Source organism: Streptomyces sp. DvalAA-43, assembly GCF_900091725.1.
GTDB lineage: Bacteria > Actinomycetota > Actinomycetes > Streptomycetales > Streptomycetaceae > Streptomyces > Streptomyces pulveraceus.
This window is the reverse complement of record NZ_FMBW01000087.1, coordinates 283,577-340,354: the sequence shown is the minus strand read 5'-3', so window position 1 is coordinate 340,354 and position 56,778 is coordinate 283,577. Positions and strand designations below refer to the sequence as shown.

Below are 56,778 nucleotides of genomic sequence, written 5' to 3'. Positions count from 1 at the left end.
AACATCGACGTTAAGGTGATCAACACGCCGGGAGATGTCGTCGGCTGAACGCGGGCGCCGGGCGCAATTCCGAAGGCTGAGGGAGAGTTCAGTGCTTGATGTCGTCGTCAACGGTACTTGGGGCGTCCGGGAAGAGGATGTCCAGGAGATCGGCAGACGATGGGCAAGGACTCTCACCGCGCTCAAGGAAGTGGACGGTGCCACATTCGGCGACTGGCACGACGCCGGGCGCGGAGACGCCTCCGACCCCGTGGTGCTGCCGTCCGGGGACGCGGTGTCGGAAGAGGTACTGGCCGACTACATCGAGCGCAAGAACGAAGGGCCCGATCTCGATGTGGTCGGCTACACGACCTCCCTCTGGGCACATAATCCCGGGAAATTGCGCGTCACCACGGCAATTCACGCGGGTGGGTCGTCGCCGTACGTCACGAATTCGATCTCGCTCGCTTTCCGCTCGCGCGAGTTGGACGAATCGACCGAGGTGATCCGGCGGGCTCCCGAGATTCTGCGGATCATCGCCGAAGCCTGGGACCTCGACGCCGGTCAGGTGTACAACGATTCCCAGTACGACGCGGTGGCCGAGCAATTCGAGCTGCAGAATTCCCACCCCCGGTGCGGTCGGGCGGTCTACCTCTCCGCAGGGCGGGCGGCGCCGGCCCCCGAGAGCCTCGACGGCACGTACATCCGCACCGCCGCCGGCGGCCTGGTCATCGACCTCACCCGAGGCGGCACGACCGTGCCGGACAACGAGACGATCATCGAGGCCAACAGGGAACTGCGGGCGGCCGGCTCCCTGACGCCGCTCCCGGTGCCGATCGACCGCGACAAGTTCTGACTTCTGCGGGCCGGAGTACTCCACGCGGAGGCGCATCCCTCAGACCCAGCCCCGCATCGCCGCGAACCCCAGCAGCAGCCCCACCGCGAACGCCCCGAGCATGAGCGTGAACACCACGGGCATCACCACCGGACCCCACGCCCCCGGCCCGGCCACCGTGGCGCTCCGCGCCGGGTCCGCCGGGTCGTAGCTGACCCGGACCGGCGCCCCGACCCCGAAGCCGAACGGGCCCGGGGCATGGTCGGTGAACTCGATGTCGCGGCCGTCACGGGTGCGGAACGCGAAGACGTACTCGGTGGCGTGACCCCGCTCCATGCCCGGCCCCCGGTCGGCCGTCCGGCGGTCCGCGCACCGCCCCTCGGCGCGTTCGCCGTGCCGCACCAGCCGCAGCACCCGGTTCAGCCGCAGCGCGGAACGGATCGCGAACGCGCCGAGGAACAGGCCGAACAGCAGCAGGAACGTGGCCGTGCCGCCGGGCAGGATCTGCATGGACGAGTGCTCCCGATCCGCTACTTGACCGTGATCGAGTCGACGAACGCGTCGAGGTCCTTCGGGCTCAGCGAGCCCTTCACCGCATTGATCCGGACCGCGAACGGCACGTCCTTGGAATCGACGCCCGCCACCACGACCCCCGTCATCCGGGTGCCCTGCGCCGGTGTCCGGTCCTCGCCGCTCGACGTGAACTCGTAGTCGATCCGGCGCGCGTCACGGGCGCTCTCCGCACCCGCGAGCCGCACCTCCTCGGTCCCCTTGCGGGTCGCCCCCAGACCGATGCCGGCGCCCGCCGCGGACGCCGCCTCGGCGGCGCTGTCCACGCCCGTGGCGAAGTCGAGCTGCACGGAGACCATGCCGGTGCGCAGTCCGCCCTCCTCCTTGACCGCGACGGCCGCGTTGGCCTTGGCCCGCTCGGCCACGGGCTGCTCCTTGTAGCCCTTGTCGCCGGGGTAGCCGACGGAGAGGCTCTTGGTGTCGAGCTTCTCCCAGCCCCCCGGGAGCGCGGCGGTGTCCCCGCCGCAGCCGGCGAGCAGGGCGAAGCCGATGGCGGCGGCAGTGATCGCGCCGATCGTCCGGTACGTCTTCTTCGTCGTCATCGCCTATCGCCTCTTCGTCGTGCGTGGTTGCCGCGCCCCGGAGCCGTACCTGCCGTACGGCTGCTTCCTGCTTCGCGCGGCAGCCGTACGGCAGGTACGAATTCCTACTTCGCGCAGTAGCTGTACGGCAGGTACGAGCGCTTGTCGCCCTGCGGAGCCCCGAGGAACTCCGCGTCCGTCAGTGTCTCCTTCTTGTGCTCGTCGGAGAGGGAGAATCCCAGACTCATGCCGAGCGAGACCTCGAAGCCGAACTCCTGGGCGTCCGTCTGACCGGTGTACTTCATCCTGCTCGACAGCCCGTCCTCGTACATCAGCTGGTCGAAGGGGTCGGTTCCGGTGGGCTTCTGGTCCAGGGCGTGGTCGCCGAACATGTACTCGAACGGGGCGGTGTTGTTGCCGGAACCGTCCAGCCACTGCTCGGCGATGGCGCGCTTGTCCTCGGTGGCCTTGTCGGTGTCCTTGCCGAAGACGATCGAGTTGGTCAGGACCTCGATGCCGGTCTCGCCGGAGGAGTCGGAGCCGCTGACCTTGCCGCCGCGCTTGTCCTTGCCCTTCTCGCCGTTGTCGCCGCTGATGTCGCCCTTGTGGGACGTCGCGCCGTTCTCGACGGTCTGGGTCATGTCGATCCGGACGATCTTTCCGGTCTTCTGGTCGCGGGTGACGGTGACCGCCCCGGTCCGGTTGTCCTTCGCGGAGGCCGCACCGCCCAGCGGGCCGGCCGAACCGCTGACCTTGCCCTCCAGCTCCAGCTTGGCGGTGTACGTGTACGACTCGTTGCCGTTGACGTCGTCCTTGGTGATGGTGACCTCGGGGGAGAACTTCGCCTTGCCGCCGAGCTTCGCGCCGAGCTTGGCCTCGTCGCCCGCGCTGATGGACAGGCCGCCGTCCGCGTACGCGTTGAGACCGATGGTCGAGTACGAGATCTTCTTGTCGCCGATCTTGCTCTCGACGTCCTTCTTCTTGTCGGCCCACTTCATCCCGGAGTACCAGCCGCCGCCGTAACCGCCGCTGTACTTGGTGGAGGTCTCCCACATCTTCATTTCCTCGATGTCGTCCCGCATCTTCTTGGCGTCCTCCTCGCTCTTGAAGACCCAGGTGTCACCGTTGGTGATCTTGATGCCGCCGCCGACGTCCACATCCGCCTTGCCCAGCTTGCCGAGCTTGACGCCGGGGGTACTGGCGGTGGCACCGGCCGAGGCGGCGTCGGTGAACGTCATGTAGACCAGCTTGTCGCTCTCGTCGACCTTGCCGTCACCGTTCACATCCGTCTTGGCCTGGCTGACCTTCTGCTGGAAGCCGTACTCGTTGCCCCACTCGAACCAGCCGATCTTCACCTTGTCGCCGACGGTGTCGGAGACGCTGGAGACCTGGCACATCTTGGGCTCGTAGTCGGCGTCCGTCTTCGGCTTCGCGGCGGTGTCGCCGCCGCTTCCCGTGGAGCAGCCGCCACCGCCGCCGCCCATCGAGCTGATCGCGCAGCGGATGCGCTCGCCGATCTGCCCGCCGACACCCGCCATGGCCATCGCGCCGATCAGCGTGACCACGAGGACGATCACCCCGAGGTACTCCATGGCGGTGGCGCCGCCGTCCCGCCAGGAGTACGGGCGGTACGGGGCGGGCTCCGGCTCGTCCGCGCGGTCGTCCAGCAGCCGGTCGACGGCCAGCCCCGCCGCCGCGCCGGTCGCCAGCGAGACCATCGGCATCAACGTGCCCTCGACGTCCACCAGATGCCAGGACACGGCGAGCCCGTAGACGAGCGCGGCCAGCGGGACGGTGAGGGCGGCGAGGAGCGTCAGCGGGCGGGACTCGCGGTGCTCGTCGGGCAGGACACGGGCGGCGGCCAGGACCGTGAGGACGGTCGTGATGACGCTGGGGACGTGCAGCAGGGCCAGCCGCCAGCCGAAGCTCGCGAGGCGTTCGTCGGTGGCCAGCAGTTCGACGAGCCCGCGCGAGACCAGATAACCGGCGGCGATGTAGACCAGGGCGCCGGCGGCCCAGCTGCGGGTCAGCGCGAAGAACACGCCACCGCTCGCGCCGGAGCCACCACCCCCGTTCCCCGGCGGTATGCGGCCCGCGCCTCCGCTTCCCCAGCCCCCGCCACCCGTCACGGTTCTTCCTCTCCGAAGCCCAAGTGCCCTGCCTGTGCCCGCGATTCCACATGCGGGTGTGGACGTGAGCGTACGGACGTACGAGCCGGGTGACCTGGGCCCTTGGCCCCAAAGTCGGGCCCAACGGCCGGAGCCCCGGCCCCGCCGCGGGGTGCGGACGGGCCGGGGCTCCGGGGGAGGGGAGAGAGTAGGGACAGAGGAGGAGAGGCGCGGCCGGGTCAGTCCAGGTCGTCCGCGAACGTTCCCGCGCGCTGGGCGATTTCCGGCCTGCGGACCCGCAGCACGGCGAAGCCGATGACACCGACGACCAGCGCGCCGACGAACACGTACGGCAGCACGTTCAGCGGCCACTCGGGGACCGGCCACAGGTTGCGGTAGAAGACGTAGACCATCGCGGCGGCCCCGATCAGGCCGAGGCCCCAGGTGAGCAGCAGGCCGCGGGCCCCGATCCGGCGTACGAACAGCGGCGCGGCCAGACACACCAGGGTGTAGCTGAGCATGTAGCCGAAGACGCCGATGGTGTCGATGTACGACGTCGCGTTCAGCGGCGCGGTACCGGCGCCGACCACGAGCACCGCGGGGACGACGACGAACGGGGTGATGGTCCAGATCGCGGCGGACGGGGTGCGGTGGCGCGGGTGGGCGACACCGAGCCGGGCCGGCATCACACCCTCCTTCGCCATGCCGAACAGCAGCCGGGCGGCGACGGTGATGCAGGCCATCACCACGGCCACGAACGACGCGGCGAAGCCCGCGTGCAGGAAGAACTTCAGGAAGCCCAGCCCGGACATCTCCGCCAGTTCGTCCATCGGGTCGGAGCTCCTCCCGAGCGCGTCCGCCCCGCCGAACCCGGCGACCTGCGCGTACGTCGCGAACATGTAGAGCACACCGGCCAGGATCGCGCTGCCCATCACCGAGCGGGGGATCGCCTTGTACGGGTCGGTGGCCTCGGCGCCGAGCGAGGCGGCGCCCTCGAAGCCGACGAAGCCGAGCACACCCAGCACCACGGCGAAGACGATGCCGTCGAGCGTGGAACCGCTCAGGCTCAGCTGGTCGGTGTCGATGATGTTCCCGCTCTTGAAGAAGGCGGGGAGCAGCACGACCACGATCAGGACGATCGACACGACCTCCAGCACCGAGGCGACCCGGGCCGCCGTCCGCACACTGGCGATCGTCAGCCGCATCGCGACGGCGGCCAGCAGCACATCGAGCAGGATCTGGCCGGTGATCCCGGTGAAGATCCCGATGCCGATCTGGTCGAGGGCGCGCGCCGTGTAGTAACCGGCACCGGCCAGCGAACCCGAGCCGATGCACACCGCGCCGATGAGCAGCGCCCAGCCGGTCACGAACGAGCCGGGCGCCCCGAGCGAGAGCCGGGAGAAGGCGTACAGCGAACCGACCCCGGCCCGCCTGCGGGCGAAGACGCAGATGCAGTACGCGATGGCGAGCACGGCGGCCATGGCCAGGAAGAAGGAGAACCAGGCGCCGTTGCCCGCGGAGGCCGCCATGCTGGCGGGGGCGAACGCGATGACGGCGCTGGGCGCGACGTTCGCGACGCTCTGCGCGCCGACCTCGAACGTGGAGACGGAGCGGTGGGCCAGGCCGTCGGAGGGTGCTCCGGCGGCGGTCTGCTTTCCGGCGGTGCTCATGTCCGGTCCTCCATCATCAGCAGCTGACGCAGGGCGTGGCCGGCGGCGAGGTCGGCCAGTGCGTCGCCCGCCTCGTCCAGCGGACGCCGTGCCGAGATCATCGATTCCACGTCGAGCTCGCCCGACACCACGAGGTCCACCAGGGCCGGGATGTCCCGGGCGGCGTCGACCGAGCCGTAGTTGGATCCGAGGATGCGCTGGTCGGCCTCGGCGAGCGCGAGCGGGTCGAAGCGCGCGGTGCGGCCGGTCGGCGGGAGGCCGACGATGACGGCGGCGCCGCCCTGGCCGAGCGCCGCGATGGACTGCTCGGTGGTCTCGATCTTGCCGATGGCGTCGAAGACGTAGTCCAGGCCCTCCGGGACCAGGGCGCGCAGGGCCTCGACGACATCGCCGTCGCGGGCGTCGACCGCGTCCGTCGCGCCGAGCCGGCGGGCCAGCTCCAGCTTCTCCGGGACGACGTCGACGGCGACGATGCGGCCGGCACCGGCCAGCCGGGCGCCCTGCACGCAGGACAGGCCCACGCCGCCGCAGCCGATGACGGCGACGGTGGCCCCGGCCTCGACGCCCGCCGTGTTGCGGACCGCGCCGACACCGGTGGCGATGGCGCAGCCGACCAGGGCGATGACATCGAGGGGCGCGTCCTTGCGCACCTTGATCGCGCCGGAGGCGGGGACCACGACGCGCTCGGCGAAGGAGGAGACGCCCAGGTAGTGATGGGCAGGCTCGCCGTCGACGGAGAGCCTGCTGGTGCCGTCGTACAGCACCCCGCCGGGCGCCACGACCTCGGCGACCAGGCTGCACGCGGCCGGGCGTCCGGAGAGGCAGAAGCGGCAGGTGCCGCAGGACGGGACCCAGGACAGGACGACATGGTCGCCGACCGCCAGGCCGGTGACGCCCGCGCCGAGCGCGGTGACCACGCCGGAGCCCTCGTGGCCCATCACGACGGGGGTGGGGTGGTCCCACTCGCCGCGCAGGACATGGAGGTCGGAGTGGCAGACACCGGCCGCCGCCACGGCGACCTCGACCTCACCGGGGCCGGGCGGGGCCAGGGTGACGTCGGTGACGGTCACCTCCTGGCCCGGGGAGCGGAAGACGACGCCGCGCACGGTGCGCGCGGTGCTCTCTTGGAAGGACGGGGAGCTCATCGGCTTACTCCTCGGGTGGTGCGGAACGAGCGGGGGAGGGGAGGGCGGCGCGGACGGCGATGGTCGGCACGGGAGGCCGACCGGGGCGTCTTGTTTAGCGCCATTAAACTTTCGTCAAGTTTTACAGCACTAAACTCGATGGGTAAAGACCCTTCCGACCACCCTTTTGACCTGCGTCTTCACCCGGCCACCGCCCGTGACATCCCCGACAGGTAGCGTGTCCGCCATGTCCGAAGCCCCTGACAGCCATATGTCCACGATCGGTCCGCGGCTGCGTGAGCTCCGCCTGGCACAGCGGCTGACGCTCGCTCAGGTCGCCGAGGTGGCGGGCGTGACGAAGGGGTTCCTCAGCCTCGCCGAGCGCGGCAAGACCTCGGTCTCCGTCCCGACCCTGATCCGCATCTGCGAGGCCCTGGGCACCGGCATCGCCACGCTCTTCGACTATCCGGACCAGGACGTCGTCAAGGGCGGCCTGGGGGCCAAGCTGGAGATGGGCGGACACGGCATCGAGGAGTTCCTCCTCACACCCGCCGAGGAGCGCCACGTCCAGGTCATGCGGACGATCCTGCGTCCCGGCGGCGGCTCCGGCGGCGCGTACAGCCTGGAGGCCGAGACGGTCTTCGCGTACATGGTCCGCGGCACGCTGCGGCTGAGCGTGGACGGCGAGCCCAGGTACCTGGAGGCCGGCGACTCGACGACGTTCTCGGCGCGGGCCGCGCACGCCTGGGACAACCCCGGCGAGGACGAGGCCGAGGTCCTCTGGTCGATCGCGCCCGCCCTGCCGCTCTCCCGCACCAAGCTCCGGCCGTAGGGCCGGTCCGCGACGGCGGGGAGCGTGCGGCCCCGAAGCGTCCGCACACTCACGCCCGCACGTTCATTCCCGCGCACTCACTCCCGCACGTTCACTTCCGCGCACTCATTCCCGCGCACGCACTTCCGTACGTCCACTTCCGTACGTCCACTTCCGTACGTCCACTCCCGTACGTTCACTTCCGGTCGATCTCGTCCTCGCCCTGGACGACCGTCACCCGGGCCCCCGGCCGGATCCCCCACTTCTCCATCGCCCCGGCCTCCGCCTCGATCACATGCCGGGCCCGCAGCCGGGGCAGGCCCAGCCTGCCGGGCTTCATCGTGTGGACCGCCACGACCCTGAACTTCCGGTCCAGGTACGCCACATCGATGGTGAACCGCATCCGGAAGCTGTGCACACTCCCGCACGGGGTGATCATCAGCGCGCCGTCGATCCCGTCCTGTCCGAGCAGCCCGCGACTCCGGGCCCGGTACGAGGCCGCGATCCGCAGCGGTATCGCCTCCTCCTGCCCTCCCTGTGCGTCGGTGACCGTCAACGTGCCCTTGCCATTGCGCCATTGAGCCATGGCCATGAAGGTAGCGCCACGTGACGGCCGCTGGGTCCGGAACGGTGCGCAGTGGGCCCCAGGACCCATGACCCGTGCCCGCCGCCCGCTTAGGGTCGCTCCGTGGAAGCCATGCTGACAGTGCTCGCCGCACTCTGGGGCGCAGCGGCCGGACCGCTGGTCCCGCGCGCGGCCTACCGGTTCTCCGTCGAACCGGAGGACCCCTGGCGCGACGCCTGCCCCGAGGGCCACGCCCTGACCGGCCCCGCCCGCGGCTGGCTCGGCTCCACCCGGTGCGCGCGGTGCGCGGCGGTGCCGGTGCCCGCCGCCCCGGGCGAAGGACCGGCACCGGACGCCCCCGGCGAGGAGCCGGGCGACCGGGCCGCCGGGCCGGACGGCCCCCGGCGCACGGCGCGCTACGCCCCCGGCGTCCTCGTCCCCGTCGTCACCGCGCTCTCCTGCGCCGTCCTCGCGGCGGCCACCGGGCTCCGCCCCGAACTGGCCGTCTGGCTGCTGCTGGCACCCGTCGCCGTACTCCTGGCGACCATCGACCGCCGCGTCCACCGGTTGCCCGACCGGCTGACCCTGCCCGCCGCCGGGGCCGCCGCCGTGCTCCTCGGCGCCGCCGCGCTGCTCCCCGAGCACGCCGGTTCCTGGCTGTCCGCCCTGCTCGGCGGAGCCGCCCTCGGCGGTTTCTACTTCCTGCTCTTCCTGATCAACCCGAACGGAATGGGCTTCGGGGACGTCAAGCTCGCCCTGTCGCTGGGCATGGCCCTCGGCTGGTACGGCTGGGCCGTGGTGTTCGCCGGAGGCTTCGCCGGGTTCCTGCTCGGAGCGGTGTACGGGTTCGGGCTGATGGTCCTGAAGCGGGCCGGGCGCAAGACCGGCATCCCGTTCGGCCCGTTCATGATCACGGGCGCGCTGCTGGGCCTGCTGCTCGGCGCCCTGGCCGCCTGACCTCGCCGTACGCCCCGGGCCCGGCCCCGCCGTACGCACCGCCCCCCGTAATGGAGTCGCGCCGCACGAGGCCCGGCTGAGACCATCCCCGTATGTCCGGAACATCCGAGGAAGCGGCGGCCGCGGCCGAACGCGCACGATTCGAGGCCCTCGTCCAGGAGGCCGCCACCGTCTCCGTCGACGGCTGGGACTTCTCCTGGCTCGACGGCAGGGCCACCGAGCAGCGCCCCTCCTGGGGCTACGCCCGCGCCATGGCGGACCGCATGGGACGGGCCAGGGCCGCGCTCGACATCCAGACCGGCGGCGGCGAGGTCCTCGCGGCCGCGCCGAAACTGCCGCCGCTCACCGTCGCCACCGAGTCCTGGCCGCCGAACATCGCCCGCGCCACCGCGCTCCTGCACCCGCTCGGCGCGGCCGTGGTCGCCGACGCGGACGAACCGCCGCTGCCGTTCGGCGACAACGCCTTCGACCTGGTGGTCAGCCGGCATCCGGTGACGACCTGGTGGGCGGAGATCGCGCGGGTGCTCACCCCCGGCGGTACGTACTTCTCGCAACAGGTCGGCCCGGCCAGTGTCTTCGAGCTCGTCGAGTACTTCCTCGGCCCGCAGCCCCCCGAGGTGCGCGGCTCCCGCGACCCCGAGCAGGCGCGGGCGGCGGCCGAGGCCGCCGGGCTGGACGTCGTCGACCTGCGGGCGGAGACCCTGCGCACCGAGTTCTTCGACATCGGCGCCGTCGTCTACTTCCTGCGCAAGGTGATCTGGATGGTGCCGGGCTTCACCGTCGAGGAGTACCGGCCGCGACTGGCCGAACTGCACCATCTGATCGAGAGCGAGGGGCCGTTCGTCGCCCACACCACCCGATTCCTGATCGAGGCCCGCAAACCGGCGTAGGCACGCCCGCCGCGCGGGCCCGAAGGGTGCGACCCTGGACGGCGAGCGCCTGGGGAAGGATGTGGCCATGAGGGTGGGGAACGACGAGGAGACACCGCGGGTCCCGCGGCAGGGGAGGGCCGACTGGCTCAGGGGCGCCCGGGTCATCGGGGTGCTCGGCGTCTTCTACCGGCCGGAGGGGCGGCTGGGGGAGCCGGAAGCCGTCGAATTCCTGCTGGCCGACGGGCAGTCGGTGATCCTGACCTGTGCCTCGGACGGGACCCTGCACGTCGGGCCCGGTGCCTGGCCGACGCTGCCCGGCTGGTGCGTACCGTCGGGGCAGTGGGAATTCGCCACCGTGTCGAACCTGCCCCGGCCGCCCGACGGGGGCTGGACGGTCACCCGCACCGAGGAACGCGGGGACGGGAACGGCCAGGTGCGCGAGGCGGTCATCCGCTGCGAGGGCGGCAGCTTCGTGGTCGTCGGCGGCGACACCGTGGCGATCCGCTTCACCCGCGGCCACCGCGGCGCCCCGGCCACCACCTGAGCACGCCGTACCCGCCACCCCCTGAGAGCCGCCCCCCCCGAGCGCCGCACGCCCCCGCATCCGCCCTACGCGTGCGCTCCCACCGTCACCGTGCCCACCGTCAGCTCCGCGTTCCCCTCCAGCACCCCGCCGACCCGCGCCACCTCCGCCTCCAGCTCCCGCAGCTGCCCGGCCGTCAGGGGCGTCAGCGGCTCCACGGTCACCGCGATCCGGCGGCCCGAACGCCGCTGGTGCCACACCCCGGCGGCCGTGCCGTCGACCAGCAGCACCGGGAAGTTCCCCGCCTGGCCGCCCGCCAGCGCCCGTGTGTACGCCGCCCCGGGGAAGAGCCGTTCGCGCGGCTGGGAGGCGACGAGGAACGCGTCGAAGTAGGGGAGCAGCCGCACCCCGCGGACCGGCTCCGCCGGGAAGTCGGTGTCGCCCGCCACCACCCAGGCCGGCCCGCACTCGTACGTCACCCGCTCGATCTCCCCGCGCGCGGCCGCCCCCGCGAACAGCTCCGCCGACCAGACGGGGGACAGGGCCAGCCACTTCGCGAAGTGCGCGGGCGTGGCGGGTCCGTACGCGTGCAGATAGCGGCGTACGAGACCGTCCAGCGCCTCGGGGCCGTCCAGCGGTACCACGCCGGGGCGGGCGTACGTGACCTTGCGGCCGCGATCCGGCGCGAAGCACAGCACACCGCGGTGGCCCGCCAGATGCATCACCTGCCGCCAGCGCGGCCACATGCCCTGGAAGGCGGGCATCACCAGGTCCCCCGCCCACGCCCCGGCCCGCTCCACCACCGCCTCGGAGAGCTCGTCGACGGTCAGCTCGGTACCGGTCAGCGCGTCCTCGATCGCGGCGAGCACCGCCTCGACCTGCTCCGGAGTCATCCGGGCGTCCTTGGCGAACGGGCTGCGCCCGGCCGGAAGGGCGGACAGCGCACCCGTCCACAGCGGAAGGTCGGCCATCGGCAGCAGATGGACGGTGCCGCGCGGCCCGAACGTCTTGACCAGGGTGTGGTCCTTCCACAGCGCGTCGCGCACCCCGGTGCGCGTCACGCCCGTCGTCCGCAGCCCGACGGAGAGCTCGGCGGCCGAGAGCACCTGGGCATGCGCGGCCGGCAGGGTCCCGACCACGTGGGCGGGGTCGGGACGGCCGGGGGCGATCAGCCCCTGGCGCGCCATCCGGCGGGTGTTCGCGGCGGTCCAGGACACGGTCGGGAATCGGGTCGTCATGACGGGGAAGCTAGCCACCCATCAGGTCGGTTCCTGTCCTGAATCCCGGCGCGAAGCCGCCCGGCGGCCACCGGACGTCAACCGGGCGATGCGCGCACAATGAAGTCCGGTGAATTCGGAGAGTGATTGTGGAGTGGCGTGGCACGCAGCATCACTTACGAAGGGTTATGGTGGAAACCCCCCCTCGGGCCGGTCCGTATCCCCCCCCCACGGACCGGCCCGTTTTTTATCGGCCCGCGGCGCCGACCGCGTACGGCCTCCGCGAAACCGTCCGGCTCGTCAGCCCCGTCAGCCCCGACCGGCCCAGATGTTGGTGCCCTCGGTGTCCACGGCGAAGGTGTCGATCTCCGTCAACTCCTCCTCGGTCAACGGCTGTCCTCCGAGCGCCGCGACATTTTCCTCCAGCTGCTTCACGCTCGACGCACCGATCAGGGCGGACGTCATACGGCTGTCGCGCAGCACCCAGCTGAGCGCCAGCTGGGCGAGCGACTGGCCGCGCCTGCGGGCGATGTCGTTCAGCCCGTTCAGCCGGCGCACCACCTCGTCCGAGAGCAGACCGGGATCCAGCGACTTGCCCTGGGTGGCGCGGGAACCCTCCGGGATGCCCGTCAGGTACTTGCCGGTGAGCAGGCCCTGGGCGAGCGGCACGAAGGAGATGCAGCCCATGCCGGCCGTCTCCAGGGTGTCGAGGAGGTCGTCGTCCTCGATCCAGCGGTTGATCATCGAGTAGGAGGGCTGGTGGATCAGCGCCGGTACGCCCATCTCCCGGAGCAGCCCGGCCGCCTCGGCGGTCTGTTCCGCGTTGTAGGAGGACACCCCCACGTACAGTGCCTTGCCCTGCTGGACGGCGGAGGCCAGGGCCCCCATCGTCTCCTCCAGCGGGGTCTCCGGGTCGAAGCGGTGGGAGTAGAAGATGTCGACGTAATCCAGCCCCATCCGGTTCAGCGAGGCGTCGAGCGACGACAGCAGGTACTTGCGGGAACCCCATTCCCCGTACGGGCCGGGGTGCATCTCGTAACCGGCCTTGGTGGAGATGATCAGCTCGTCCCGGTACGGGGCGAAGTCCTGGCGGAAGAGCTTGCCGAAATTGAGCTCGGCGGAGCCGGGCGGCGGACCGTAGTTGTTGGCCAGATCGAAGTGGGTCACCCCGAGGTCGAAGGCGCGGCGCAGGATCGCCCGCTGGGAGTCCAGCGTGCGGTCGTCGCCGAAGTTGTGCCAGAGGCCCAGGGAGACGGCGGGAAGCCTGAGACCGCTGCGGCCGCTGCGGCGGTACTCCATCGAGTCGTAGCGCGAACCGGCGGCTTGGTAGTGGAGAGGAGAATCAGTCACGTTTCCCTCCTTATCACGGACTTGTGACAGGCCGGGTTGGGCCGGTGCCCCGTCTGCGCAGTAATGTGGCGGCTTCGGGGACTGCCACGGCACGGCGGGGCGATGGACTCTGTGAACCGGTGCGGCGATCCCCAGGGGGACGACCCCGGACCCCGGTCAAGGGGGCGGGTGGGCCCGCACGGAACCGAGAGGTGAACTCAGTGAACTTGCGCGACCTGGTGTACGGGCTCTACGCGCGCCGGGTGGAGGCCCGCCTCGACCACACCCAGGTGCCCAAGCACATCGGCGTCATCCTCGACGGCAACCGGCGCTGGGCGAAGGCGTCCGGAGGCACGGCCGCGCAGGGGCACCAGGCCGGCGCGAACAAGATCAAGGACCTGCTCGGCTGGTGCAGCGAGACGGATGTGGAAGTCGTCACGCTCTGGCTGCTCTCCACGGACAACTTCGACCGCCCCGAGGCCGAGCTGACACCGCTCCTCGGGATCATCGAGAACACCGTGCGCGATCTCGCGGCGGACGGCCGCTGGCGGGTCCACCACGTAGGCACCCTCGACCTGCTGCCCTCCCACACCCAGACGGTGCTCAAGGAGGCCGAGCAGGCCACGATGGATGTCGACGGAATACTGGTCAACGTCGCCGTCGGCTACGGCGGGCGCCAGGAGATCGCCGACGCGGTCCGCTCGCTGCTGCTGGACCACTCCGCCAAGGGGACCTCGTTCGAGGACCTGGCCGAAATCGTCTCCACGGACCTGATCTCGGAACACCTCTACACCCGGGGCCAGCCCGACCCGGACCTGGTCATCCGCACCAGCGGCGAGCAGCGGCTCTCCGGCTTCATGCTCTGGCAGACCGCGCACGCCGAGTACTACTTCTGCGAGGTCTTCTGGCCGGCCTTCCGCAAGGTCGACTTCCTCCGCGCCCTGCGCGACTACGCGGCCCGCGGCCGCCGCTACGGCGGCTGACCCTTCCCGGCCCTCCGTCGGCACGGGTTCCCCGCCCGGACCCACGTGCCCCGAGGCATACATCCCAGCTCACCCGCCCGCCCCGGGCGGCATGGCTTCGCGTGTTCGAGGGAATACCCCTGACAGGTCGACGTCCGGTCAGGAACCAGGCGGACGTCGTGTCCAAGTGAGCGGCATGGAGTCCGCTCGCCCGGGAGGCCCTTTGCACACGAAGGACCGTACGAACAACGCGGCCGACGCGGAGGGCCGGTGCCCGGCCCGTGCTTCGGGGCCCCAGCCCGGTCCGTTCTCTCCCATTGGGATGCTCCGCGACGCCGTCGCACCCCAACCTCGTCCGAGGGGGTACGTCCTTCCGTGGTGACCAGCACAAAGCGCCGCATGCCCGACAGGCGCACCTATGTTCTCGACACCAGCGTCCTGCTGGCCGATCCGAACGCCATGGTCCGGTTCGACGAGCACGAAGTCGTGCTCCCGATCGTCGTGGTCACGGAACTGGAGGCCAAACGGCACCATCCGGAGCTCGGGTACTTCGCCCGGCAGGCCCTGCGCCTGCTGGACGACTTCCGGGTCCGGTACGGCCGCCTCGACGCCCCGATACCGCTCGGGGACCTGGGTGGGACGCTGCGCGTCGAACTCAACCACTCCGACCCCGGCGTACTGCCGGCCGGCTACCGGTTGGGGGACAACGACTCACGGATCCTCGCGGTCGCGCGCAACCTCCAGGCCGAGGGGTACGACGTCACCGTCGTCTCCAAGGACCTGCCCCTGCGCATCAAGGCGTCCTCGGTCGGACTCCTCGCGGAGGAGTACCGCGCCGAACTCGCCATCACCGACTCCGGCTGGACGGGCATGTCGGAGCTCTCGCTCGCCGGCGAGCAGGTGGATCTGCTCTACGGCGAGGAGACGCTGTACGTGCCCGAGGCCGCCGAACTGCCCGTGCACACCGGACTGGTCCTCCAGTCCGAGCGCGGCAAGGCGCTCGGCCGGGTCACCGCCGAGGGCAATGTGCGCCTGGTGCGCGGCGACCGGGAGGCCTTCGGCATCCACGGCCGCAGCGCCGAACAGCGCATCGCCCTCGATCTCCTCCTCGACCAGGACGTCGGCATCGTGTCGCTGGGCGGCCGGGCAGGCACCGGCAAGTCGGCGCTGGCGCTCTGCGCCGGGCTCGAAGCGGTCCTGGAGCGCAGGCAGCACCAGAAGGTGATGGTCTTCCGCCCGCTGTACGCGGTCGGCGGGCAGGAGCTGGGCTATCTCCCCGGCACCGAGGCCGAGAAGATGAGCCCCTGGGCGCAGGCCGTCTTCGACACGCTCTCGGCGGTCGCCGGGCGCGAGATCATCGAAGAGGTGCTGGGGCGCGGGATGCTGGAGATCCTGCCGCTCACCCACATCCGGGGCCGCTCGCTCCACGACGCCTTCGTGATCGTCGACGAGGCGCAGTCGCTCGAACGGAACGTCCTGCTGACCGTGTTGTCCCGGATCGGGGCGAATTCCCGCGTGGTGCTCACCCATGACGTGGCCCAGCGGGACAACCTCAGGGTCGGCCGGTACGACGGAGTCGTCGCCGTGGTCGAGAAACTGAAGGGGCATCCGCTCTTCGCGCATGTCACCCTCACCCGCTCCGAGCGCTCGCAGATCGCCGCGCTGGTGACCGAAATGCTGGAGGAAGGCCAGATCTGATACGGCTTGCGACAGTTGGTGCCGCCCGGCGAGCGAAGCAGCTTAGCCGGGCGGCATTGCGTTGCGGCACCTTTTCCGAAAATCACTTGCTCCAAACGAGGTGTGAGCTTTCACACGCAACAGAGAATTGCTTCCCGGTGTGCCGTTCCGGCAGAGTCTTGCTTCCGTCAGGCCCCGCATACGGCACACCCGCACCTCCCGAGGTGCCACGCACCACACAACTCAACAATCGCCGTCCGTATGCCGCCCGCGAGTACCACGCGGCGCTTCCTCCGGGGAGTCGCCCACCGGGTCCGTGCCTCCCGTGACCCAAGCAGTAGGGAGGCCAGCGCCAGGGGCACGATTGCGTCCGCGAGGTCACCTAAGCGGGCGATGCTGGAAGGACACCGTGTGAGCCGGATCTCGGTCCGGGGGTTCGCCGTGGCATCCGCCACCGCCGTAACCACCGTTGGCGCCGTCGTGGGCGTTGCATCGGGCAGCACTCCTGCTGTCGACGACAACAACTTCGAGGCGACCGCAGCCGACACCACGCTGCTCGCAGACATCCCCGCGGGCCAGCAGGCCCAGGTGCAGACCGCCTCGCTGACGCAGCAGGCCGATGCCCAGGCCTCCGCGGCCGACGCGGCGGCGAAGAAGTCCGTGGAGGAAGCGGCCCGCATCCAGGCCGCCAAGGACGCCAAGTCGAAGAAGGCGGCGGCCGAGGACAAGCTGGAGCAGGAGCGCAAGGCCAAGAAGGAGAAGGAAGCGGACGAGCGCGCCAGCCGCTCCTCGATCCGCAGCGCCTCCTCCTTCGCCCAGCAGGGCTCGTACACCGTGGCCGAGATCCAGGCGATGGCACGTCAGATCGTGCCCGCCGATCAGTTCCAGTGCTTCAGCAACATCGTGAACGTCGAGTCGAGCTGGAACTACCGGGCGAGCAACCCGTCCACCGGCGCCTACGGCCTCATGCAGGCGCTGCCCGGCTCGAAGATGTCGACCGCAGGCGCCGACTGGCAGACCAACCCGGCCACCCAGATCAAGTGGGGCCTCAGCTACATGAACAGCGGCCGCTACGGAAGCCCGTGTGCCGCCTGGACGTTCTGGCAGGCCAACCACTGGTACTAGAACCCGCGGAGGTTCCGGTCCCAAGCGTGCAGAGCCCCTCGCCGTTCCACGGCGAGGGGCTTCGCGCGTGTACCGTCGGTTTCTACCGCTCGGCCGGGGAGCGTCGGGGAGAGAAGACGGGGGAAGAGAAACGATCATGTCGAAACTTCCGGGGTGGCTCGGCCGGCTGGGCGCCGAACTGACCGAACTGGGCGATCGGCTGGAGCAGCGCAGGGTCGAGGCCGAGGGAGACGAGGCCGCACGGACCGCGTTGCCCGTGCCCGCCTCCGCCGTGCCCGCCGACGCCGCTGTGCCTGCCGACGCCGTGCCGTCCGAGGCGGCCGGGCGCGGTGCCACGGCCGACCGCGTGCCGCCACCGCCCTCGTACGCCCCCTCCGTCGCCGCCCGGCCCGATCCGGTCGCGGCGATCCCCTGGGGGATGCGGGTCGCGGCCGAGGCGGGCTGGCGGCTGCTCGTCCTGGCGGGCACCCTCTGGGTGCTGATGCGGGTCATCAGCGCCGTGCAGCTGGTGGTCCTGGCCTTCGTCGCGGCGCTGCTCGTCACCGCGATGCTTCAGCCGACCGTCGCCCGGCTGCGGCGCTACGGGTTGCCGCGCGGCCTGGCCACCGCCGTCACGGCGATCCTGGGCTTCGTCATCATGGGCCTGGTCGGCTGGTTCGTGGTCTGGCAGGTGATGGACAACATCGACACCCTCTCCGACAAGGTGCGGACGGGTATCGACGACCTGAAGAACTGGCTGCTCGACAGCCCCTTCCATGTCACCGAGCAGCAGATCAACGACATCGCGAAGAACCTCAGCGACACCATCGGCACCAACACCGAGCAGATCACCTCCGCCGGACTCCAGGGCGTCACCGTGATGGTGGAACTCCTCACCGGGATGCTGCTGGCGATGTTCTCGACGCTCTTCCTGCTGTACGACGGGAGGCGGATCTGGCACTGGGTGCTGAAGCTGGTGCCGGCCCAGGCCCGGCCGGGCGTCGCGGGTGCCGGGCCGCGCGCCTGGCGGACGCTGACCGCCTATGTGCGGGGCACGGTCATAGTGGCGCTGATCGACGCGATCTTCATCGGGCTCGGGATCTTCTTCCTCGATGTGCCGATGGCGGTGCCGCTGGCCGTCTTCATCTTCCTCTTCGCCTTCATCCCGCTGGTCGGCGCCGTGATCTCCGGGGCGCTGGCGGTGGTCGTCGCGCTGGTCACCCAGGGCGTGTTCACCGCCCTGATGGTGCTGGTGGTGGTGCTCGCCGTGCAGCAGATCGAGGGCCATGTGCTGCAGCCGTTCATCCTGGGCCGCGCGGTGCGGGTGCATCCGCTCGCCGTGGTCCTCTCGGTCGCCGCGGGCGGCATGATCGCCGGCATCGGCGGCGCGGTCGTCGCGGTGCCGCTGGTCGCGGTCACCAACACGGTGGTCGGCTATCTGCGGACGTACGGGCAGGAGGAGGCGCTGCGGTACGCGCCCGCCCCGCGCGGGGCGACCGCGGTCGATGTCGCTCCGACGCCCGCGCCCGGGGCGCCGCCCGAGGACATCGACCACGGCGACGACGACCGGGACCCGGACGACGGCGGTACGAAGCACGGGCCCGGCAGGCCCGGCACGTAGGGCCCACGGGCAGAAGGGAGAAGGGCCCCGGGGACGGTCGGTCGTCCCTGGGGCCCTTCTCGTACAAGGGGTACCGCTGGTCCTACTCGGCGAGCACGGCCTCGGCATCGAGGGTCACGCCGACCGCCTGGATCACCGAGGCGATCTTGACGGCTTCCTGAATGGTCTCACGGTCCACGCCGGCCTTGCGAAGCACCTGCTCGTGGGAGTCCAGGCACTGGCCGCAGCCGTTGATCGCGGAGACCGCGAGCGACCACAGCTCGAAGTCGATCTTCTCCACGCCGGGCTTGCCGATGACGTTCATCCGCAGGCCCGCACGGAGCGTCCCGTACTCGGGGTCCGACAGCAGGTGCCGGGTCCGGTAGAAGACGTTGTTCATCGCCATGATGGCGGCGGCCGACTTCGCGGCGGTGTACGCCTCCGCGGAGAGGTTGGCCTTCGCCTCCGGCTCCAGCTCGCGCAGCACCTTCGGCGAGCGCGAGGCGATCGCGCAGGCGAGGACGGTGCCCCACAGCTGCTGCTGCGGGAGCTCGCTGTTCCCGATGACCGAACCGAGGTTCAGCTTCAGGTCCTTGGCGAAGTCCGGAACGGCGGCCTTCAGTTCGTCGAGTGCCATGTCGCTGTCAGCTCACTCGCCCGAGAGGAGGGCGACCGGGTCGAGGGTGTTCTCGCCCTTGGTCCAGTTGCACGGGCACAGCTCGTCGGTCTGCAGGGCGTCCAGGACCCGCAGGACCTCCTTGGGGTTACGGCCCACGGAACCGGCGGTCACCATCGTGAACTGGATCTCGTTGTTCTGGTCGACGATGAAGACGGCGCGCTGGGCGAAGCCGTCCTCGCCCTCGATGCCGAGGTCACGCATGAGCTCGTGCTTCGAGTCGGCCATCATCGGGAACGGCAGGTCGGTCAGGTCCGGGTGGTCCTTGCGCCAGGCGTGGTGCACGAACTCGGAGTCACCGGAGAAGCCGAGGATCTGGGCGTCACGGTCGGCGAACTCGTCGTTCAGCTTGCCGAAGGCGGCGATCTCGGTGGGGCACACGAAGGTGAAGTCCTTCGGCCACGCGAAGACGATCTTCCACTTGCCCTCGTAGGTCTTGTGGTTGATCTGCTCGAACTCCTTGCCGCTCTCCAGTGAGACACAAGCGGTCAGGTCGAACTCGGGGAACTTGTCACCGACAGTGAGCACGCGCTCTCCTTGTTGCGTTGGAATTCCCTTTTGGGGGATTTCCTGAGGGTTGGACGGACTCCACCTTGGCACAGAGTGCATTGATCACGGAAATAGCTACACTCGGCCGTGATGATCGGAGGTGCCTATCAGTGGCGCAGAGCAATCAGGGCAGTCGGCCCAAACAACCCAGCCTCTCGCAGCTGCGCGCCTTCGTGGCCGTCGCGGAACATCTGCACTTCAGGGACGCGGCGGCAGCAATCGGGATGAGTCAGCCGGCGCTCTCCGGGGCCGTGTCGGCGCTCGAGGAGGCACTGGGTGTCCAGCTCATCGAGCGTACGACGCGCAAGGTGCTGCTGTCGCCGGCCGGGGAGCGGCTCGCGGTGCGGGCGCGCGCGGTGCTGGAGGCCGTGGGTGAGCTGATGGAGGAGGCCGAGGCGGTCCGGGCGCCGTTCACCGGGGTGCTCCGGCTGGGAGTGATCCCGACCGTCGCCCCGTATCTGCTGCCGACCGTGCTCCGGCTGGTCCACGAGCGCTACCCGGAGCTCGACCTCCAGGTGCACGAGGAGCAGACCTCCTCGCTGCTGGAGGGGCTGGCCGCGGGAAGGCTGGATCTGCTGCTGCTCGCGGTGCCGCTCGGGGTGCCCGGGGTGACCGAGCTCCCGCTCTTCGACGAGGACTTCGTGCTGGTGATGGAGAAGGACCACTGGCTGGGCGGGCGCGCCGACATCCCGCGCGAGGCGCTGCGCGAGCTGCCGCTGCTGCTGCTCGACGAGGGCCACTGCCTGCGCGACCAGGCCCTGGACATCTGCCGGGAGGCGGGGCGCACGGAGGGGGCGCCGGTCACCACGACCGCGGCCGGGCTCTCCACACTGGTACAGCTGGTCGCCGGCGGCCTCGGGGTGACGCTGCTGCCGCGCACCGCGGTGACGGTCGAGACCGACCGCAACGAGGCGCTGACCACCGGGTACTTCGCGGAACCGGCGCCGTCGAGGCGGGTGGCGCTGGGGATGCGGACGGGGGCGGCCCGGCACGAGGAGTTCGAGGAGTTCGCGGCGGCGCTGCGGGAGGCGATGGCGGTGCTACCGGTACGGGTGACGGACGGCCATTAGAGCCAGTATCCCCCGGGCGAGGTGATCCCGGGTTTCATGGCGACCGTCCCACACAGTCCGTAACGGGCAACGTTTCAGGTCAAGTTGCCTATGCGGACTCCCGCAGGCGCGGGTACTTCTGGCCGGGGTGTGAGTGACCGTACGTCACGTAACGCACTGGCTACGTAAGATCTGCAACTGCAACCTCAATGAGTGCGACGGACCATGAAAAAGCTTGCCCGGATGGCATCCGGGACGCGGGGGGAAAGTCAGGCATGGCATGGGATGAATGGGAACAGCTCAAAGCCGATGCGGGGCAGCGCCACGCTTCGCGTATGGAGATCAACAGTCTCCAAGGAGAAGGCGGGCCTGCGACGTCGACTGGTGCCGGGGCGGGCAGGCTCAAGCACAAAGGCGGACCGTGGACCGAGGCCGCTGGTACGGCTGATGACCTGCAGACCGTCACGAGCACGTGCAGAGTGGAGCTCCGCTCCGCTCACGAGGGCATAGGCGGAGGTCTCGAAGGGCTGGCCAGCCTTGGCTCGCTGAAGACGGTGCTCAACTCCTGGGATGAGCGCCTCAAAGCAGTCCGGGAAGAGTGCAGTTCACTCGAACCCAAGTTGCGCCAGGTGGCTGTCGACTTCAGAGAGGTGGACGCCGAGGTGGGTGACAAGGCCAAGTCAGTGAAGGTTCCTGGCACGAGGATGGGGCAGTAGTCATGGCGTTCGGGCTCACCTGGCAGCAGCTCCGCGACCTCAAGCTGTCCGAGTTGACCGACGCAGCCGACGGTTGGGCTGCGCTGATGCGTCGTGCTGACGCTGCGCGCGAGCGCGTCGACGGTGACATGAGCGGCAAGCTCACCAAGACGCAGGAAAGCGAGTCGGCGGAGTCGGCCGTCAAGCGGCTGAAGCGTCTTGGCGAGAACTACCACTACATTCAGACCGAGGCGGGCTTGATCCGAGGCGCACTTGATGGTCTGGCCACCGAACTCATTGCCCCGCAACGTCGGCTGCGTGATGTTCTCGACGATGTGGCCTCCCTCGGGGGCTACGAAGTCAACGCCAACGGCAGCATTGACTACCCGGCCGGCGGCGAGAACGCGATGACTGGTGACCCGATACCGGGTGGCTCCGTCATGGGCAACAACGGTCTGATCGGCGCTGGAAACCCCGGCCTGTACCGCGACGGTAACGGCATGTACGACCCCGCTCTGGGACCGGATGCCCCACAGCTGAGGAGTCCCAACCCTCACCGAGCCAAGGCCCAGGACGTGGCCGACCGTATCGCTCATGCCCTGCGTGAGGCCCGCGAAATCGACGAACGATACAGTTCGGCTCTTCGGGAGCTCAAGGCCGCGCCCGGTCTCACGGTCGACAGGAAGACCTGGGCGAACGTGGCGGGGGATGTTGCTGCCGTTGGAAGCGCGGCCCGTGAGTACCTGTCAGAGCAAGTGCTGGGCAAGTCGCCGGCTGAGCGAAAGGAATGGTGGGACCACTTGAGCAAGGAGGAGCGTCAGGAGTACATCACGTCCTTCCCCGACGTGATCGGGTCCCTCGACGGCATTCCGGCTGCGGTGCGCGACGAAGCGAACCGCGCGAACCTCCCCTTGGTGATCGCCGGCCTCGAAGGTCAGACGGCCGACGGCGCACAGGACAAACTCGCAGGACTGAAGGGTATTCAGTCCAAATTGTCCCACGATTCACACCCGCCCATGTACCTGCTTGGGATTGGTACAGAGGGGAAGGGCCGAGCCATTGTCAGCTACGGAAACCCCGACACCGCCAGGAACGTGTCCTCGTACGTGCCAGGCCTCGGTACGGCTCTTGACGCAGACTTCGCGGACGACACCGTGCGCAGGGCCTTCCAGACCGCGAAGGGTGCCCAGAAGTACGACCCGTCCAGCGCCTCCATCGTCTGGCTGGGATACGACGCGCCGGGCTTCATGGACGTCGGGTCGACGACCGACGCGAACAATGGCGCGCCCGACTACAACGCGTTCATGGAAGGCATTCGGGTGACCAACGAAGACGAGGACCCGCACATCACAGCGATCGGCCACTCCTACGGATCGCTCACCGTAGGTACCGCGGCCCGGCAGGACGGCGGTATCCCGGGCGTTGACGACATCGTTCTGCTGGGCAGCCCGGGTACCGGGGCCGACAACGCTTCGGAACTGAACGTCGGCAAGGGGCACGTGTTCATCGGTTCCGCCGACAATGATCCCGTAACGAAGCTGCCCAGTAGGGAGGAGCTGCTCGGCGCGGGGATCCTTGGGTCAGCCATAGTGGAAAGCGATGGTCTCTGGTTCGGTACGGACCCGGCGAGTAAGGGGTTCGGGGCCACGAGAATGGAGAGCGGCGACGGCCCACTCCCGTTCTGGCTGTCGGGCCAAGGCCCAACTCCCGCGCACTCTGGTTATTTCGACGAGGGAAGGAATCCTTCAGCGGCAGACAACGTCGCTTTGATTGTCGCCGGACATTCGGACTCGATCACTACAGAGGCCCCGCGGTGAAGGACGTTTCCCATCGCATCGCCGTCCTTGTGCTTGCCCTGGCTTTTTTGGCCGGCTGCGGGAGCGGCGGCAATGATTCCCTTGCCCCCCGGAGGAGTTCCAGCGTGAATATGCAGCAGGCTGCAGACAAGGCTGACAGCCTCATCGGCGACACGCTGTCCTCTGTGCGTCCTCCCCTGGAGTGGACACACGATGAATCCGATAACGGAATGTGCGCTGGCGCCCCGGAGCTCGGCGATGTCACACGCCGTGCTGTGGTCATGACTCAGGTTTCCGAGGAACGCAGAGGTTCGCTTCTCGGAATCATCGAACGGGCATGGAAGAAGGCGGGCTACACAATCACCAAGGTCAACCCCGACAAGAAGTTCCCTGCCGTCTATGCCGATGCCGGCGACGGCGTATTGAAGATGGGGCTGACCGTCGGGTACAAGGGGCAGTTCTTCCTTGAGGTTCAAACGGCTTGCGTGGACAAGTCGAAGGTGGCGCAGCCCTCCACTTCGGGGAGGGGCACTGACTACCGTGGAAACGACGTGCCCACTCCCAACGTGCACTCCGGCTTCTGGTCGTCCGACAAGCCGGTCTCTTCGAGTTCTCCAAGCTGAAGGCGACGGCACTTTCGTTGGCAAGTCAGGTGTGAGCACATGGCCGGCACGGCCCAGAGAATTTGGTGTCCTGCCAGCCCGGGGCGCGACGGTCATCGGTACGGGTCCCGAAGGACCCGTGCCCGGGACCGCCGAAGGGGTGCGGTCCCACGTGGGACCGCACCCCCTGCCGATCGCCGCGTCACGTCACTCCGTGCGCAGGCCCTCCGGCCGCATCATGCGCCACAGCGAGGGCAGCGACACCAGCGTGACCAGCAGGATCAGCGCCGCGCCCGCGCCGGTCATCGGCAGGAAGAGCCACCAGTCGGTGACCTCCTTGTCGAGCATGGCGATCAGGGCCGCGCCCAGACCCAGTCCGCCCGCGATGGCCACCACCAGCCCGATGACCACCGGCACGGCGGTCTGCCAGAGCACCGACCAGCCGAGCGTGGAACGCCGGGTGCCGAAGGCGACCAGGACCGAGAGCAGGCGCTTGCGTTCGCGCAGCTGCTCCAGCTGCGAGACCAGCATCGCGGCGGCGATCAGCAGCAGCGTCAGGGTCGCGCCGACCTGGAGGCCGCGCTGGACACTGGCGTACTTCTCGTCACGGGCCACCGACGTGAGGCTCGACACCCGCATCGCGGGATCGATCCTGGCCGCCGTGTTCCGTACGTACTCCGCGACGTCCGGCACGCTCTGGTCGACCCGGATCTGGGACTGGGTCATCGCGCCCGGCAGCGTGGTCGGGTCGATCGCGCCGGTGGTGGCCATGATGCCCCAGGAGTCCTCGCCCATCGGATCCCGGCGGACGGTGACCGTCGGGGAGTCGGCGGGCAGGGTCCACCGCATCGGCTTCCCGCCGAGGCCCGCGCCGATCTCGACCTCCTTGCCCTTGCGGGCGGTCTGGTCGACCCAGTTGGACATCTCCTTGTCGTTCCTGGGGTGGACCACGAAGGTGTCGCCGTCCTTGCAGGAGTCGATCTGGGCCAGTTCCCGCAGGGTGCCGCAGTCACCGACGATGAGACTGGTGGTGGGCCGGACGTCGTCCCCGGAGAACTTTCCGGGCCGGGTGACGTACACCTCGACCTTGCCGATGACCCTCTTCACCCCCTTGGTGGCCTTGAACTGCTCGATGGTCCGGTTGGCCGCCCCGGGGTCGACCTTCTCGGAGAACGTGTAGAACTGGGCCCGCGACGGGTCCTGTCCCGTCATCCGGGTGAACTCGTCGCCCACCGCGGCGAACAGCATCTGCAGCGCCACCGCACCCGCGACCGCGACCGTGATGCCGCTGACCGCGCGGGAAGCCGCCCCGCTGCTCAGCTGGAGCCTGCGGATGGCGAGCTGCCAGGGCACCGGACCGCCGTTCAGCCGGTTCACGCACGCCTCGATCAGCCAGGGCAGCAGCAGCGCGAGCCCGACCAGGACCAGTACGGCACCGCCCGCGATCGGGTACGGATTGACCGGGGAGTACTCGTCGACCCTGCCGGTCAGGCCGAGCACCGCCAGGCCCGCGGCCGGCATCAGCAGCCGCCACCAGACCCGGCGCCTGCGGTTGCGGCCGCCCCGTACGACGCCGAGCGGTTCGATCACCACCGAGCGCATCGCGGCCAGCGTGACCACCACCGCGGTCAGCGGAACGGCGACCACGACCAGCGCCGTCAGCCGGAGGTCGGGCACCAGGTCGGACGGGAAGACGCTGACGTTCCACATCTCTATGTGCCCGACGAACTGGCGCCCCACCAGGAAGAGCACCGCCCCGATCAGCAGACCGAGGAGCGCCCCGAAGAGGGCCTCGCCGGCCGCGATCCGGCGGGTCATCCGGATGTCCGTACCGACCAGGCGCAGCGCGGCGAGCCGGCGGTCGCGGCGGTCGCCGCCGAACCGCACCGCGGTGACGATGAAGATCGCGACCGGCACCAGCAGCACCACGCAGATCATGATGATCAGCACGATGAGGACCGGCGGCATCTCCTCGCCCTCGCTCGGGTCGCCGTAACCGGCGATCCGGTGACCGCCGTTGTCGGGGGTCAGGGTGTCGCTGCCCGCGTAGTAGACCAGGTCACCGGGGGAGACCAGGCCGGAGTCGGCGATCGTGCCGGTGATCCGGTTCGGCAGCCGTTCCCTCAGGAGTGCGCCCTCCGAGGAGTCCAGCAGCTCCTTCAGCGCGGGGGAGACCACCATCTCGTCCGCGGCGGGGAAGCGCGCTACGCCCGGCGGGAGGGCCGGACGAGTGCCGTCCGCGCGCATCAGCCAGCCGTCGATGGTGCGGCCGCGGTACTCGGTCTCCGCGTTGACCCGGAGCACCGAGGTGTCGGTCTTCGCGGCCCGGGCGTCGGGCCCGCCGGGGACGGCGCTCTCGGCGCGGGCCTGGCTGCGCGCGGAACGTTCCTCCAGCAGATGCGGCGCGGACGCCGCGGTCACGAGCAGGGCCACACCGAGGCCGACGCCGACGGCGGTCAGCGCGGTGCGGATCCAGCCCTCGCGCCCGCCGCCCGCGGCGAACCTGATACCGAGGGCGAGATCGCGGAGCCAGGCGGCGAAGCCGGTGGGGCCGGGGGGTCCGGGCGGGGTCGCGGCCGGTGCCTTCTTCTGGTCGAGCAGGGTCATACGGCGTGCTCCAGGTCGCGGGTCCGGCCGTCGCGCACGGTGACGTCACGGTCGGAGTACGCGGCGACCCGCGCCTCGTGGGTCACCAGGACCACGGCGACGTTGGTGGACCGGGCCGCCTCGGTGAGCAGCTGCATGACCCGTTCGCCGTTGAGGGAGTCCAGGGCGCCGGTCGGCTCGTCCGCGAAGATCACCTTCGGGGAGCCGGCCAGCGAGCGGGCCACGGCCACGCGCTGGCCCTGGCCGCCGGAGACCTCGCCGGGGCGCTTGGCAGCGACGTCGTCGACCTCCAGGCGCTCCAGCCAGTGGCGGGCGGTGCGCTCGGCCTCCTTGCGCTTGGCGCCGGCCAGGCGGAGCGGCAGGGCGACGTTCTCCACGCAGGTCAGCTCCGGGACGAGCTGGCCGAACTGGAAGACGAAGCCGAACTCGGTACGGCGCAGGGCGCTGCGTTCGGCGTCCGACATGGCGGAGAGCTCACGGCCCGCGTAGGTGATCGTGCCCCGGTCGGGGGTGACGATGCCGGCGAGGCAGTGCAGCAGGGTGGACTTGCCGGAGCCGGAGGGGCCCATCACGGCGACGACCTCGCCGGGGTGGATGGAGAACGACGCGCCGTCGAGCGCGGGCGTCTGGCCGTACGCCTTGTGCAGGCTGTCGGCGCTGAGCAGGGAGCCGACGGGGATCATGCGCCCACCTCCGCGGCGAGCCGGTCGAGCCGGGCGGCGGTCAGTTCCAGCCAGCGCAGATCGGCTTCGAGGTGGAAGAGCGCGTGGTCGCAGATCAGCTGGTCGGCGAGATCGCCGGTGCGCTTGCGGTCGGTGAGTATGCGCATGAGGCGCAGGTGCTCGGTGCGCTGGGTGTCCAGCAGGGTCTCCGCGCTGCGGCCGGTGAGCAGGGCCAGGACGACCTTGGTGTAGAGCGTCGACTGGAGGTACGGCTCGGGCTTCTCCGGCTGCGCGAGCCAGGCACCGACATCGGTGATCCCGGCCTCGGTGATGGCGTACCGCTTGCGCTCCGGACCGCCACCGCTCTCGATGCCGTCGACCTCGACGAGGCCGTTCTTGAGCAGCCGGGACATGGTCGAGTAGACCTGGCCGTAGTGCAGCGGGCGGTCGTGGCCGAACTTCTCGTCGAACTCGCGCTTGAGGTCGTAGCCGTGGCGGGGGCCGGACTCCAGGAGTCCGAGCAGGGTGTGGCCGATAGACATGCCGAGCACTGTACACGGTGTGTATACCCCCGGTGTATACCCGGACCTCCGGCTCGGATCCCGATGTACAGCCGGGGCTCAGCCCTGGATCCCCCTGGTGTGCGCCCGGCCCCCGCGTCCCGGATCCCCGCCGCTCAGGCCTCCGGCGGGCCCGCCGCGTCCTTCGGGGGCGCCCCCGGCGGGGGATCGGACGCGCCGTGCCCGGCAGGCGGCCCGCCTCCGCCAGCGCCCTGCGCAGCAGGAACTCGATCTGGGCGTTGGCGCTGCGCAGCTCGTCGGAGGCCCAGCGGGCCAGCGCGTCGTGCACCGCCGGATCCAGCCGCAGCAGCATCTGCTTGCGCTGCGGCGGGGTCCGGCGGGCCGGGGTCTGATCGGTCACTGGTAAAGACTGCCCGTGTTCAGGACAGGCTGTGCCGCGCGGTCACCGCACAGCACCACCATCAGATTGCTGACCATGGCCGCCTTGCGCTCCGAGTCCAGCTCGACGATGTCCTGCTCGGCGATCCGGGTGAGCGCCATCTCGACCATGCCGACCGCGCCCTCGACGATCTGCTGCCGGGCCGCGACCACCGCGCCGGCCTGCTGGCGCTGGAGCATCGCGGAGGCGATCTCGGGGGCGTACGCGAGGTGGCTGAAGCGCGATTCGATGATCCGTACACCGGCGGCCTGCACCCGGGCGGTGAGCTCCACGGCCAGCTTCTCGGTGATCTCCTCCGCGTTGCCGCGCAGCGAGAGACCGCCCTCGTCGTGGGCGTCGTACGGGTACTCGATCGCGATGTGGCGGACGGCCGCCTCGGTCTGGGTGGCGACGAACTCCAGGAAGTCGTCGACCTCGAAGAGCGCCTGCGCGGTGTCCTCGACCTTCCAGACGACGATCGCGGCGAGCTCGATCGGGTTGCCGTAGGCGTCGTTGACCTTGAGGACCGCGGTCTCGTGGTTGCGGACCCGGGTGGAGATCTTCCGGCTGCTGGTGAGCGGGTTGATCCAGCGCAGGCCGTCGGTGCGGATCGTGCCGACGTAGCGGCCGAAGAGCTGGATCACCCGGGCCTCGCCCGGTGCGACCATCTTCACACCCGTCATGCAGAAGAACGAGGCGAAGACGAGCAGGATCCCGAAGACGCAGACGGGGACGCCCACGCCGTTGCTCCCGTTCGAGGCGACGACGCCGCCGACGATCGCGAGACCGATGCCGGCGATCACCCCGATCACGGTCAGCAGCAGGCCGAGGCCGCCGGGGATGCTGTGCGCCGTCACCTCTCTCACCTGCGGTTCGGGCATCTGTGGCGCGTCGGGCGTGAGGTCGGCGGCCGGAGCGGTGACGGTGTGCGGATTGTCGTGGTCGGACATGGAATCCCCCGTATCGAAGACTGACTGGCTGCTAGCAATGTGATTACACATTACCCGGATTCGCAACCCTGGGCACCTCTCGTGAGTCGGTTCCCTTGAGAACGGGTGCTGATTGTCACGTCCGCAAAAGACCGCATCGCTTGCTTTTTGTCCTCGCCGACGGTGTTAGCTGGCTGGGCTTAGCTGATCTGGTCGAGCAGAGAAACGGGAGCAACACAGCGATGGGTCGAGCGGATGCGCGACGAGCCCAGCGGCGCGGAGCGCGGCGGGCTGCGAAGAGCGGCGGCATACGCAGACTCTTCACCTGGAAGAAGATGCTGGGCGCCTTCTTCGGGCTCTGCCTGCTGATCATGGGCGCCTTCGTCGCGCTCTACATGTACGTGGACATCCCGAAGGCCAACGCCCTGGCCGAGCGGCAGAGCAACGTCTACCAGTACAGCGACGGAACACTGCTGACCCGGACCGGCAACGGCGTCAACCGCCAGATAGTCGACCTGGCCGAGGTACCCCTGAAGGTGCAGCACACCTTCGTCGCCGCCGAGAACAAGAGCTTCTACGACGACAAGGGCGTGGACCTCAAGGGCACCGCGCGAGGGCTCCTCAACACCCTCAGCGGCAAGGGCAAGCAGGGTGGCTCGACCATCACCCAGCAGTACGTGAAGAACTACTACCTGACGCAGGACCCGACGATCAGCCGGAAGCTCAAGGAACTGGTGATCTCGCTCAAGGTCGACAGCAAGAAGAGCAAGGAATACATCCTGGCCGGGTACATCAACACCGCGTACTACGGGCGGGGCGCGAGCGGCATCCAGGCCGCCGCACAGGCCTACTACGGGGTCGACGCCAAGGACCTCAACGTCTCCCAGGGCGCCTATCTGGCCTCCGTGCTCCAGGCCCCCAGCCAGTACGACTGGCAGTCCGCGACGCCGACCGGCAAGAAGCTGGTCAAGGAGCGCTGGGGCTACACGCTCGACAACATGGTCGAGATGCACTGGCTCGACAAGGCCGAGCGCGACAAGCTCACCTTCCCGAAGCCGCACAAGCCCAAGCCCGCCAAGGGCATGGAGGGCCAGACCGGCTACCTGGTCGAGGCGGCCAACAAGGAGCTGGAGAAGCAGGGCGTCACCGCGGAGATGCGGCAGGCCGGCGGCTGGACCATCAGGCTCAACATCGACAAGAAGCGGCAGAAGGAGCTGGAGGCGTCCGTCGACCGCCAGCTGGAGTCCAAGCTGGACCGCAAGGACAACAAGGTCGACGCGACCGTCCAGGCCGGTGCCACCTCGGTCGACCCGAAGACCGGCGCGGTCGTCGCGATGTACGGCGGGGTGGACTACACCAAGCACTACATCTCCAACGCCACCCGCCAGGACTACCAGCCCGCCTCCACCTTCAAGCCGCTGGTGCTCGCCTCCGCGCTGGAGAACGAGGCGAAGACCCAGGACGGCGACCTGATCGGCGTCAACACCCGCTACGACGGCACCAGCAAGCGGCCCGTCGTGGGCAGCAGCACCCCGTTCGCCCCGGAGAACGAGGACAACCAGAGCTACGGCAGCGTCACCGTGCAGAAGGCGATGAACGCGTCGATCAACTCGGTCTTCGCGCAGATGGTCGTCGACGTCGGCCCGCCCGCGGTGAAGAAGACCGCGCTGGCCCTCGGCGTACCGGACAAGAACTTCCCCGAGCGCCCCGCCATCACGCTCGGCACCATGAACGCGTCGACCTGGGACATGGCGGGCGCGTACGCCACGCTCGACAACCACGGCAAGAAGGTCACCCCGTTCATCGTGAAGTCGGCCGAGCACCGGGAGCGGACGGTCGAGCCGGCCAAGGGTGTCGGCAGCCAGGTGATCAGCCGCAAGTCCGCCGACACCGTGACCTCCGTCCTGACGGGCGTCGTGGACAGCGGCTCCGGCAAGGCCGCCAACACCTCGGCGTACGAGGCGGCGGGCAAGACGGGTACCTCGGAGAACAACAAGTCGGCCTGGTTCGCCGCCTACACCCCGGAGCTCACCACCGTCGTCGCGCTCTTCGGTGAATCGCCGAAGGACGGCGGTGGCCAGGTCAGCCTGACCGGCACGGCCAACTCCGGCCGGGCCAACGGTGGCGGCTTCCCGGCGCAGATCTGGGCGGACTACACCCTCGGCGCCCTGAACGGCGGCTCCGGCGCACAGTTCGACCTGGAGGACGTCGAGCGAGGACAGTCCACCGTCCCGTCCTCGCCGTCGACGACCCCCTCGCAGTCGGCGAGCACCGACACGACGCCGTCGAAGTCGCCGGACGCGCCCTCGAAGAGCGCGAGCCAGTCCCCGGACGTGCCGCCGCCGAGCCAGTCCCCGGACGTGCCGCCGCCGAGCCAGTCGCCCGACGTGCCGCCGCCGAGCCAGTCCCCGGACCCGCCGGGCACCGGACCGGACTCCGGGCGCCCCGGCCAGAACAGCGCCGACCGGAACCCGCCCGGCCAGTGAGCGGATGACCGGGCGCTGAGCGCACGATTCAGGGGCGGTGCCGGCCGGCACCGCCCCTGAATCATGTCTCCCGCGTACGGCGGTGTCAGCCGCCGTTGACCTTTTTGGCGACCCGGTCGCCGAGGTCCTTGTCCACATTGCGCCAGTACTGGAGCGCCCGCTCCAGGACCGGGGCGCTCACACCGTCCAGCAGATGGCCGGAAATGTTCCCCACCAGCCGCTCGCGGGCCGCGTCGTCCAGGACCTTGCGCACCATCGTGCCCGCCTGGCCCCAGTCGTCGTCCTCGCGGTGCAGCTTGTACGCCTCGTGGACCATCTCGCCCGCCGTCGCCCAGCCCGCGGGGTCGCCGTAGCGCGTGGTGTCCGCGGCCGGACCCCCGTAGGAGTTCGGGGCGTAGACCGCTCCCGTACGGCTCGGCTCGTAGCGCATCGGGCCGTCCTTCGCGTACGAGTTGCGGCCGAACCGCGGACGGTTCGGGGGCAGCTGCGCGTAGTTCGGGCCGATCCGGTACCGGTGGGTGTCCGGGTACGAGAAGAGCCGGCCGAGCAGCATCTTGTCCGGCGACGGACCGATGCCGGGGACCAGGTTCGACGGCTCGAAGGACGCCTGCTCGATGTGGACGAAGAAGTCCTCCGGGTTCTCGTTCAGCGTCATCCGGCCGACTTCGATCTCCGGGTAGTCGGCGTGCGGCCACACCTTCGTGAGGTCGAACGGGTTGAACCGGTAGTCCGGCGCGTCGTCGAACGGCATCACCTGGATGTACAGCGTCCAGCTCGGGTGGTCGCCGCGCTCGATCGCCTCGTACAGGTCGCGGCGGTGGACGTCACCGTCGATACCGGCCATCCGGTCGGCCTCGTCCTGCGGGTAGAAGTCGATGCCCTGGTCGGTCTTGAAGCGGTACTTCACCCAGAACCGCTCGCCGCCCGCGTTCACCCACATATAGGTGTGCGAGCTGTAGCCGTTCATGTGGCGGTACGTCCTCGGGATACCCCGGTCGCCCATCAGCCACGTCACCATGTGCGCGGACTCGGGGGACAGGGTCCAGAAGTCCCACTGCATGTCGTGGTCGCGGACCGCGTTGTCCGGGCGGCGCTTCTGCGAGCGGATGAAGTCCTGGAACTTCATCGGGTCGCGTACGAAGAAGACCGGCGTGTTGTTGCCGACCATGTCGTAGTTGCCGTGCTCGGTGTAGAACTTCAGGGCGAATCCGCGCGGGTCCCGCCAGGTGTCCGGGGAGCCCTGCTCGCCGGCGACCGTGGAGAAGCGGGCGAGCATGGCGGTCTGCTTGCCCGGCTGGAACAGGTCGGCCTTGGTGAACTGACTGACGTCATTGGTCACCTTGAAGGTGCCGTACGCGCCGGAGCCCTTGGCGTGGACCACTCGCTCGGGGACCCGTTCACGGTTGAACTGGGCCATCTTCTCGATGAGGTAGTGGTCCTGGAGCAGGATCGGTCCGTCGGCTCCGACAGTGAGCGAGTGTTCGTCGCTCTCCACCGGGATTCCGGCGTTGTTCGTGGTGTAGGGGGTGTTCCTGGTCTTTGATTCCTCGGACACGAGCGTCCTCCCGTCGGTGGGGGTTTCGGTCAGGTCGTCTCGTTCACGACTGAAGTCAAACCCGCCGACAGGAGGTCGGCAACATTTCGCTACCCTGCGTACAGGGTTCTGCCCCGCGTCCGTTCCGGACCCTTCCGCCCGGTTTCCGCCCGTCCCTCTACTGGCCCCGGGGCGGCATCTCGAACCAGACCACCTTGCCGGTCGAGAGGCGCGTAGCCCCCCACCGCCTGGCCAGCCGGTTCACCAGGAACAGGCCGCGGCCGCCCTCGTCCATGTCACGCGCCCGGCGCTGCCGGGGCAGCTGCGGGGAGTCGTCGCCGACCTCGCAGCGCAGGATGTCGGTGCGCAGCAGCCGCAGCGTCACCGGTCGCTCCGCGTAACGCACCGCATTGGTCACCACCTCGCTGACCAGCAGCTCCACCGAGTCGGAGAGGTCGTCGAGACCCCAGCGGCTCAGCGCGCGGCGGGCCAGCCGACGGGCCCGGCCCGGAGCGGTCTCCTCGGGTTCGAGGTGCCAGTACGCGACATCGCTCGGCGCGATCCCGTCGAAGCGGGCGGCGAGCAGCGCGATGTCGTCGTCCCGGTCACCCGGACCGAGCATGTCCAGGACGTCGTCGCAGAGCGCCTCCAGCGGCGGCGAGTGGTCCGGGCCGGTCAGCCGGGCGGTGGCGGCGAGCCGTTCGCGCAGCTGCTCGATGCCGGTCCAGACGTCCCGGAGCCGGGACTCCACCAGGCCGTCGGTGTAGAGCAGCAGCGTGGCACCCGCGGGCGCGTCCAGCTCGACGGCCTCGAAGTCCACCCCGCCGACCCCGATCGGGGCGCCCGCCGGCACCCGCAGCACCTCCGCACGGCCGCCCAGATGGAGCAGGACGGGCGGCGGATGCCCGGCGTTGGCGATGGTGATCCGGTGCGCGACCGGGTCGTACACCGCGTACAGGCAGGTCGCCATGCGGTCGCTGCCGAGGCGCTGCGCCTGCTCGTCGAGGTGGTGCAGCACCTCCTGCGGCGGCAGGTCGAGCCCGGCGAGGGTCTGCGCGGTGGTGCGCAGCTGGCCCATGATCGCCGCGGAGGTCATGGAGTTGCCCATGACGTCGCCCACGACCAGGGCGACCCGGCTCCCGGGCAGCGGGATCGCGTCGTACCAGTCGCCGCCGACCCGGGCGGTCTCGGCGGCCGGCAGATAGCGGGAGGCGAGCCGGACACCGGTCGGCTGGGGCAGCGAGTCCGGCAGCATGGTGCGTTGCAACTCGTCGGCGATGTACGCCTCGCGCCCGTACAGCACGGCCTTGTCGATGCCGAGTGCGGTGTGCGTCGCCAGCTGGGCCGCGACCAGCAGGTCGTTGGCCTCGAAGGGCGGCCGTTCCGTGCCGCGCAGGAAGACGGCGGCGCCGATCACCCGTCGCCGTCCGCGCAGCGGGGCGAGGATCGCGCGGTGTCCGGTGGGCACGGTCCGGCCGGTGCCGAGCAGCTCGGGCAGCGCGGCGCGGGCCGCCGCGGAGTCGCCGAAGACCGGCCGCACCCCGCGCAGCACCTCGGCCAGCGCGCCGCCGGAACGGACCTCGCACAGCTCGGCCGCGGGCGTCAGATCGCCGTGCGGATCGATGGCGGGCAGCCGCAGGCGCTCGGTCTCCGGCGCGCTCTCGGTCTCCTCCTCGCTCAGCCGCAGCCGGTCGGACCGGCGCAGCCGCAGCACGAAGGGCGAGACCGGCCGCTCGTCGCCGACCGGGAGCGGGTCGCGGAGGTAGACCAGTATGGCGTCGGAGAACGTCGGCACACTGGCCCGGCACAGACCCAGCACGATCTCGTCCAGGTCTATGCCGCGGGCGATCCGCCGGGTGGCGGCCCCGACGAAGCGCAGCCGGTCGCCCTCGCGACGGGCCGCGGCCAGCGGGTCGAGTCCTGCGGGGCCGGTGCTCGCCGCGGGGCCGGTTCCCGGTCCCGGCGCCGCGGCCGGGTTGGGGATCGCGGCGGTGGCAGGCGAAGCGGCCGACGCGGCGTCCTGCTGCCGCGGCCGGGTGCGTTCCTGCGACCGGGCGGCGAGAGGCTGCCGGCCTTCGTGGGAGGTGGGATGCTCCGTCACGCGTGGGGTTCCGTCCGTCCGGGCCGGTTGTATGAGGCGATCACCTGTTGGGGCGTTACTGTGCCCCGGCAGGAGCGGCGATAACAACGGCTGTCATCGGATGCCCCGGAACGAGGGGCTGAAACCGGATGCTCGCGGGGTGGGCCGGTGACAACGTTTCCGGCGACGGGGCGGGCAACAGCGAGCACGTCTCCACCCCCTCGAAGTGGTTCATACGATTCTTACGACTGATGTGGCTCATACAGCTCATTCAGTGCGTGGTGCTCGTGCGGTGACTTGTGGTCAGGTCCGGTGCCGCGCCTTCCGGTTGGAGCGGTGCGGCAACTCCGGAGGACGATCCTACGTTTGTCCCCCAGAGGTCCATCAAGGGTCTCACGACGCCATACGCGAGGGGGTGCGGTCCCAGTCATCCGGAAGCGCGGGAACTCGCCATTGTGGATCGGGCCGCCAGTTCTCCCAGTCGTCCCGGAACGGGGCACCCCAGCCCTGGATCAGTTCGACGGCCGCGTGGCCCGCCTCCCGTACTTTCCGGGCGGTCTCCGGGGCCATCAGGCCGGCCCGCTGCGCCATGGCGAACTCGTCCTCGTCGTGCCAGGCCCAGCTGCGGTCGGGGTGGACGGAGATGTCGAGAAAGTGATCCTCGGAGTCGACGCCGCCCTGCCAGCGGGTGTGTGGTTCCTCCAGATTCACGTACCAGTTGCGGAACCGCCAGCCCGGCTCCCAGAACAGCCAGACCGACCACGGCTCACCGGGCCGGGCGAGCTTCAGCACACCGTTTCCCAGCCAGAGGGAGCGGGCGGTGGCGCGCGGGGCGGTGTAGCGGGTGGCGAGCGGCTCGGCGTGCACGTCCCTGCCGTCCGCCAGCACCGGCTTCACACACTCGGTGCCGGGCGCCACCCACACCGCGAGCAGTTCGTCGGTGTCCTGGGCGACGGTGACGGGGCGACAGATGTGGAACGGGTCCGCGACGCGCCCCGGCGCCCCGGACCCGCCCGGCGCTCCGTTGCGGCGGTAGCGCCACAGGATCTGATCACCCGGCGCCCAGTGCTCGATGTCTCCGGTACCTGCCATGGACGGATCTTAGAGGGATCGGGGGATCCGGGGCTGCGGCGCAGGTCACGGACGGGTCATGCGCAGCACGTCCAGAGCCTCGTCGAGCTGTTCCACGGTGAGGTCGCCGCGCTCGACGTATCCCGATTCCAGCACCACTTCGCGAATGGTCCGGCGTTCCGCGAGGGACCTCTTGGCGACCTTCGCGGCCTCCTCGTAGCCGATGTACTTGTTCAGCGGGGTGACCACGGACGGCGAGGACTCGGCGTACTCCCTGGCGCGTTCCACGTTCGCCGTGATCCCGTCGACGGTGCGGTCCGCGAGCAGCCGGGAGACGTTGGCCAGCAGCCGGACCGACTCCAGCAGGTTCTTCGCGATGACCGGGAGCATCACGTTCAGCTCGAAGTTGCCCGCCGCCCCCGCCGTGGCGACCGTGGCGTCGTTCCCCGTCACCTGGGCGGCGACCATCAGGACGGCCTCGGGGACGACCGGGTTCACCTTCCCCGGCATGATCGAGGAGCCCGGCTGGAGGTCGGGGAGGCTGATCTCGGCCAGTCCGGTGCGCGGCCCGGACGCCATCCAGCGCAGATCGTTGGAGATCTTGGTGAGCGAGACGGCGATGGTGCGGAGCTGGCCCGAGGTCTCCACGAGCCCGTCCCGCGCGCCCTGTGCCTCGAAGTGGTCCCGGGCCTCCGTCAGCGGCAGCCCGGTGGTGCGGGCGACCTCGGCGATGACGGCGGCGGAGAAGCCGGGCGGTGTGTTGATGCCGGTGCCGACGGCCGTGCCGCCCAGGGGCAGTTCGGCGAGGCGGGGGAGGGAGGCGCGCAGCCGCTCGACGCCGTACCGGATCTGTGCCGCGTAGCCGCCGAACTCCTGGCCGAGGGTGACGGGCGTGGCGTCCATCAGATGCGTACGCCCCGACTTCACGACCGTCGCGAACGCGGCGGCCTTGCGCTCCAGGGCGGCCGCGAGATGGTCCAGTGCCGGGATCAGGTCGCCGGTGACGGCGGCCGTCGCGGCGATGTGGATGGAGGACGGGAAGACGTCGTTGGACGACTGCGAGGCGTTGACGTGGTCGTTGGGGTGGACCTCGCGGCCCAGGCGCTCGGTGGCCAGCGTGGCCAGCACCTCATTGGTGTTCATGTTCGAAGAGGTGCCCGAGCCGGTCTGGAAGACGTCGACCGGGAAGTGCGCGTCCCAGCGCCCCTCGGCGACCTCGGCGGCGGCCTCCTGGATGGCCGCGGCGATGCCCGGATCCAGTACCTCCAGCTCGGCGTTCACCTTGGCGGCGGCGGCCTTGATCCGGGCCAGCGCCTCGATGTGGGACCGCTCCAGGCGCTGGCCGGAGACCGGGAAGTTCTCCACCGCCCGCTGTGTCTGGGCCCGCCACTTGGCATCCGCGGGCACCCTCACCTCGCCCATCGAATCGTGCTCGACGCGGAACTCCGGGGCGGCCGCTGGGGCCTGTGCACCGGTCTGTGACTCGTCCATCTCGTTCAACCTCCTGAAAAAGTTGAGCACTTGTCTTGTTCTGTCTATTCCCAAGTTGGCTACCGACCAGTAAATACCGTGGGTAACCACAACCCGGGGAGGCGCAATGAGGCGCACCAGGCACAGACTTCGCTGTACGGTCGCGGCCGCCGCGGCCATGGCGGCGGCACTCGGCGGCATGGCGGCCGCCGCCGGACCGGCGGGCGCGGCGGACCGGTCCGGTCCCAGCACTACCGCATCCACCCCCCTGTCGCCCGAACTGGAGGCCATCCGCGCCGCGGAAGCCACCCAGCTGTACGGAAACCCGGCCGAGCGCCCGCTCGCCGAGCGCAAGACGGGACTGATCTCGCTCGGGGACAGCGAGATCTCCGGCGAGGGCGTCGGCACGTACGAGGCCGGCACCAACGGCCCCGACAACTGGTGCCACCGCTCGCCCGACTCCGCCATCCACCGCACCGGCATCCCGGCGGACGTCACGTACAACGTCTCCTGCTCCGGCGCGTACACCGGCAACATCGTGATCGGCGGCTCGAAGCAGTACGCCGACGAGCTGGTGCAGAGCGACAACCTGGCCATCAAGGCGCGCAACACCCGCATCAAGATGATCGTGCTCGTCGCGGGTGCCAACGACGACCTCCAGTTCGGCCCGGTCATGACGGACTGTGTCACGCGCTGGGTGCTCTCCCAGGGCACCTGCCAGCCGAAGTACGAGGGCGGCTGGCAGGCGCGCGTCGACGGACTCGTCCCCAAGGTCGAGAAGACGGTGCGCGACCTGAAGACCGTCATGTCCGGGGCCGGCTACGCCGACAGCGACTACAAGCTCGTGGTCATGGGCTACCCGAGCCCCATCGGCCCGGACTTCTACGACAACCCCGACTTCCCCGGGAAGCTTCCCGGCGGCTGCGCCGGCTACGACTCCGACGCCGCCTGGGGCCGCAACACCGCCGTGCCCACCTTCGAACGCGGCATGCGCAAGGCCGCGGCCGACACCGGGGCCGTCTACCTCGACAACTCCCGGCTCTTCCACGGGCACGAGGTCTGCAGCGAGAACACCTGGGCCCGCGGCCTCTACATCGACCTCGGACACTTCCCGCCGGACTCCAACTCCCTGCGGCAGTCCTTCCACCCGAACGAGAGGGGCCACGGCGCCTTCGCGTCCTGCCTGACCCAGATCTACAACTCGAACCTGCGCGAGGCGAGCTGCGCCGACCCCGCGAGCACCGGAAAGCCGGTGCTGCAGGGCGGTGCCTGGGACGACCTCTTCCAGCCCCTGAAGAACGAGGCCACGGGCACCTGCATGGACGCCCCGGCCTCGGTGACCCGCAATGACACGAAGGTCGGCGGCTGGGACTGCCACGGCGGCCGCAACCAGGGCTGGTGGTACGACTCCGGCACGAAGACCCTCCGTACGGCGCTGAGCCACGACCGGTGCCTGGACGTGCCGGGCGCCGACTACAAGGCGGGTGCCACGCTCATCCTGTACAACTGCTCGGGCGCGGCCAACCAGCAGTTCGTGAGCCAGTCGGGCACCCTGCGCCCGGCGGCCTCGACCGGGCTGTGCCTGACCCTGGCGGGTGCCAAGGACCCGCTGAAGCTGCAGAGCTGCGACGGCGGCGCGCAGCAGCGGTTCGCGTAGGCGGGCCGTTCCGCGGCATGGGGAGGGGCGGGTCGGCCTGGGCCGTCCCGCCCCTCCGGGCCGTTCGGCGCGGGTCAGCCGGACGTGACGAACGCGCCCAGCGCGGCGGCCAGATGACCGGGGTCCGCCGCCCCGCACAGCTCGCGCGCCGAGTGCATGGACAGCCCCGGCACCCCCACGTCGACCGTCGGCACACCCAGCCGGGCCGCGGTGATCGGGCCGATCGACGTACCGCACGTCATCGCGTTGTTGGAGACGAAGGGCTGCCACGGCACGCCCGCCCGCTCGCAGGCCGCCGCGAACACCGCCATGCCGGTGCCGTCGGTGGCGTACCGCTGGTTGACGTTGACCTTGAGCGCGGGGCCGCCGTTCGGCAGCGCGTGGTGGTCCGGGTCGTGCCGCTCCGCGTAGTTGGGGTGCACCGCGTGGGCCATGTCGGCGGAGACGCAGAAGGCGCCGGACAGGGCCCGCGACCAGTCCTCCGGGCCGCCGCCGCGCGCGGTGACCGAGCGGCCCAGGACCCGTTCCAGCAGCGGCCCCTGCGCCCCCGTGTCCGAACCGCTGCCGACCTCCTCGTGGTCGAAGGCGGCCAGCACCGGGATGTACGCGGGCGCCTCTGCCGCGGTCGCCGCACCCGTCAGGGCCGTGACGCCCGCGTGCACGGACACCAGGTTGTCCAGCCGCGACGCCACCACGAACTCCCGGTCCGCGCCCAGGTATCCGGGCGGCTGGACGTCGTGCAGCATCAGGTCCCAGCCCAGCACCTCGTCCGGCTCCACCTCGGCGGCCGCCGCCACCCGGCGCAGCAGCGCACCTTCCTCGCGCGCGCCGAGCGCCCACACCGGGGCGAGATGGCGCTGCCGGTCGAGCGCGAGCCCGTCGTTGACGGAATGGTCCAGGTGGATGGCCAACTGCGGTACGCGCAGCAGGGGTTCGTCGATCCGCACGAGCCGGGAGCCGGTCCCGCCGCCCGGGGTGCGCAGCGCGAGCCGTCCGGAGATGCCGAGGTCGCGGTCGAGCCAGGTGTTCAGCGGAACGCCGCCGTAGATCTCCACCCCGATCTGCCGCCAGCCCGCGCAGGCGGTGTCGGGAGCGGGCTTGACCCGAAGATTCGGCGAATCGGTGTGGGTGCCGACGATCCGGAAGGGGGTGTGCGCCGGGGCGCCCTCGGGGACGTACCAGGCGATCAGCGCACCACCGTGGGCGACGAAACTGCCGCCGGTCGTGCCCGTCCAGTCGTCCGTGCCCCGCAGTTCGCGGAATCCGGCCTTCTCCAGGCGCTGGGCGGCACTGGCCACCGCGTGGTACGGGGAGGGACTGGCGCTGATGAAGGACAGCAGGTCGTCGCTGTGGCTTCGGTGGGGCAGCGGCGTCATCGGGCGTCCGCCTTTCCGGTGTTCGACGGTGAGGGTGGAGGAACCCGCGCCGGGTCGCCGGGGGCGGCACACTGCGGGCGTTGTGCGGGGCGAGGGGTGGCGGGGTGCTCCAGGAACGCCCGACAACCCACCAAAGCGGTCCGGTACGGCGCAAGTCCGTGGCGCGGCCCGCTGCGGGAAAGCGGCGGTGCCGGACCGCCCGCGCCGCGCGGGGGCTCGGGGCGGGCGGGGGCGCGCGGGACGGCCCGCCGGATGCCCGGCCCCTCGCCGGCCGTCTCAAGATTGGCTGAATAGTGTCGTACGCGAGTCCTCATCGCTCCGGCCCGCCGGGATCGACGCCGGCGCGGGAGGCGGGGGAGTGGGTGGCGCGGGCGTCGGCCCGGCCGCGCGCCCCGGAGACCCGGACGAGGAACACCACGGCGACCACGACGGCCGCCCCGTGCGACCAGGCGACGACGGTCAGCGGGCTGTACCTGTCGAGCGCCGCCGCGACCAGGATCATGCCGACGCCGAACCCGAGGTTCTCGACGGTCGCGGAGAGCCCGAAGGCGTGCGCGCGCAGACCGGCGGGGAGCGTCTGCAGATGGGAGGTGTACGAGACCTCCGTGAGCCCGTCGGCCGCACCCGCCACCAGGGCGATCACGGCGGTCGCCGCCGAGGGGAACCCGGCGAACGCCAGGATGAACGCCCCCGACATCAGACAGGTGCCGTACCCGAAGCCCGGCGCGCCCACCGCCCGCCCGGTGCGCCCGGCGTACCGCTGGATCACCTGCTGCACGGCGACGTTCCCCAGCGCCCACAGACACCAGAACGCGCTGACGAACACGGCGGGGTGCGTGGCGTCGAGCGCGGCGGAGTGGACCGGCAGGGCGGCGTTGTGGGAGGACGAACCGAAGGCGTCCACACTCCGCAGCACCACCATCAGACCGAGACCGGGCACGGCGGCCGACGCCAGGAACGCGCCCGGCCGCCGCCACCGGCCCGGCCGCCCCTTCTCCCGCGTACCCCGGCCGGAATCCCCCTCCGAATCCAGCCGGGCGTCCTTTCCCCCGCCCCCGCCCGGGGCTCGCCTGCCCCCGCCCGGGATCGGCAGCAGTGCCACCGTCACGGCACAGACCACAAAGGTGATCAGGTCCACCACGAACGCTGCCGTGTAGCCGACGAGCGAGACCACCACGCCCGCGGAGGCGAAGCCCGCCACCATCGCCAGCGAACGCCCCGTGATGGAAAGGGAGTTCGCCCAGGACCGCCGGTCGTCACCGACCATCTCCGGAATGGAGCTCCGCAGCGCCACCATGAAGAGCGTCCCGCAGGCGCCCACCACCACGGACACGGCCAGCAAGGCCCCCGTACGCATCCCCCCGGGCGCGAGGACCAGCAGCAGCATCACCGCCGCCTGCGCCACATTCGCCCACCACATCAGGCTCTTCGCGGTGAACCGGGCGAGGAGACCACCGGCCGTCAGCCCGGCGACGAATCCGGACGCCAGCCGCACGGCCATGAACAGGCCCATCGCGAGCGCCCGGCCCGTCGTCTCGTAGACGAACAGATTGAGCGCCACCATGTTCAGGAAGGTGCCGTACGAGGACAGCGCGTAACCCGCGATCAGGAATCGGAAACGGCGTTCCCCGCGCGCCCGGCCGGCCGGACCGCCGTCCCCGGCCCGCTCCGGTCGGCCGTCCGCCTGTCCGATGTCGTGCGTCACCGGCTCATACTCACCGAGCGTGCGCGTTCACCCATGCCCGCGCGATTGCACGAATGTAATCTGCATGGTTGTGAAGGACGATCATTCCGGCCCACGGGCGTGTGATTGCCGCGAATCGTCATCGGACCGCGTCTGTGACCCGGCCCTCGCGGCCTATCGCCGCGCGCTCACGGACGGAAGCCTTCCGGCGGCCGAGGTGCCCGGCTGTCTGAGCGCCCTGCATCTGATGGTGGCGGATCGCGACGCACCGGGGCGGCTGGTCCCCGTACCCCCCGAGACCGCTTCGTTCGATGTGCTCGGACCCATCGAGGCGGCGATCGCCCGGCAGCGCCGCACACTGCGTTCGGCCCGCGCCGCCCTGGCCGAGTTCGAGGGCCTGTACGCGGACGCGCACCGGCTCGAACCGTCCGCGCTCACCCGGCTCTCCGGCGAGGCCGTCATCGGCAAGGCGCTCGAAGCGGGCGTCGCGGGCTGCCGGGAGGAGGTCCGCACGGCCCACCCGGGCGGGGGCCGTCCCGTGCACGTACTGGAACAGTCGCTGCCCAGGGACCTGCGCAATCTGCGCCGGGGCATCCGGCAGCGGACCATCTACCAGCACACGGTCCGCTCGGACCGTACGACGCTCGCCTACATCGAGCGGGTGACGACCGAGGGCGCCGAGGTCCGCACGCTCGCCGAGGTCGCCGACCGGATCATCGTCTTCGACCGCGACCTCGCGTTCGTCCCGTTCTCCGACGAGCCGCACCGCGCCCTGCGCATCCAGCACCCGGCCCTGGTCCGCTTCCTGGCGCGGCACTTCGACGAGGCCTGGGCGCGCGCGGTCCCGGTCCGCCCGGAACGGGTGCCGCTGCGCACCCCGGTCGTCACCTCCGACCTGCAACGGACCATCCTGCAGGCGGTCGTGGGCGGCGAGACGGACGAGTCGATCGCCCGGCGGCTCGGCATGAGCCGCCGCAGCGTCGCCGAGCACGTGCGCCGGGTCTCGGAGCAGCTGGGCAGCAACAGCCGGGCCCAACTCGGCTACCTGGTCGCGACATCGGGCCTGCTGGAGGCATGAGACCGCAGGCATGAGAACGCAGGCATGAGAACGGCCTCGCGGGACGCTCCGGCCGGAACGCCCCGCGAGGCAGGTCTTCGTACCGGGGATCCGGTCTTCGTACCGGGGGTCAGGCGAGACCCGGACCCCGTACCGGAATGCTGGTGAACGTCGGCGCCGGGGCGGGCTCGGTGAAGAAGTCGTTGCCCTTGTCGTCGACGACGATGAACGCGGGGAAGTCCTCGACCTCGATCCGCCAGACCGCCTCCATGCCGAGCTCCTCGTACTCGACGACCTCGACCTTCTTGATGCAGTCCTGCGCGAGGCGCGCGGCGGGGCCGCCGATCGAGCCGAGGTAGAAACCGCCGTGCGCGTCGCACGCGTCGGTGACCTGCTTGGACCGGTTGCCCTTGGCCAGCATCACCTTGGAGCCGCCCGCCGCCTGGAACTGCGCGACATAGCTGTCCATGCGGCCGGCCGTCGTCGGGCCGAAGGAGCCGGAGGCGTACCCCTCGGGCGTCTTCGCCGGGCCCGCGTAGTAGACCGGGTGGTCCTTCAGGTACTGCGGCATCTCCTCGCCCGCGTCCAGCCGCTCCTTGATCTTGGCGTGCGCGATGTCGCGGGCCACGACCAGCGGGCCGGTCAGCGAGAGCCGGGTCTTGACCGGGTACTTGGTCAGCTCGGCGAGGATCTCGTCCATCGGCCGGTTGAGGTCGATCCGTACGACGTCGCCCGACTCGTCCAGGTGCTCGTCGGTGGTGTCCGGGAGGAAGCGGGCCGGGTCCTTCTCCAGCTGCTCCAGGAAGACGCCCTCGGCCGTGATCTTCGCGGTGGCCTGACGGTCCGCCGAGCAGGACACGGCGATCGCCACGGGCAGCGAGGCGCCGTGCCGGGGGAGGCGGACGACGCGCACGTCGTGGCAGAAGTACTTGCCGCCGAACTGGGCGCCGATGCCGATCTTCTGCGTCAGCTCGAAGACCTTCTCCTCCAGCTCCTTGTCACGGAAGCCGTGACCGGTGGGGGAGCCCTCGGCGGGCAGCTCGTCCAGGTAGTGCGCGGAGGCGTACTTCGCGGTCTTGAGCGCGAACTCGGCCGACGTACCGCCGACGACGATCGCCAGGTGGTACGGCGGGCAGGCGGCCGTACCCAGCGAACGGATCTTCTCCTCCAGGAACTTCATCATGGAGGCCTCGTTCAGCACGGCCTTCGTCTCCTGGAAGAGGAACGACTTGTTGGCCGAGCCGCCGCCCTTCGCCATGAAGAGGAACTTGTACGCGCCGCCGTCGGTGGCGTACAGCTCGACCTGCGCGGGGAGGTTCGAGCCGGTGTTCTTCTCCTCCCACATGGTGAGCGGAGCCATCTGCGAGTAGCGGAGGTTGAGCTTGGTGTAGGCGTCGAAGATGCCGTGCGACAGCGCCTCCTCGTCACCGCCCTCGGTCAGCACGTTCTGTCCGCGCTTGCCCATGACGATCGCGGTGCCGGTGTCCTGGCACATCGGCAGCACGCCCGCGGCCGCGATGTTCGCGTTCTTCAGCAGGTCGAGCGCGACGAACTTGTCGTTGGACGACGCCTCGGGGTCGTCCACGATCCGCCGCAGCTGCGCCAGGTGGGCGGGGCGCAGATAGTGCGAGATGTCGTGCATGGCCTCGGCGGCCAGGGTGCGCAGCGCCTCCGGAGCGACCTTGAGGAACGTACGACCGTCGGCCTCGAAGGTGGAGACACCCTCGGAGGTCACCAGACGGTACGGCGTGGTGTCCTCTCCCAGGGGGAGCAGATCGGAGTACGCAAACTCTGGCATTACGGCCATTCCTCACTCGGCAGACAGCGGCTGACCTCCCTTGGGCAGCGCATCCACCAGGGTAGAACGCCGCAGGGGCGCCGAAGCTGTGAGGTAAGGCTCAGTTCGGGGGTGCGACACGGCGGAGGCGCGGCAAGGGCTAGTCGCGATCTATCGCGTTTGGGTACGCTGGGCCGGTGGACCTCGAAAAGCAGCCCCAGCAGTCAGCGACCCCGGCGCAGCCGGTCGGCATCCGCGCCTCGGACGCGGACCGCGACCGGATCGCGGACATCCTGCGGGAAGCCATGGCCGAGGGCCGGCTCACCGCCGACGAGCACGCCGAGCGGGTCGACGCGGTCTACCGCGCCAAGACCGTCGGCGAGCTGGAGCCGCTGGTACAGGATCTGCCCGCCCCGGCGGGCGCGGCCCGCACGGCCGCTCACGGTGTCCACGGCCACGAGAGCCCCACGGGCCCCGCCGACAACCTCGTCGCGATCTTCAGCAGCTCGACCCGCAAGGGCCGTTGGCGGGTCGGCAGTCGTACGAACGCCTTTGCGCTCTTCGGCAGTGTGGAGGTCGATCTGACCGAGGCGCTTTTCGGTCAGAGACTGACGGTCATCAATGCGACGTCCGTCTTCGGGAGCGTCGAGGTCAAGGTCCCCGAGAACATCTCGCTGCGCGGCAGCGGCACGGGCGTCTTCGGCAATTTTGAAGTCGCCACACTGGAATCCGCGGACCCCGAGGCGCCGGTGGTCGTCGTCAACGGCTATTCCGTGTTCGGCAGCGTCGAGGCGAAGCCCAAGCGCGGCAAGTTCATCGCGGATCTCCAGGACCGTCTGCGCAAATACCTCGGATAGACCTCGGGCAGACCTCCGGCAGATCTCGGATAGGCCGCGGATAGGCCTCGGGTGGATCCCGGATAGGAACGACACGCTCCGCGGGGGTCCCGGAAACTCCCGCGAGCCCCTTCTAAATCAAGCCAAATTCCTGATCGACGGCAATTCCGCCCCACGGGCCGGGCACCACTCAGTGCATGGGCGTGCGTACAGCGGGTAGGGAATCCTGCATCGTCTCTCGCTCGCGAAGCCGTCGTCAGGAGTAGACCGTGCTGCAACTGCCGCATCAGCCCCTCCAGGTCGCCGCCGTCCCTCCCCAGCGCACCCCTGCGCGGGAGGACCAGGCGGGCCCCTGGCATTCGGAGGCGGTGTGCCGCCGGGACGAAGCCGGGCTGTTCTTCGCTCCGTCGAAGGAGCCGACTGCTGCGAGACTCGCGCGCGAGGAGTCCGCGAAGCGGGTCTGCGCGCGCTGTCCCGTGATGATCGAGTGCCAGGAGCACGCGCTCATACAGCCCGAGCCGTACGGAGTGTGGGGCGGGCTCACCGCCGCCGAGCGCCGGGTGGTGCTCGCCCGTCGCAGACGGCGCGAGATGGAGCTCAAGGCCGCGTCCGCGTCCTCCGGTGCGACGGAGCGTGTCGCCGCGGCGGGCTGACCGGTCGGCCGGTCCGGGCCCGCGCGGCCCGTACGCGCCCGCACTGCCTCGGTACGCACCACCTCGGTACGCACCACCTCGGTACGCACTGCCTCGACGGCGGCTACGCGAAGAGGCGCCCCCACCGCACACGGGGGCGCCTCTTCGCGTTCTGCTGCCGGGGTTCCGGTGTTCCTGTTCCTGTTCCGGAGAACCCGGGCGGGGTCCTACTTCGCGCGGTCGAAGTCGATCGCGCTGTAGGCGCGCAGCTTCGAGAGCCGGTGGGTGGAGTCGATCTTCCGGATGGTGCCGGACTTGGACCGCATGACGATCGACTCGGTGGTCGCGGTCTCCGCCCGGTACCGCACGCCGCGCATCAGCTCACCGTCCGTGATGCCGGTCGCGACGAAGAACACGTTGTCGCCGCTGACCAGGTCGTCGGTGGACAGCACCCGGTCCAGGTCGTGCCCGGCGTCCAGTGCGCGCTGCCGTTCGGCCTCGTCCTTGGGCCAGAGCTTGCCCTGGATGACGCCGCCGAGGCACTTTATGGCGCAGGCCGAGATGATGCCCTCGGGGGTGCCGCCGATGCCCATCAGCAGGTCGACGCCGGTCCCTTCGCGGGCGGCCATGATCGAGCCCGCGACATCGCCGTCGGAGATGAACTTGATCCGGGCGCCGGTCTCGCGGATCTCCTTGACGATGCCCTCGTGGCGCGGGCGGTCGAGGACGACGACGGTGACGTCCTCGGGGGCGGAGTTCTTCGCCCTCGCGACCCGGCGGATGTTCACCGAGACGGGGGCGTTGATGTCGACGAAGTCGGCGGCCTCGGGGCCGGTGACCAGCTTGTCCATGTAGAAGACGGCCGACGGGTCGAACATGGCGCCGCGGTCCGCGGCGGCCAGGACGGCGATCGCGTTCGGCATGCCCTTGGCGTTCAGGGTCGTGCCGTCGATCGGGTCCACGGCGATGTCGACCTCGGGGCCGGTGCCGTCGCCGACGCGCTCGCCGTTGAACAGCATGGGGGCCTCGTCCTTCTCACCCTCACCGATGACGACGATGCCGTTCATCGAGACGGTGGAGACGAGGGTCCGCATGGCCTTCACGGCGGCGCCGTCGGCGCCGATCTTGTCGCCGCGGCCCACCCAGCGCCCGGCTGCCATGGCGGCGGCCTCGGTGACCCGGACCAGCTCCAGGGCGAGGTTGCGGTCGGGGGCCTCGGGGGAGACCTCGAGCTGAGACGGTAGATGGTGCTCGGACATCGAAGCGCACCTTTCTGTACGGCGACGACCGGAAGAGGGTGCTGTGACTCTATCGTCAGGTCGACAAAATGAGCAGACCGGGTCACTTATGAGCGACTTATGAGCGGCTGCCCCCGGGTCGGGCCCATCGGGCCTAATGCGACCATGGACCCGTGGCTAGCAAGCGAGGCAAGCAGACGGTGCGGGACATGTTCCTGTCGATGGCGGTCATCTCCGCTGCGGCAGGGGTTGTTTACATCTTCGTTCCGCACGACGAGAACGCCAACCCGGTCAAGGCGGTCGACTACCGGGTGGAGCTCCTGACGGCCCGGCGCGCGGCGCCGTATCCCGTGGTCGCCCCGGACGGACTGACCGAGAAGTGGAAGCCGACCTCGGTCAGCTACGACCGCAAGGCGGGCAACAGCTGGCACCTGGGCTTCCTCGACCCGGACGGCAAGTACGTCGCGGTGGAGCAGTCCACGTCCCCGGCGAAGAAGTACGTGACCGAGGTCAGCCAGGACGCCAGGAACACCGGCCGTACGCAGCAGGTCGCGGGCGAGACCTGGCAGCACTGGAAGGGCTCGAAGTACGACGCCCTCGTGCGACACGAGGAGGGCTCGACCACGGTGGTCACGGGTTCCGCCTCGCCGGAGCGGCTGGCGGAGATGGCCGCCGCGCTCAAGTCGTCCTGATCGTCCTGACGCCCCCCGGGGTGCACGGCAGCCGCGCACGGCTCTTCCCGCGTTCATCGTTCATGCGGAAGGCCCTGGAGCACCGAGGTGCTCCAGGGCCTTCCGCATGTGCGCGTGGCGACGGTCAGACGGTCGTGACGACCTCGTCGTAGGCCAGACGCGGCAGACGCGGGAACCAGGCGTCCTCGCCCGGCTTGCCGATGTTGACGACCATCAGCACGTTGTGGTCGCCGTCCAGGAACTCCTTCTCGATGCCCGCGGCGTCGTAGCCGGTCATCGGGCCCGCGGCCAGGCCGGCGGCGCGGACGCCGATGATGAAGTACGCGGCCTGCAGCGCGCCGTTCAGCGCGGCGGCCGACTCGCGGACCGGGCGCTCGGAGAAGAAGGCGTCCTTGGCCTGCGGGAAGTGCGGCAGCAGGGCCGGGAGCTCCTCGTGGAACTCGTTGTCGGTGGCCAGGATCGCGACCAGCGGGGCGGTCGAGGTCTTCGGCTGGTTGCCCTCGGCCATGTGCTTCACGAGGCGCGCGCGGGCGTCGTCGGAGCGGACCAGGATGACGCGCAGCGGCGACTGGTTGAACGCGGTGGGCCCGTACTTGACCAGGTCGTAGATCGCCTGGACCTGCTCCTCGGTCACCGGCTCGTCGGAGAAGGTGTTGGCGGTGCGGGCCTCACGGAAGAGGAGGTCCTGGGCGGCGGGGTCAAGAGCGAGGGACATCGTGCGTATTACCTTCCGGATGTACACGGGGATCGAGCAACGACGATCACGGTAACGGAGAGGTAGGTTAATGTTCAACTAAAACGGGAGCCGAGTGATGGGTCCCACAGCGCGCTCAGCCGTTGTCGGCCGCCGTGCCGCCGCTCTCCTGGGTGTCTGCCGGACCCGCGAGGGCCGCGTCCAGCCGGGCGCGCGCGCCTTCCAGCCAGTGCCGGCACACCTTCGCCAGCTCCTCGCCCCGCTCCCAGAGCGCGAGCGACTCCTCCAGCGTCGTACCGCCCGCCTCCAGGCGGCGCACCACCTCGATCAGCTCGTCGCGGGCCTGCTCGTAGCCGAGCGTGCCCGTGGCACCAGCCGCCGTAGTCGCGTCGTCCGTCATGCGTCCCACCCTACGTTCCGGCCCACCGGGAGCCTGTGACCTCGTCCGTCCATACCCGCGCACGCGACACCCGCGCGCACGTCCGCGCCACCGCGCGCATCTTCGACACCCGCGCACATACCTGCGACACCGCGCACACCTGCGACTACTCCGACCGGTCCGCGCCCGGAGCCGTCCGCCCCGCCACCGGGGGCGCTCACTCGCTCACCCGTACGGCGAACTCGCCGCCCGAGACCCGCGCCCGGAGCACATCACCCGGCGCCCCGGCGTCCTCGGGAGCCCGTACGACATGGCCGTCGGCCCGCTGGAGCACCGCGTAGCCGCGCTCCAGCGTCGCCGCGGGCGACAGCGCGACCACCCGCGCCCGGGTGTGGGCGAGCTCCGAGTCGGCCCGGTCCAGCAGATGGCCCAGCACCCGCCGGCTCCGCCCGGTCAGCGCGTCGGTCTCCGCCGCGCGCTCGTCCACCATCCGCTGAGGGTGCTCCATCGACGGCCGGCCCAGGGCGTGCGCCAGCCCCCGCTCCTCCCGGTCCAGCAGCCCCCGTACCGACCGCAGCGCACGGTCGCGCAGCTGCCGCACCCGGTCCAGCTCCTCGCCCACGTCCGGCACGATCTTCTTCGCCGCGTCCGTCGGCGTGGAGGCGCGCAGGTCCGCGACCAGGTCGAGCAGCGGCGAGTCGGGCTCATGGCCGATCGCCGACACCACCGGCGTACGGCAGGCGGCCACCGTCCGGATCAGCTGCTCGTCCGAGAACGGCAGCAGGTCCTCCACACTGCCGCCGCCCCGCGCCACGACGATCACGTCGACGTCCGGCAGGTCGTCCAGCTCCTTCACCGCCTGGACCACCTGATTCACCGCGTGCACACCCTGCACCGCCGCATTGCGCACCTCGAAGCGGACCGCGGGCCACCGCCGCCGGGCGTTCTCCAGGACATCGCGCTCGGCCGCCGACGCCCGCCCGCAGACCAGGCCGATCAGCTGCGGCAGGAACGGCAGCGGCTTCTTCCGGTCGAGCGCGAAGAGGCCCTCCGAGGCCAGCGACTTCTTCAGCTGCTCCAGACGGACCAGCAGCTCGCCGATGCCGACCGGCCTTATCTCCGTGGCCCGCAGGGACAGCTGGCCACGGGGCGCGTACCACTCGGGCTTGGCCAGGACGACGACCCGCGCCCCCTCCGTCACCACATCCGCGATCCGGTCGAAGACCTGCCGGAAGCACGTCACACTCACCGAGATGTCCTGCGACGGGTCGCGCAGCGTCAGGAACACCACCCCGGCACCCGGCCGCCGCGACAGCTGGGTGATCTGCCCCTCGACCCAGACCGCCCCGAGCCGGTCGATCCAGCCCCCGATCAGCCGCGACACATCACCTACGGGCAGCGGAGCTTCCGCGGACGTCTGGAGAGCCATGCGAGCGAGCGTATCGGCCCCCACCGGCAACCGGGCACCACCGGCCACCGGGCGTCTCCGGCCACCGGGCGTCTCCGACCACCGGGCGTCTCCGACCACTGGGCGTCACCGGGAACCCGGCGCCCCACGCGAGCTGCCCCGCCGCCCCACAACCGACCCCGCCGCCTCGGCCTCACCCCGTACGCCGCCCCCACTGCAACGCCAGCACCACCAGCCCCACCCCGAACCAGCACGCCCCCACCAGCTGAGCGCTCCCGGTCGCCTCCACGATCACCGCGATCAGCACCCCCGCACCCACCACCGGCACCAGCACATGACGCCACCAGCTCGGCGGTCCCTCCATCCGGCGTACGGCGAACCAGCCGACCACCGACGCGTGCAGCAGCACGAAGGCCGTCAGCGCGCCGATGTCGACGACCGACACCAGATGGTCCAGCCCGTCGGCGCGCCGGGCCGCCCACACCGCGGCGATCAGCGTCACCGTCGCGGCCAGCAGGATGGCGAGCCGCGGCACCCCGGACCGGGGGTCGACCTTCGCGAGCACCCGGGGCAGCCGCCGTTCCCGGGCCATCGCGAAGAGCAGCCGGCCCGCCGCCGCCTGCCCGGCCAGCGCCGCGAAGGCCGCCCCGATCGCCTTGCTCACCGCCACCAGATCGTGCAGCCAGCCCCCGACCGCCGAGTCCACCGTGTCGTAGAACGCCGACCCCTGCGCGGCCGGATCGGCGGCCAGCTCCGCCGACGTCATCGGTTCGAGCAGCGCCGCCAGATACGCCTGCGCGACGAACAGCACACCCGCGAGCACCAGACAGAACAGCAGCGCCCGCGCCACCTTCGCCGAGCCCCCGGTCACCTCCTCCGCGAACGAGGCGATCGCGTCGAAGCCCAGATACGACAGCACCGCCACCGACACCGCCCCCAGCACCGCCGACATGGAGAAGTGGGAGTCACCGGTCAGCGGAGTCAGCCAGCCGCGCTGCGCCCCGTCCCGTACGAGAACCACCACCGCCGACACCAGGAACACCGCCAGCACCACGATCTCCATCGCGAGCACCGCGAAGCCGACCCGGGCGGCGGCCCGCACACCCCACAGGTTGAGCAGCGTGGTGACGACGACGGCGAGCGCCGTCCACACCCAGCGCGACACCGACGGCACCAGCGAATTCAGCGCGATCCCGGAGAAGAGGTAGGCGACCGCCGGGATCAGCAGATAGTCGAGCATCGCCATCCACCCGGCGATGAACCCCGGCCCCTCCCCGAGCCCCTTGCGCGCGTAGGCGAAGACCGAGCCCGCCAGCGGGGCGACCCGGACCATCTGGGCGTAGCTGAACGCCGTGAACGCCATCACCACCGTCGCCGCGACATAGACGAGCGCGACGGCGCCGTCGGACTTCGCGTCGAGCGTGCCGAACACCCCGACGGGCGCCATCGGCGCGATGAACAGGAGCCCGTAGACCACCAGATCCCGGAAACCGAGCGTCCGCCGCAGCCTGCCGTCCTCCGTGTGCGCCCCCGCCGTCCCGGCCGTTTCCGCGCCCCCGCTCCCGCCGCTGCCACCGCTGCCGCTCTCCGACATGAGCCCTCCCTGGGTCGCGTACCGATCAGTCTCGCCACCCGGCCGATCTTCCGCGCGTTCGACTCGGCCTTACGATGGGTCGCATGACTGCTACGACACCTCGCCGCGTCCTGCTCGCCGCTCCCCGTGGCTACTGCGCGGGCGTGGACCGTGCCGTGATCGCCGTGGAGAAAGCCCTGGAGCAGTACGGCTCCCCGGTGTACGTACGCCACGAGATCGTCCACAACAAGTACGTCGTACAGACCCTGGAGAAGAAGGGCGCGATCTTCGTCGAGGAGACGGCGGAGGTCCCCGAGGGCTCGATCGTGATGTTCTCCGCGCACGGCGTCGCGCCGACCGTGCACGAGGAGGCGGCCGAGCGGAAGCTCGCCACGATCGACGCGACCTGCCCCCTGGTCACCAAGGTCCACAAGGAAGCCGTCCGCTTCGCGCAGGACGACTTCGACATCCTCCTGATCGGCCACGAGGGCCACGAGGAGGTCATCGGCACCTCCGGCGAGGCCCCCGACCACATCACGCTGGTCGACGGCCCCGAGGATGTCGCCGGTGTCGAGGTCCGCGACCCGTCCAAGGTCGTCTGGCTCTCCCAGACCACGCTCTCCGTCGACGAGACGATGGAGACCGTCGGCGCGCTCAAGGAGAAGTTCCCGCTCCTGATCTCGCCGCCCAGCGACGACATCTGCTACGCCACGCAGAACCGCCAGATCGCGGTGAAGCAGATGGGCGAGGACGCCGATCTCGTGATCGTCGTCGGCTCCAAGAACTCCTCCAACTCCGTCCGCCTGGTCGAGGTCGCCCTCGGCGCCGGCGCGAACGACGCCCATCTGGTCGACTTCGCCGAAGAGATCGACGAGGCCTGGCTGGAGGGTGTCTCCACGGTCGGCGTCACCTCCGGTGCGTCGGTTCCCGAGGTGCTGGTCGACGGCGTGCTGGCCTGGCTGTCCGAGCGCGGCTTCGAGGACGTGGAGATCGTGAAGGCGGCCGAGGAGTCCATCACCTTCTCGCTGCCCAAGGAGCTCCGCCGCGATCTGCGCGCCGAGGCCGCCGCGCTCACGGAGAAGTAGCGTTCCGGGGAGTGGGCCGGGCCGCCTGCCCGTACCGTGGACTGCATGCAGATCTTCGGCGTGGACATCGGCGGATCCGGGATCAAGGGCGCTCCCGTGGACCTGGACCGCGGAGACCTGGCGCAGGAGCGCCACAAAGTGCTGACACCGCACCCGGCCACGCCCAAGGGCGTGGTCGAGTGCGTGGCCGAGGTCGTCGGCCATTTCGACTGGTCGGGCCCGGTGGGCGTCACCTTCCCGGGCGTCGTCACCGACGGGGTCACCCGTACCGCCGCCAACGTCGACAAGGGCTGGATCGACACGGACGCCCGCGGACTGATCGGTGACCGGCTTGGCCTCCCCGTCACCGTGCTGAACGACGCGGACGCGGCCGGCATCGCGGAGATGACCTTCGGCGCGGGCCGGGGCCGCAAGGGGACCGTGATCGTGCTGACCCTCGGTACGGGGATCGGCAGCGCCCTCTTCGTCGACGGCCGGCTCGTCCCCAACACCGAGCTGGGCCACCTGGAGCTGAACGGCCACGACGCGGAGAAGCACGCCTCCACCAAGGCCAAGGAGGACGAGGACCTGAGCTGGCACCACTGGGCGCACCGGGTGCAGAAGTACCTGGCCCATGTGGAGATGCTGTTCTCGCCCGAACTCTTCATCATCGGCGGCGGGGTCAGCCGCAAGGCCGACAAGTTCCTGCCCCTGATCGAGCACGTACGGGCCGAGATGGTGCCGGCGGAGCTGCAGAACAACGCCGGCATCGTGGGCGCGGCGATGGCGGCCTCGGGCCGCTAGGTGTTTCTGTCCGGCGGATCAGGACCGGACAGGCCCTGATCCGCCGGAGCCGGAGCCGGAGCCGGAGCCGGAGCCGGAGCCTGCTCCTGCGCCTACCGCCGCGGGCGGCGCGGTCCCTGCGGGGGGCGCGGCGTCTGTGCGGCGAGCGGGCCGCGGCGGTGCCGCTGACGCATAAGCCGGACCTTCCGTACGGTCGCGATGAGCCCGGCGATGAGCGTTCCGCCGTACAGCCACCCGGCGTGCACGGCGAGCGCGGTGACGACCGCCATGGTCTGGCCGCCGAAGCCGCCCGTGCCGCCGGAGATCGGGATGACGCCGACGGCGAACGCGATCGGCACGATGATCGGTGCCGTCACCAGGTCCGCGGGCCGCACCCACAGCGCCGTCAGCGCGCAGACCGGCAGGAACAGCACCCCGAACACCACCGCCGAACCGTCGAGGGCCAGCAGATCGAGGCAGGCGATCACGAACATGGCGGCGGCGGCGAAGAGCCCGGCCCCGATGCCGGTCAGCCGGGGATTGGGCAGCCGGCGCAGCGCGAGCACGACGGGCGGCACCGGACGGGAGCGGCCCTCCGGCGGGCTCACCACCTGGTAGACGGTCGCGGTTTCCTCGATGGTGCCCTGCGGGGACAGCGGGGCCTGATGAGACTGCCTGCGCTGCGGGGGACGTGTCCTGTGCTGCTCCACCGGGACAACGTAGGTCTCCGGACGGGCGGAAACAGGTGCGGGACACGCCCTTTGGTCGACCTAGGGGATGAGTTCGATGCCACACGGCCGAACGGGAACCGGATCGGTGCCCGACCGGACCCGTGGGTACCCGGTCGCCCCCGCCCGTAAACTGGAGAATCGGCCCACCCGGGCCCGCAGCGTTCCCGCCCACCTCCTCACTCCTCAGGAAGTCGCCAACGTGTCGCTCACGATCGGAATCGTCGGCCTGCCGAATGTCGGCAAGTCGACCCTGTTCAACGCCCTGACCAAGAACGACGTGCTGGCGGCCAACTACCCGTTCGCCACGATCGAGCCGAACGTGGGCGTCGTCGGCGTCCCCGACGCCCGCCTGAACAAGCTGGCCGAGATCTTCGGCTCCCAGCGGCTTCTCCCCGCGACGGTCGACTTCGTCGACATCGCCGGCATCGTCCGGGGCGCTTCGGAGGGCGAGGGCCTGGGCAACAAGTTCCTCGCGAACATTCGCGAGTCGGACGCGATCTGCCAGGTCATCCGCGCCTTCAAGGACGAGAACGTCGTCCACGTCGACGGCAAGGTCTCGCCCAAGGACGACATCGAGACGATCAACACCGAGCTGATCCTCGCCGACCTCCAGTCCGTCGAGAAGGCCGTCCCGCGCCTCACCAAGGAGTCCCGCCTCCAGAAGGAGAAGGTCGCGGTCCTCGCCGCGGTCGAGGAGGCCCAGAAGATCCTGGAGTCGGGCCAGACCCTCTTCGCCGCGGGCATCACCGCCGGCACCGAGAAGGGCAAGCTCCTCCACGAGCTGCACCTCCTGACCACCAAGCCCTTCCTCTACGTCTTCAACGTCGACGAGGACGAGCTGGTCGACGAGGACTTCAAGAACGAGCAGCGCGCCCTGGTCGCCCCCGCCGAGGCGATCTTCCTCAACGCCAAGATCGAGTCCGAGCTGATCGAGCTCGACGACGACGAGGCCCTCGAACTCCTCCAGTCCATGGGCCAGGAAGAGCCCGGCCTGGCCACCCTCGGCCGCGTCGGCTTCGACACCCTGGGCCTGCAGACCTACCTCACGGCGGGTCCGAAGGAAGCCCGAGCCTGGACGATCAAGAAGGGCGCCACGGCCCCCGAGGCGGCCGGTGTGATCCACACCGACTTCCAGAAGGGCTTCATCAAGGCGGAGATCATCTCCTACGAGGACCTCGTCGAAACCGGCTCGGTCGCCGAGGCCCGCGCCAAGGGCAAGGCGCGCATGGAGGGCAAGGACTATGTGATGCAGGACGGGGATGTGGTGGAGTTCCGCTTCAACGTCTAGCCGTGACATGCCGCCACATCGCTGATCTGGTAAACAAGCAGGTCAGAGGGGGTCCAGCCTTTCAAGGTTGGGCCCCTGGTCGTTTCCCGTGCTGGGGTCGTGGGGTGGCTCGTCAAGGCGCGGTGGATTCACGGTGCGGCCTGGGGGCGAGCTCTTTGTCCGGTGTCGGCGTCCTGGACCAGTTGCTGTTCTGCGGCCAGGCTGCGGAGCATCACCCGAATCCCCGGGGCGATGTGCCGTGCCCTGTGCGGTGCCGCAGGGGGCACGCCACCACCGGGGCAGAGCTGGGCGTTGTCAGCTTTCCCAGTCGACGGATGCCACGGTCCCGTCGCGGGCCACC

Annotated in this window: 51 protein-coding genes (2 of these 51 only partly in view); 23 read left to right on the top strand and 28 right to left on the bottom strand. The window is 70.3% G+C overall.

What is annotated here, in order from left to right:
- A protein-coding gene (locus tag GA0115234_RS36350) for a Tox-REase-5 domain-containing protein (RefSeq protein WP_256088897.1) crosses the window boundary here: on the top strand, positions 1-48 show its end. 2,286 nt of this gene lie to the left of the window's left edge; 48 of the gene's 2,334 nt are visible here — the last part of the coding sequence; its start codon lies beyond the left edge, outside the window; its stop codon occupies positions 46-48.
- Positions 35-835, top strand: a complete 801-nt coding sequence (locus GA0115234_RS36345) for an Imm52 family immunity protein (protein WP_202554525.1) — start codon at positions 35-37, stop codon at positions 833-835. Before GA0115234_RS36350 ends, GA0115234_RS36345 begins: the two co-directional genes overlap by 14 nt.
- Before the next feature lie 39 nt (positions 836-874).
- On the opposite strand, the gene GA0115234_RS36340 is transcribed toward GA0115234_RS36345, so the two are convergent.
- The 5 genes from GA0115234_RS36340 to GA0115234_RS36320 form a co-directional block, all read right to left on the bottom strand.
- On the bottom strand, positions 875-1,324 hold the full coding sequence (locus GA0115234_RS36340; protein ID WP_093550224.1) for a DUF3592 domain-containing protein: 450 nt from the start codon (positions 1,322-1,324) through the stop codon (positions 875-877).
- 20 nt (positions 1,325-1,344) lie between these two features.
- Positions 1,345-1,926: a hypothetical protein gene (locus GA0115234_RS36335; RefSeq protein WP_093550222.1), complete on the bottom strand. Its 582-nt coding sequence runs from the start codon at positions 1,924-1,926 to the stop codon at positions 1,345-1,347.
- A gap of 104 nt (positions 1,927-2,030) precedes the next feature.
- Positions 2,031-4,034, bottom strand: coding sequence for a hypothetical protein (locus GA0115234_RS36330; protein ID WP_093550220.1), 2,004 nt, complete (start codon positions 4,032-4,034; stop codon positions 2,031-2,033).
- Positions 4,035-4,252: 218 nt separating this feature from the next.
- Complete coding sequence (locus GA0115234_RS36325; protein ID WP_093550218.1) at positions 4,253-5,683, bottom strand: APC family permease; 1,431 nt, start codon at positions 5,681-5,683, stop codon at positions 4,253-4,255.
- A complete protein-coding gene (locus tag GA0115234_RS36320; protein ID WP_093550216.1) occupies positions 5,680-6,828 on the bottom strand; it encodes a Zn-dependent alcohol dehydrogenase in 1,149 nt (382 codons plus the stop codon). The genes GA0115234_RS36325 and GA0115234_RS36320 overlap by 4 nt, the downstream gene beginning before the upstream one ends.
- A gap of 226 nt (positions 6,829-7,054) precedes the next feature.
- Here GA0115234_RS36320 and GA0115234_RS36315 point away from each other — a divergent pair, with 226 nt between their 5' ends.
- Positions 7,055-7,639 (top strand): helix-turn-helix domain-containing protein, encoded by a 585-nt coding sequence (locus GA0115234_RS36315; protein WP_237542007.1) that lies wholly within the window; start codon positions 7,055-7,057, stop codon positions 7,637-7,639.
- 175 nt (positions 7,640-7,814) lie between these two features.
- Here GA0115234_RS36315 and GA0115234_RS36310 read toward each other — a convergent pair whose 3' ends face one another.
- Complete coding sequence (locus tag GA0115234_RS36310; protein ID WP_237542006.1) at positions 7,815-8,210, bottom strand: DUF192 domain-containing protein; 396 nt, start codon at positions 8,208-8,210, stop codon at positions 7,815-7,817.
- 96 nt (positions 8,211-8,306) lie between these two features.
- On the opposite strand from GA0115234_RS36310, the gene GA0115234_RS36305 reads away from it, so the two are divergent.
- The 3 genes from GA0115234_RS36305 (at position 8,307) to GA0115234_RS36295 (ending at position 10,556) form a co-directional block, all read left to right on the top strand.
- Complete coding sequence (locus GA0115234_RS36305) at positions 8,307-9,140, top strand: prepilin peptidase (RefSeq protein ID WP_093550212.1); 834 nt, start codon at positions 8,307-8,309, stop codon at positions 9,138-9,140.
- Positions 9,141-9,232: 92 nt separating this feature from the next.
- Positions 9,233-10,030: a class I SAM-dependent methyltransferase gene (locus tag GA0115234_RS36300; protein WP_093550210.1), complete on the top strand. Its 798-nt coding sequence runs from the start codon at positions 9,233-9,235 to the stop codon at positions 10,028-10,030.
- A gap of 67 nt (positions 10,031-10,097) precedes the next feature.
- Positions 10,098-10,556, top strand: a complete 459-nt coding sequence (locus tag GA0115234_RS36295) for a hypothetical protein (protein WP_093550208.1) — start codon at positions 10,098-10,100, stop codon at positions 10,554-10,556.
- 65 nt (positions 10,557-10,621) lie between these two features.
- Here the strand turns inward: GA0115234_RS36295 and GA0115234_RS36290 are convergent, their stop codons facing one another.
- Together GA0115234_RS36290 and mgrA are read right to left on the bottom strand one after the other, a co-directional pair.
- Positions 10,622-11,773, bottom strand: a complete 1,152-nt coding sequence (locus tag GA0115234_RS36290) for a winged helix DNA-binding domain-containing protein (protein ID WP_176729372.1) — start codon at positions 11,771-11,773, stop codon at positions 10,622-10,624.
- 288 nt (positions 11,774-12,061) lie between these two features.
- Positions 12,062-13,102, bottom strand: a complete 1,041-nt coding sequence (gene mgrA, locus GA0115234_RS36285) for an L-glyceraldehyde 3-phosphate reductase (RefSeq protein WP_093550204.1) — start codon at positions 13,100-13,102, stop codon at positions 12,062-12,064.
- 200 nt (positions 13,103-13,302) lie between these two features.
- Between mgrA and GA0115234_RS36280 the strand changes: the two genes are divergently transcribed.
- The 4 genes from GA0115234_RS36280 to GA0115234_RS36265 all read left to right on the top strand — a co-directional run bounded on the left by GA0115234_RS36280 (position 13,303) and on the right by GA0115234_RS36265 (position 18,445).
- On the top strand, positions 13,303-14,064 hold the full coding sequence (locus GA0115234_RS36280) for an isoprenyl transferase (protein WP_093550202.1): 762 nt from the start codon (positions 13,303-13,305) through the stop codon (positions 14,062-14,064).
- A gap of 354 nt (positions 14,065-14,418) precedes the next feature.
- Positions 14,419-15,741 carry a PhoH family protein gene (locus GA0115234_RS36275; protein WP_093550200.1) on the top strand — a complete coding sequence of 441 codons (1,323 nt, stop codon included), beginning with the start codon at positions 14,419-14,421 and terminating at the stop codon, positions 15,739-15,741.
- A gap of 390 nt (positions 15,742-16,131) precedes the next feature.
- Positions 16,132-16,845 carry an aggregation-promoting factor C-terminal-like domain-containing protein gene (locus GA0115234_RS36270; RefSeq protein ID WP_093550198.1) on the top strand — a complete coding sequence of 238 codons (714 nt, stop codon included), beginning with the start codon at positions 16,132-16,134 and terminating at the stop codon, positions 16,843-16,845.
- A 136-nt stretch (positions 16,846-16,981) separates the two neighbouring features.
- Complete coding sequence (locus tag GA0115234_RS36265) at positions 16,982-18,445, top strand: AI-2E family transporter (protein ID WP_093550196.1); 1,464 nt, start codon at positions 16,982-16,984, stop codon at positions 18,443-18,445.
- Between the two features lie 82 nt (positions 18,446-18,527).
- Here the strand turns inward: GA0115234_RS36265 and GA0115234_RS36260 are convergent, their stop codons facing one another.
- The gene (locus GA0115234_RS36260; RefSeq protein ID WP_072483998.1) at positions 18,528-19,061 is read right to left on the bottom strand and encodes an alkyl hydroperoxide reductase; all 534 of its coding nucleotides are present in this window, start codon (positions 19,059-19,061) and stop codon (positions 18,528-18,530) included.
- Between the two features lie 12 nt (positions 19,062-19,073).
- Positions 19,074-19,628, bottom strand: coding sequence for a peroxiredoxin (locus GA0115234_RS36255; protein WP_031083404.1), 555 nt, complete (start codon positions 19,626-19,628; stop codon positions 19,074-19,076).
- Positions 19,629-19,759: 131 nt separating this feature from the next.
- Between GA0115234_RS36255 and GA0115234_RS36250 the strand changes: the two genes are divergently transcribed.
- From GA0115234_RS36250 to GA0115234_RS36235, 4 genes are all read left to right on the top strand, one after another.
- The gene (locus GA0115234_RS36250) at positions 19,760-20,719 is read left to right on the top strand and encodes a hydrogen peroxide-inducible genes activator (RefSeq protein ID WP_093550194.1); all 960 of its coding nucleotides are present in this window, start codon (positions 19,760-19,762) and stop codon (positions 20,717-20,719) included.
- Between the two features lie 314 nt (positions 20,720-21,033).
- Positions 21,034-21,414, top strand: a complete 381-nt coding sequence (locus GA0115234_RS42010) for a hypothetical protein (protein ID WP_141718529.1) — start codon at positions 21,034-21,036, stop codon at positions 21,412-21,414.
- A 2-nt stretch (positions 21,415-21,416) separates the two neighbouring features.
- Positions 21,417-23,210, top strand: coding sequence for an alpha/beta hydrolase (locus GA0115234_RS36240; RefSeq protein WP_093550190.1), 1,794 nt, complete (start codon positions 21,417-21,419; stop codon positions 23,208-23,210).
- A 110-nt stretch (positions 23,211-23,320) separates the two neighbouring features.
- Entirely contained in the window at positions 23,321-23,812 is a 492-nt protein-coding gene (locus GA0115234_RS36235) for a hypothetical protein (RefSeq protein WP_202554573.1), read from the top strand.
- 186 nt (positions 23,813-23,998) lie between these two features.
- Here GA0115234_RS36235 and GA0115234_RS36230 read toward each other — a convergent pair whose 3' ends face one another.
- The 4 genes from GA0115234_RS36230 to GA0115234_RS36215 all read right to left on the bottom strand — a co-directional run bounded on the left by GA0115234_RS36230 (position 23,999) and on the right by GA0115234_RS36215 (position 28,949).
- Entirely contained in the window at positions 23,999-26,398 is a 2,400-nt protein-coding gene (locus tag GA0115234_RS36230; RefSeq protein WP_093550186.1) for an ABC transporter permease, read from the bottom strand.
- Positions 26,395-27,081: an ABC transporter ATP-binding protein gene (locus GA0115234_RS36225; RefSeq protein WP_093550184.1), complete on the bottom strand. Its 687-nt coding sequence runs from the start codon at positions 27,079-27,081 to the stop codon at positions 26,395-26,397. Before GA0115234_RS36225 ends, GA0115234_RS36230 begins: the two co-directional genes overlap by 4 nt.
- The gene (locus GA0115234_RS36220) at positions 27,078-27,602 is read right to left on the bottom strand and encodes a PadR family transcriptional regulator (protein ID WP_093550469.1); all 525 of its coding nucleotides are present in this window, start codon (positions 27,600-27,602) and stop codon (positions 27,078-27,080) included. Before GA0115234_RS36220 ends, GA0115234_RS36225 begins: the two co-directional genes overlap by 4 nt.
- Positions 27,603-27,977: 375 nt before the next feature.
- Complete coding sequence (locus tag GA0115234_RS36215) at positions 27,978-28,949, bottom strand: SPFH domain-containing protein (protein ID WP_093550182.1); 972 nt, start codon at positions 28,947-28,949, stop codon at positions 27,978-27,980.
- A gap of 221 nt (positions 28,950-29,170) precedes the next feature.
- On the opposite strand from GA0115234_RS36215, the gene GA0115234_RS36210 reads away from it, so the two are divergent.
- A complete protein-coding gene (locus GA0115234_RS36210; RefSeq protein WP_093550180.1) occupies positions 29,171-31,414 on the top strand; it encodes a transglycosylase domain-containing protein in 2,244 nt (747 codons plus the stop codon).
- Between the two features lie 85 nt (positions 31,415-31,499).
- Here the strand turns inward: GA0115234_RS36210 and GA0115234_RS36205 are convergent, their stop codons facing one another.
- The 4 genes from GA0115234_RS36205 to GA0115234_RS36190 form a co-directional block, all read right to left on the bottom strand.
- Positions 31,500-32,969 carry a catalase gene (locus tag GA0115234_RS36205; RefSeq protein WP_093550178.1) on the bottom strand — a complete coding sequence of 490 codons (1,470 nt, stop codon included), beginning with the start codon at positions 32,967-32,969 and terminating at the stop codon, positions 31,500-31,502.
- A gap of 157 nt (positions 32,970-33,126) precedes the next feature.
- Entirely contained in the window at positions 33,127-35,049 is a 1,923-nt protein-coding gene (locus tag GA0115234_RS36200; protein ID WP_093550176.1) for a SpoIIE family protein phosphatase, read from the bottom strand.
- Positions 35,050-35,421: 372 nt separating this feature from the next.
- Positions 35,422-36,120: a cytidylyl-2-hydroxypropylphosphonate hydrolase gene (locus GA0115234_RS36195; RefSeq protein WP_093550174.1), complete on the bottom strand. Its 699-nt coding sequence runs from the start codon at positions 36,118-36,120 to the stop codon at positions 35,422-35,424.
- Positions 36,121-36,165: 45 nt separating this feature from the next.
- Positions 36,166-37,590, bottom strand: coding sequence for a class II fumarate hydratase (locus GA0115234_RS36190; RefSeq protein WP_093550172.1), 1,425 nt, complete (start codon positions 37,588-37,590; stop codon positions 36,166-36,168).
- A 106-nt stretch (positions 37,591-37,696) separates the two neighbouring features.
- Between GA0115234_RS36190 and GA0115234_RS36185 the strand changes: the two genes are divergently transcribed.
- A complete protein-coding gene (locus GA0115234_RS36185; protein WP_093550170.1) occupies positions 37,697-39,226 on the top strand; it encodes a ricin-type beta-trefoil lectin domain protein in 1,530 nt (509 codons plus the stop codon).
- Between the two features lie 74 nt (positions 39,227-39,300).
- On the opposite strand, the gene GA0115234_RS36180 is transcribed toward GA0115234_RS36185, so the two are convergent.
- Positions 39,301-40,602, bottom strand: coding sequence for a M18 family aminopeptidase (locus tag GA0115234_RS36180; protein ID WP_093550168.1), 1,302 nt, complete (start codon positions 40,600-40,602; stop codon positions 39,301-39,303).
- 310 nt (positions 40,603-40,912) lie between these two features.
- The gene (locus GA0115234_RS36175; RefSeq protein ID WP_343335967.1) at positions 40,913-42,307 is read right to left on the bottom strand and encodes an MFS transporter; all 1,395 of its coding nucleotides are present in this window, start codon (positions 42,305-42,307) and stop codon (positions 40,913-40,915) included.
- A gap of 70 nt (positions 42,308-42,377) precedes the next feature.
- Here GA0115234_RS36175 and GA0115234_RS36170 point away from each other — a divergent pair, with 70 nt between their 5' ends.
- Positions 42,378-43,364 carry a LuxR C-terminal-related transcriptional regulator gene (locus GA0115234_RS36170; RefSeq protein WP_093550465.1) on the top strand — a complete coding sequence of 329 codons (987 nt, stop codon included), beginning with the start codon at positions 42,378-42,380 and terminating at the stop codon, positions 43,362-43,364.
- 109 nt (positions 43,365-43,473) lie between these two features.
- On the opposite strand, the gene GA0115234_RS36165 is transcribed toward GA0115234_RS36170, so the two are convergent.
- Positions 43,474-45,141, bottom strand: a complete 1,668-nt coding sequence (locus tag GA0115234_RS36165; RefSeq protein ID WP_161275725.1) for a fumarate hydratase — start codon at positions 45,139-45,141, stop codon at positions 43,474-43,476.
- Between the two features lie 176 nt (positions 45,142-45,317).
- Between GA0115234_RS36165 and GA0115234_RS36160 the strand changes: the two genes are divergently transcribed.
- On the top strand, positions 45,318-45,977 hold the full coding sequence (locus GA0115234_RS36160; protein ID WP_093550164.1) for a DUF1707 SHOCT-like domain-containing protein: 660 nt from the start codon (positions 45,318-45,320) through the stop codon (positions 45,975-45,977).
- 248 nt (positions 45,978-46,225) lie between these two features.
- Positions 46,226-46,609 carry a WhiB family transcriptional regulator gene (locus tag GA0115234_RS36155; protein WP_093550162.1) on the top strand — a complete coding sequence of 128 codons (384 nt, stop codon included), beginning with the start codon at positions 46,226-46,228 and terminating at the stop codon, positions 46,607-46,609.
- Between the two features lie 206 nt (positions 46,610-46,815).
- Here the strand turns inward: GA0115234_RS36155 and glpX are convergent, their stop codons facing one another.
- On the bottom strand, positions 46,816-47,847 hold the full coding sequence (gene glpX / locus GA0115234_RS36150) for a class II fructose-bisphosphatase (RefSeq protein WP_093550160.1): 1,032 nt from the start codon (positions 47,845-47,847) through the stop codon (positions 46,816-46,818).
- Between the two features lie 152 nt (positions 47,848-47,999).
- On the opposite strand from glpX, the gene GA0115234_RS36145 reads away from it, so the two are divergent.
- Positions 48,000-48,518 carry a DUF4245 domain-containing protein gene (locus GA0115234_RS36145; protein WP_093550158.1) on the top strand — a complete coding sequence of 173 codons (519 nt, stop codon included), beginning with the start codon at positions 48,000-48,002 and terminating at the stop codon, positions 48,516-48,518.
- A gap of 124 nt (positions 48,519-48,642) precedes the next feature.
- Here GA0115234_RS36145 and GA0115234_RS36140 read toward each other — a convergent pair whose 3' ends face one another.
- From GA0115234_RS36140 to GA0115234_RS36125, 4 genes are all read right to left on the bottom strand, one after another.
- Positions 48,643-49,233, bottom strand: a complete 591-nt coding sequence (locus GA0115234_RS36140; protein ID WP_093550156.1) for a malonic semialdehyde reductase — start codon at positions 49,231-49,233, stop codon at positions 48,643-48,645.
- A gap of 115 nt (positions 49,234-49,348) precedes the next feature.
- Positions 49,349-49,612 carry an exodeoxyribonuclease VII small subunit gene (locus tag GA0115234_RS36135; protein WP_093550155.1) on the bottom strand — a complete coding sequence of 88 codons (264 nt, stop codon included), beginning with the start codon at positions 49,610-49,612 and terminating at the stop codon, positions 49,349-49,351.
- Positions 49,613-49,808: 196 nt separating this feature from the next.
- Positions 49,809-51,020, bottom strand: coding sequence for an exodeoxyribonuclease VII large subunit (gene xseA / locus GA0115234_RS36130; RefSeq protein ID WP_093550153.1), 1,212 nt, complete (start codon positions 51,018-51,020; stop codon positions 49,809-49,811).
- 172 nt (positions 51,021-51,192) lie between these two features.
- Positions 51,193-52,593 carry an APC family permease gene (locus tag GA0115234_RS36125; protein WP_093550151.1) on the bottom strand — a complete coding sequence of 467 codons (1,401 nt, stop codon included), beginning with the start codon at positions 52,591-52,593 and terminating at the stop codon, positions 51,193-51,195.
- A gap of 74 nt (positions 52,594-52,667) precedes the next feature.
- Here GA0115234_RS36125 and GA0115234_RS36120 point away from each other — a divergent pair, with 74 nt between their 5' ends.
- Both GA0115234_RS36120 and ppgK read left to right on the top strand, forming a co-directional pair.
- Positions 52,668-53,657, top strand: a complete 990-nt coding sequence (locus GA0115234_RS36120; RefSeq protein ID WP_176729371.1) for a 4-hydroxy-3-methylbut-2-enyl diphosphate reductase — start codon at positions 52,668-52,670, stop codon at positions 53,655-53,657.
- Between the two features lie 45 nt (positions 53,658-53,702).
- Entirely contained in the window at positions 53,703-54,440 is a 738-nt protein-coding gene (gene ppgK / locus GA0115234_RS36115; RefSeq protein ID WP_093550147.1) for a polyphosphate--glucose phosphotransferase, read from the top strand.
- A 92-nt stretch (positions 54,441-54,532) separates the two neighbouring features.
- Here the strand turns inward: ppgK and GA0115234_RS36110 are convergent, their stop codons facing one another.
- On the bottom strand, positions 54,533-55,129 hold the full coding sequence (locus tag GA0115234_RS36110) for a DUF6542 domain-containing protein (protein ID WP_353788224.1): 597 nt from the start codon (positions 55,127-55,129) through the stop codon (positions 54,533-54,535).
- A 220-nt stretch (positions 55,130-55,349) separates the two neighbouring features.
- Here GA0115234_RS36110 and ychF point away from each other — a divergent pair, with 220 nt between their 5' ends.
- Positions 55,350-56,438 (top strand): redox-regulated ATPase YchF, encoded by a 1,089-nt coding sequence (gene ychF / locus GA0115234_RS36105; protein ID WP_093550145.1) that lies wholly within the window; start codon positions 55,350-55,352, stop codon positions 56,436-56,438.
- A 294-nt stretch (positions 56,439-56,732) separates the two neighbouring features.
- Here ychF and GA0115234_RS36100 read toward each other — a convergent pair whose 3' ends face one another.
- Positions 56,733-56,778 carry the end of a DUF2004 domain-containing protein gene (locus tag GA0115234_RS36100; protein ID WP_176729370.1) on the bottom strand. It continues 176 nt past the right edge of the window, so 46 of the gene's 222 nt are visible here — the last part of the coding sequence; its start codon lies off the right edge, out of view; it ends in the stop codon at positions 56,733-56,735.

Excerpts from the sequence above, each read along its gene's own strand:
- GA0115234_RS36345 (WP_202554525.1), top strand. The coding sequence starts at position 35 with ATGTCGTCGGCTGAACGCGGGCGCCGGGCGCAATTCCGAAGGCTGAGG.
- GA0115234_RS36340 (WP_093550224.1), bottom strand. The coding sequence starts at position 1,324 with ATGCAGATCCTGCCCGGCGGCACGGCCACGTTCCTGCTGCTGTTCGGC.
- GA0115234_RS36335 (WP_093550222.1), bottom strand. The coding sequence starts at position 1,926 with ATGACGACGAAGAAGACGTACCGGACGATCGGCGCGATCACTGCCGCC.
- GA0115234_RS36325 (WP_093550218.1), bottom strand. The coding sequence starts at position 5,683 with ATGAGCACCGCCGGAAAGCAGACCGCCGCCGGAGCACCCTCCGACGGC.
- GA0115234_RS36320 (WP_093550216.1), bottom strand. The coding sequence starts at position 6,828 with ATGAGCTCCCCGTCCTTCCAAGAGAGCACCGCGCGCACCGTGCGCGGC.
- GA0115234_RS36315 (WP_237542007.1), top strand. The coding sequence starts at position 7,055 with ATGTCCGAAGCCCCTGACAGCCATATGTCCACGATCGGTCCGCGGCTG.
- GA0115234_RS36310 (WP_237542006.1), bottom strand. The coding sequence starts at position 8,210 with ATGGCCATGGCTCAATGGCGCAATGGCAAGGGCACGTTGACGGTCACC.
- GA0115234_RS36300 (WP_093550210.1), top strand. The coding sequence starts at position 9,233 with ATGTCCGGAACATCCGAGGAAGCGGCGGCCGCGGCCGAACGCGCACGA.
- GA0115234_RS36295 (WP_093550208.1), top strand. The coding sequence starts at position 10,098 with ATGAGGGTGGGGAACGACGAGGAGACACCGCGGGTCCCGCGGCAGGGG.
- GA0115234_RS36290 (WP_176729372.1), bottom strand. The coding sequence starts at position 11,773 with ATGACGACCCGATTCCCGACCGTGTCCTGGACCGCCGCGAACACCCGC.
- GA0115234_RS36265 (WP_093550196.1), top strand. The coding sequence starts at position 16,982 with ATGTCGAAACTTCCGGGGTGGCTCGGCCGGCTGGGCGCCGAACTGACC.
- GA0115234_RS36260 (WP_072483998.1), bottom strand. The coding sequence starts at position 19,061 with ATGGCACTCGACGAACTGAAGGCCGCCGTTCCGGACTTCGCCAAGGAC.
- GA0115234_RS42010 (WP_141718529.1), top strand. The coding sequence starts at position 21,034 with ATGGAGATCAACAGTCTCCAAGGAGAAGGCGGGCCTGCGACGTCGACT.
- GA0115234_RS36240 (WP_093550190.1), top strand. The coding sequence starts at position 21,417 with ATGGCGTTCGGGCTCACCTGGCAGCAGCTCCGCGACCTCAAGCTGTCC.
- GA0115234_RS36235 (WP_202554573.1), top strand. The coding sequence starts at position 23,321 with ATGCAGCAGGCTGCAGACAAGGCTGACAGCCTCATCGGCGACACGCTG.
- GA0115234_RS36230 (WP_093550186.1), bottom strand. The coding sequence starts at position 26,398 with ATGACCCTGCTCGACCAGAAGAAGGCACCGGCCGCGACCCCGCCCGGA.
- GA0115234_RS36225 (WP_093550184.1), bottom strand. The coding sequence starts at position 27,081 with ATGATCCCCGTCGGCTCCCTGCTCAGCGCCGACAGCCTGCACAAGGCG.
- GA0115234_RS36220 (WP_093550469.1), bottom strand. The coding sequence starts at position 27,602 with ATGTCTATCGGCCACACCCTGCTCGGACTCCTGGAGTCCGGCCCCCGC.
- GA0115234_RS36215 (WP_093550182.1), bottom strand. The coding sequence starts at position 28,949 with ATGTCCGACCACGACAATCCGCACACCGTCACCGCTCCGGCCGCCGAC.
- GA0115234_RS36210 (WP_093550180.1), top strand. The coding sequence starts at position 29,171 with ATGGGTCGAGCGGATGCGCGACGAGCCCAGCGGCGCGGAGCGCGGCGG.
- GA0115234_RS36195 (WP_093550174.1), bottom strand. The coding sequence starts at position 36,120 with ATGGCAGGTACCGGAGACATCGAGCACTGGGCGCCGGGTGATCAGATC.
- GA0115234_RS36190 (WP_093550172.1), bottom strand. The coding sequence starts at position 37,590 with ATGGACGAGTCACAGACCGGTGCACAGGCCCCAGCGGCCGCCCCGGAG.
- GA0115234_RS36185 (WP_093550170.1), top strand. The coding sequence starts at position 37,697 with ATGAGGCGCACCAGGCACAGACTTCGCTGTACGGTCGCGGCCGCCGCG.
- GA0115234_RS36180 (WP_093550168.1), bottom strand. The coding sequence starts at position 40,602 with ATGACGCCGCTGCCCCACCGAAGCCACAGCGACGACCTGCTGTCCTTC.
- GA0115234_RS36165 (WP_161275725.1), bottom strand. The coding sequence starts at position 45,141 with ATGCCAGAGTTTGCGTACTCCGATCTGCTCCCCCTGGGAGAGGACACC.
- glpX (WP_093550160.1), bottom strand. The coding sequence starts at position 47,847 with ATGTCCGAGCACCATCTACCGTCTCAGCTCGAGGTCTCCCCCGAGGCC.
- GA0115234_RS36140 (WP_093550156.1), bottom strand. The coding sequence starts at position 49,233 with ATGTCCCTCGCTCTTGACCCCGCCGCCCAGGACCTCCTCTTCCGTGAG.
- GA0115234_RS36135 (WP_093550155.1), bottom strand. The coding sequence starts at position 49,612 with ATGACGGACGACGCGACTACGGCGGCTGGTGCCACGGGCACGCTCGGC.
- xseA (WP_093550153.1), bottom strand. The coding sequence starts at position 51,020 with ATGGCTCTCCAGACGTCCGCGGAAGCTCCGCTGCCCGTAGGTGATGTG.
- GA0115234_RS36125 (WP_093550151.1), bottom strand. The coding sequence starts at position 52,593 with ATGTCGGAGAGCGGCAGCGGTGGCAGCGGCGGGAGCGGGGGCGCGGAA.
- GA0115234_RS36120 (WP_176729371.1), top strand. The coding sequence starts at position 52,668 with ATGGGTCGCATGACTGCTACGACACCTCGCCGCGTCCTGCTCGCCGCT.
- ppgK (WP_093550147.1), top strand. The coding sequence starts at position 53,703 with ATGCAGATCTTCGGCGTGGACATCGGCGGATCCGGGATCAAGGGCGCT.